A 57,671-nucleotide genomic window follows, 5' to 3' on the forward strand; every position below is an offset into this window, starting at 1 on the left:
CGATGTGAGTGAATGTCCGATGGACGGTACTGTAGAGGCAGTAAGCGTGCCGACATTGGATAAACAAAATAAAAACAGATGGTTGCCATGAATTCGACAATCATACCTAATCAAGATTAGGCAAGATGTTGCCTGAATCGAGCAAGATCTTGCCCAGCGGGCAAGAAGTTGCCTAATTTTTCTTTGCCTTGTGGTAGGCATGCCTAGCAAGGCTAACTCGAAACAGCGGCTACTGGGCATGCTTGCAGGTGAAGCAACGTGCCTCCTGAGGCATGATCCAGCTCTACATGGACGACACCACCTACGAGCGCCACGTCAGCGAGCAGCAGGGCAAGCTGAATGCCTTCTACCCGAGGCTGAGGCGACCATTTAAAGAAAAAAGCCCGGCCGAGAGGCCGGGCATAAAGACAGCAGTTGGCTGCCGAGAGAGCACGGAAAAACAGGATGAATCAGTGGTGGAAGCGCTCGGCGGCTTCGCGGGCCAGAGAACGGATAGCGTCCCAATCCTCGGCTTCGATCAGCGACTTGGGGGTCAGCCAGGAACCGCCTACACACATCACATTCTTCAAGGCCAGGTAATCCTCGGCGTTATTCACGCCGATCCCGCCGGTGGGACAGAAACGCGCTTCGGGAATCGGGCCCGCAAAAGCCTTGAGTGCCTTGACGCCGCCGCTGGCCTCGGCAGGAAAGAACTTGAAGCGCCGGTAGCCGTACTGCCAACCGGTCATCAACTCGGACACGGTGGCAACGCCGGGCAGCATGGGTACCGGGCTGGTCACACCGTAGCGATAGAGCGCCTCGGTGGTCCCCGGAGTCACCACGAAGTCGGCACCGGCCTGCTCGGCCTGTCGGTACTGGGCCGGGGTCAGCACGGTGCCCACCCCGATGCTGGCCTGAGGCAGCGCCTCGCAGAGACGGCGGATCGCCTCCAGGGCACAGTCGGTACGCAGCGTCACTTCCAGCACGGTCAACCCGCCCTCTACCAGGGCACGACCCAGCGGCACGGCATCTTCCAGCCGCTCGATGGCCAGCACCGGGATCACCTCGGCCTTGAGGCAGATGCTGTCGAGCTCGGTGGTCCGGGTGGAGGGAAGCTGTTTATCGATGGTCATGAGCAAGCACTCCAAAAAAGTCGGCCAATAACGATCAGGGTGCCCAGTAGATGGCCAGCGGGCAGGAAAGAAAGGCGCGGATGGGAAGTTCGCGCAAGTCATCACCGTCCAGCGCACGGGCCAGAACGCTGCGCTTGTCGCCACCCGTGATGTGCAATACGTGACGGCGGGCCTGATGAAGCCGGTCTGCGCTGAGGGTAATGCGTGCCTGGGGCTGGCTCGGCGAGCGTACCGCGACGACGGCATCACCGGTGGAGAGCGCCAGCTCCAGCTCCCGGCTGTCGGGAAACAGCGATGCCGTATGGCCGTCGCTGCCCATACCCAGCACCACCAGGCTCGCAGGCCAGCTCAACGCCTCGATGCGTCGGGACACCGCCTCGACGCCCTGCTCGGGCGTCTCGTCGTCGGTGACAAGCGAGATGAAATTGGCCGCCGCTGCAGGCCCCACCAATAGATGCTTCCGGACCAGTCGAGCATTGCTAGCTTCGGCGGATTCGGGAACCCAGCGCTCGTCGGCCAGGGTCACGTCGATCCGCGACCAGGGCAACTGCCGGGAGGCCAGGGCCTGGAAGAAGGGCACTGGTGTCGAGCCACCAGAGAGGATCAGCAGGACACGCTCCTGCCTCGCTAGGTCCTGCTCCAGAGCCTCTGCGACGGCTTCGGCGAGCTGTTCGGCAAGTTGATCCCGGGGCTTGGCATCCAATAGCGACATATCAATAATCCTCGTACCAGCTGCGTCCATCCTGGGTGATCATGGCGATAGAGGCCACAGGCCCCCAGGAACCTGCCGGATAGCGCCGGGGCGGATCGCCCTGGCTCTTCCATGCCGCAATCAGGCTATCGCACCAGTGCCAGGCGTGCTCGACCTCGTCGCGACGCACGAAGAGGTACTGCTGCCCCTTCATCACCTCGAGCAGCAAGCGCTCGTAGGCATCGGGAATTCGAGTCTTGGGGAAGGCGCTGCCGAAGTCCAGGTGCAGTGGCCCCCGACGCAGGCGCATGCCCTTATCCAGGCCGCTGTCCTTGGTCAGCACTTCCAGGGCGATACCCTCGTCGGGTTGCAGACGAATGATCAGCTTGTTGGCGGCCAGGTTGCGCTGGTCGGGGTCGAAGATATAGTGCGGCTGCTGGCGAAAGTGAATGACGATCTGCGACAGCTTCTCGGGCATGCGCTTGCCGGTGCGCAGATAGAAAGGCACCCCGGCCCAGCGCCAATTGGCGACGCCGGTCTTCATTGCCACGAAGGTCTCGGTCTCGCTCTCGCGGTTGGCCCCTTCCTCCTCCAGATAACCGGGTACGCTATGGCCGTCGATGGAGCCCGCGATGTACTGGCCGCGCACCACGTCGCGCCCCAGGGTATTTTCGCTGAAGGGCTCCAGCGCCTTGAGCACCTTGACCTTCTCGTCGCGGATAGCATCGGCGTCCAGATTGGCCGGTGGGTCCATGGCAATCAGACAGACCAGTTGCAGCAGATGGTTCTGGACCATGTCGCGCAGCTGTCCCGCCTTGTCGAAGTAGCCCCAGCGGCCCTCGATACCGACCTGTTCGGCCACGGTGATCTCGACGTGGGAGATATTGTTCTGATTCCACTGGGTGCCGAACAGGGGATTGGCGAAACGCAGGGCGATCAGGTTCTGGACCGTCTCCTTGCCCAGGTAGTGATCGATGCGATAGACGCGGGACTCGGGAAACACCGAGCCGATGGCATCGTTGATTTCGCAGGAGGTCTCGTAGTCGTAGCCAATCGGCTTTTCGACCACGACCCGCGACAGCTCATCCAGGCAGTCACTGCTCTGCAGATGCTGGCAGATTTCGCCATAAAGGCTGGCCGGCACCGCCAGATAGACCACCAAAGGGCAGATCACGGTCTCGTGGCGAACGGCGGAGCGCCATTCGGCGATGGCCTGATAACCTTCGGCGGTACCAAAGTCCAGCTGGAGGTAATCGAGGCGCGCCATGAATCGCTTGAGCACCTCACGATCCAGTTCGCTGCTCTTGACGTAGGTCTGCAGCGCCTCGGTGACACGCTTGCGAAACCCTTCGGCCTTCAGCTCCTGGCGGGCAAGCCCGAGAATACGGGTATCGTCGTGCAGCAGGCCTTCCCGATCCAGATGGTAGAGAGCAGGGTAGAGCTTGCGCAGCGACAGGTCGCCCAAGGCACCGAAGAGTGCCAGGTCGATAACCGCCCGGCTATCGTCTTCCAGCCGCTTGTGTGAATTCATGCACGCCCCCATCTGGTTAACTTACGGAAAAAATACGCCATTGCCACGCCGAACAGCAAGCATATTCTGTAATATTACGGCAAGAAGCCTTTGCCCTCTGCTACCGTTCGCGTCCTAACAAGGGTTCGCGCTAGGATAGTGGTGAAAATGTTGTTAAATCACCACATCACCCAACTGCCGGCGCATCGCGCCAAGCCGTCACGGAGAGCTCGCCCCCCATGGCCAATCACGACCTGCTTCAGCGTATTCGCCAACGCCTCGAAGAGCTGAATCGCTCCGAGCGCAAGGTCGCGGACGTCATCCTCGCCGACCCCTCCCGCGCCACCGGCCTCAGTATCGCCAGCCTTGCCCAGGCGGCCTCCGTCAGCGAACCCACGGTAAACCGTTTCTGCCGCAGCTTCGATGCCAAGGGCTATCCGGACTTCAAGATCAAGCTAGCCCAGAGCCTGGCCGGCGGCACACCCTATGTCAGCCAGGCGGTAGAACCGAGCGACGGCGCCACGGAGTACACACGCAAGATTTTCGGCGCCACCATCGCCGCGCTGGACGAGGCCAGCCGCGAGCTGGATCCGGCACGCATCGAGCGCGTGGTGGACTACCTGATCCAGGCCAAGCAGATTCACTTCTTCGGCCTTGGCGCTTCGGGTGCGGTGGCACAGGATGCCCAGCACAAGTTCTTTCGCTTCAACCTGCCGGTCACGTCCTACGTGGACGTGCTGATGCAGCGGATGGTGGCAGCCGCCTGTCATACCGGTGACGTGGTGGTGGTGATCTCCTGGACCGGCCGTACCCGGGAACTGGTCGACATCGCCCGCCTGGCACGTGAAAGCGGCGCAGTGGTGCTGGGTATCACCGCACCCGCCTCACCGCTGGCCAGGGAGTGCACCGAGACGCTTGAAGTCGCCACTCCTGAGGATACCGACGTCTACATGCCGATGACCTCGCGCATGATCCAGCTCACCCTGATCGACGTGCTGGCCACCGGCGTTACCCTGCGTCGCGGCGAGGACTTCCTGCCGCATCTGAAGAAGATAAAGGACAGCCTGCTGGAGACGCGCTACCCGGTCGGCTAGCCAGGGAAACGTTGCGGTTATCGCCGGGGCGCCTCTCGGCGCCAGTCGCGATGGGAACCAGCGCTCCTACAGCTGTCTTGTCATACCATGGTGGTAACTGCTAGGCGCCTTTCGGCGCGATCGTTCGTCAAGCAGTGCTTCCCAGGACGTTGCTCAAGGACCATCGGTAACGACCAGGGCCGTGACGGCGATCTCCACCTTCAGTTCGTCGGCGGGCATGGGTGCACAGACGCAGGTACGAGCCGGGGCATGGCCGGTGGGCACCCAGGCATCCCACACCGCGTTCATGGCGGCGAAGTCGTGGCCGTCCTTGAGGTAGAGGGTTGCCGTGAGCAGGTTCTCCCGGTCGGAGCCGATCTCGGCGAGCAGCGCATCGACTCGTGCCAGCATGCTCTCGGTCTGCTCGGTGATGCCACCCTGGCGCGCCTCGGGCCCGGCGACCTGGCCGCAGAGATAGGCGATGCCGTTGTGGATCACGGCGCGGCTCATGCGAGCCTTGGTGTCGTGGCGAACGATGGTCATGAGACCTCCAGTGAGCTGAGACAGCGGAAACAACCGCCGTGGAAATGATTGAGCGTAAATCTTACCGCATCACTCGGCACAGTCGATGCATTTCAGAACCAATGGATCCCACTCCAGGCGTTTCTTGCTGATCCATTCCCCACATTCTATGCATTCGCCATACTCACCTTTCTCGATTCGAGCCAATGCCCCGGTTATGCGTCGCAGAGCCAATTGTCGGCGCTCTTCCTCGGCCTTGGCCATGGCCTGGCCTTGCATGGCGTCCATGCGTGACAACCGCCCGACAGCGGTCTGGTCGAGCATTACGGTGTCGCGAGCACCGCTGCTCGACTGGCTCTCCTCGGTCAATTCCACTCGTAATGACTCGAGTCGCTCGACGACAGCCGACATATCGAGTTCAGGATGATTCATGCTTGCCTCCTCCCTGCGCGCCGGACCGCGTTGATAGAAAAAACAGGCCCGGCAAACTGCTATCATACGTCGCCCCGCCAACCACGTGGCAGGCTTGTTCTGCTGACCTCATCATGCCAGCACTAACGGAGAGCGTCATGGGCTACCGGACCCTATTGCGGGATCATCGCGGCCTGCTGGGCATATCGTTCCTGGCGATGTTTACCTCGAGCCTGGGGCAGAGCTTCTTCATCGGCCTGTTCCAGGTACCGATCAGCCAGCAACTGGAGCTTACGGCAGGCCAGTTCGGCACCGCTTATGCCCTGGTGACCCTGGTCGCCGGCTTCGCCATGTTGCGCCTGGGCCCCAGTATCGACTGGGTCTCTCCGCGGCGCTTCGCCGTGATCGTGCTGGCCGCCCTGACAGGCGGCGTATTGCTGCTGACCCTGTCGCCCTGGTGGGTGCTGGGCTTGCTGGGACTCGGCCTGGTCCGCCTGTGCGGCCAGGGTATGATGACGCACCTCGGCAACACCTTGGCCGGGCGAGAGTTCGTGACCATGCGGGGCCGCGCCCTTGGCCTGGCGGGCATGGGAATCATGCTCGGGGAAACCCTGCTGCCCCCGCTGATGGCCGCGCTGCTGGTCTTCCTTGGCTGGCGCGAATTATGGTGGCTCTTCGCGCTGGTGCTGGCCGGGCTCTGGGTACCCCTGCTGCTACGCGCACCCTGGCCAAGGGCACCAGGCCAGCGTCCGGTGGAAGGCCAGCCCCGCCATGGCCCCCGCCCCTTCCGCGACCCTAACTTCTGGAAACTTCTGCCGCTGCTGATGACACTACCGATCACCATGACCGGTCTCTTCATCTATCAGGCGGTCATGACACATGAGCTAGGCAGTAGTCTTGGCGTCTATGCCCTGGCACTTGCAGGCATGGGGCTGGCCAAGCTGCCCGGCGCCCTGCTCGGCGGCCGCTGGGTCGACAGGCTGGGGCCGGTTCGCCTGGCCAGGCTCTACCTGTTGCCCTTCGCCGTGGCGTTGGTCATTGCGATCACATTCGGTGGGCATCTCGGCGTGTGGGCACTGATGGTCGGCGGCGGGCTTGCCATCGGCTCGCAGGAGCCGATCGCCACCAGCCTGCTGGTTCGTATCTGGGGTGCCGAACACCTGGGTACCGTTCGGGCAACCCTGAGTGCCTGTATGGTCTTTGCCACCGGCCTGGCACCCGCAGTACTCGGTTTCGCTCTGGACCTGGGCGCCGGCTTCCCGTCGATACTTGCCGGCATGCTGGCGTTTCTTGTCGGGGGCTGGTGGCTGGCCCAGGGCGTGCTGGCAAGCCAGGCCACACGGGACGCCTGAGTCGGCAACGCCGGCTCGGGGCCGGCGCTGTCGTCAAGATTGCCTGATTGGTTGTCCGTTCAACGTTCAACGTAACAATAGCAGCGGCACGCTGGCCCGCCGCAGCATCGCGGTGGTGGTACTGCCCACCAGCAGATGGCGGATGCGCGAGTGGCCGTAGGCGCCCATCACCAGCAGGTCGATGCCCTTCTCCTCCTTATAGGCCCGCAGGGTCTCCTCCACCTCGCCGGCGCGGATCGCCCCTTCGGCCTCGTGGCCAGCCTCGCGCAGCGCCGTCAGCGCCCATTCGAGCTGCGAGCGGTTGTCGCCGGTCTCGGCGCCGACGATCACCACGTGCACCGGAATGCCGTTGAACAACGGGCTTTTCGCCAGCATCTCGACGCCCTTGCGGGTAGTCTTGCTGCCGTCGAAGGCGAGCATCACCTGCTCGGGGGTCTTGAAGCCGTCCGGTACCATCAGGATGGGGCGATGCAGCGTGCGCACCACCCGCTCCAGATTCGAGCCCAGATGGTCGGCGGCCTGATGTGCGGTTTCGCCGCGCTTGCCGATCACCAACAGGCGGATCTCATCCTGAAGCTCGTCCAGGGTCTCAACCAAGGTGCCGTTACGCTGACGGGTAGCGGGATCACTCACTCCCCCCTCGATGGCCCGCTCCTTGGCCGCCTTGAGCATCAGCCGCCCCTGCTCCTGGGCCACCTTGGCGCGCTGTTCATCGAGTTGGGAGAGCTCCTCGAGCAGATGTTCGCGGGAGCCCAACCCGATGTTGCCCGAAAGGTCCGCCTCGGCAGTCTGTGGGTGGTTGTCCACCACGTGCAGGAAGGTCAGCGGCGCCTCCAGTGCCTGGCTGGCCCAGGCGGCGTAGTCGCACACCCCCTCCGAGAACTGCGAGCCGTCGATGGCGGCCATTACCTGTTCGGTCATCGTGTCGTTTCCTGACTGGCGTATATCGTTATAGGTCCTTCCGTTTCTACCTCATCGGCCAGGGGCTTGACCAGACGCCAGATCAACGCAGGGTGATTTTTCAGGAAGAAACTATTGCAGGAGGGATGAAACTGCTCCCACATGCGTCAACACCAGCCGATGCATGGCCCGCGTGCAGGCTACGTAGAGCAGGTTGCATTCCATGGCGGTGGCATAATTCTGGGGTGTGGGGGTTTTCTTTGGTTCTTCACACTTTGGCGTGAATCTGCTCTGCACAGACTGCATTGTGGAAGGACGCCTTGGTGATAGCGACGCAGGCGCTCCTTGTTGGAGCGCTCGGTTCGGCGCTCCGGCTCCGCATCGCGACTGACGCCGTCAGGCGCCTTGGCGGAGGCCACGGCATTGACGATGGTCGCCGGCACTGGCAACCCCGCCGGGAGGCCTGCGGCCTCCAGTCGTGAGCTGAAGCTACTCCTACAGGGTGGTAGTTATCTGATATGGCAGGAAAAAGTCGCTGTAGCAGCGCTCGGCTCGGCGCCCCGACTCTGCATCGCGACTGACGCCGCCAGGCGCCTTGGCGGAGGCCACAGCGTTGGCGATGGTCGCCGGCACGGGCAACCCCGCCGGGAGGCCTGCGGCCTCTTCACGCCAGTCTGCGTAGTACCTTTTCTTTGACTGCTTTTGGGGCCTTTCCATGCGGCAAAGTCCTGAGGTTCGTCGGTATAGACACAGACGTTGGCATGATGCACGTCACCGTCAGGCGACTCGACATGCGCCGAGAAGAATTCCTTGATCTCGCGACGGCTGCAGTGCGCCTCAAAGGCCTCACGGCAGGTCCATATCTCATGCAAGACGATCGGGTAACTGGCCCCTTTAGCATTCGGGTGGTCGATATGCCGCGTTCGTGAGTATCATGATTTGGCTCCACCAGGCTTCCGTGGGCTTTGCCAGGGAAATAGCCGGCACACGGCGTGCCGACTGGTGTAAAGGCTGCCAAGCATCAATTGCCCTTGATATGTGCAACGAGCGCATCGGCAAAGGTGTCGGTCGTCCCCTTGCCACCGAGGTCCGGGGTCACCTGCTCGGAGCCTGACTCCAGCACACCACGTATGGCGGCGCGCACTCTGCTGGCCTTTTCCTGCATATTCAAGTGATCGAGCATATCGGCGGCAGCCAGCAGCAGCGCACAGGGGTTGGCAACCCCCTGACCGGCAATATCGGGTGCCGAGCCATGCACGGCCTCGAAAATGGCCACGTCCGAACCGATATTGGATCCCGGGGCCAGCCCCAGACCACCGACGAGCCCGGCGCAGAGATCGGACAAGATGTCGCCAAACAGATTGGTCGTCACGATGACGTCGAACCGGTGGGGGTTCATGACCAGCTGCATGCAGGCATTGTCGACGATCATCTCCTCGAATTCGATCGCGGGGTACTCCTTGGCCACTTCACGCGCCACATCGAGGAACAGGCCAGAACTGGTCTTGATGATGTTGGCCTTGTGCACGGCGGTGACCTTCTTGCGACCTCGCTGGCGCGCCAGCTCGAAGGCATAGCGCACGATGCGCTCCGACCCCTGACGCGTCACTCGGATAGAGGACAGCGCCGTCTCGCCATCCTCTGACATGCTCTGCCCGTCGGAGAGATAAGCACCTTCGGTGTTCTCACGTACGGTGATCAGATCGATATCGTTGTAGCGAGAACGGGTACCGGGAAAGCTGATTGCCGGTCTAACATTGGCATAGAGATCAAAGTGGAGACGCAGCTGCACGTTGATCGAGGAGAAACCTTTACCGATGGGTGTCGTGAGCGGTCCTTTCAGGGCGATGCGGTGCTGCTTGATGGCCTCGAGAGTCTCCTTGGGTATCAGCGTGCCATGCTTGTCGAGCGCTTCCAGTCCGGCTTCGAAGAATTCGTAGTGAAAGCCGCAGTCCAGTGCATCCAGAACCCGTAGGGTGGCGTGCATGATTTCGGGGCCGATACCATCCCCTTTCAGGACTGCAATTGTCTGGCTCATCGCGCTCTCCTCCTCGTACATGATGTGGTGGGAACAAGGGAAAATAAAAAAGCCGGCGCACTTCCCGCAGGAAGGGCCGACTGGGGTAAGCGTTACCGCAGCAAAAGAATCGGTATCTGGCTGCCCCGCAGCATGGCGGTGGTGGTACTACCCACCAGCAAGTGACGAATGCGCGAGTGGCCGTAGGCGCCCATCACCAGCAGATCAATGTCACTCTCTTTCTGATAGGCCCGCAGGGTTTCTTCCACTTCGCCGGCGCGAATTGCCCCTTCGGCCTCGTGGCCAGCCTCGCGCAGCGCCGTCAGCGCCCATTCGAGCTGCGAGCGGTTGTCGCCGGTCTCGGCGCCAACGATCACCACGTGCACCGGAATGCCGTTGAACAACGGGCTTTTCGCCAGCATCTCGACGCCCTTGCGGGTAGTCTTGCTGCCGTCGAAGGCGAGCATCACTCGCTGCGGATGCGTAAATGCTTCCGGCACCATCAAGATCGGCCGGTGCAGGGTGCGCACCACCCGCTCCAGATTCGAGCCCAGGTGCTCGCTGGCCTGTTGGTAGGTTTCGCCGCGCTTGCCGATCACCAGCAGGCGGATCTCATCCTGAAGCTCGTCCAGGGTCTCGACCAGGGTGCCATTACGCTGGCGGGTGCCAGGCTCGGCGCCCCCATCCTGGATTGCCCGCTCGCTAGCTGCCTGAAGCATCAGCCGACCCTGTTCCTGGGCAATCTTCGCGCGCTGCTCATCGAGCTGGGAGAGCTCCTCTAGCAGCCGCTCCCGGGAACCCAAACCGATGTTGCCGGAAAGGTCCGCCTCGGCGGTCTGGGGGTGGTTATCTACCACGTGCAGGAAGGTCAACGGCGCCTTCAATGCCTGGCTGGCCCAGGCGGCGGTGTCACACACCCCCGCGGAGAACTGTGAGCCGTCGATGGCGGCCATTACTTGATCTGTCATATCTGTCCTTAAGCGATAGCCTTACCCGCTTGCCTTGACCGCTTGTTTGCCTGTGTCACTGCTTGATCAACGGAAGATGCCGTGACAGGCAGCACGCGCGGTCAGGTCAGCACCAGGCCGCGCCCATGAATATTGGTGCTTACCTGCAAAAGAAGCATCACCGCTGCCTTTGATTGAGCGATTTTCCCAAGGCATGAATGCACGGCAGACATCCTCGAGACGAGAGCTGCGGTAGGTTGGCAGTACAGTAGAAGACATCGGTGAAAAACCCAGAGCCATGAGCTTACGAAAATACATATTCCAATACCTGCTAGTTAGTGAGGAGGAGTGAAGCACGCAACCGTCATTCAAGTCAGGCTGCGTAAACCATGTTGTTCAGTGTCCGCCCATCAGTTTTTCTACGGCGGCAGGGTCGTCATGGACGGCGTAGCGGTCGACGATAGTCGCACTGGCTTCATTCAGGCCAAGCAACTCCACTTCGGTACCTTCACGACGGAACTTGATCACCACACGATCCAACGTCTGCACGGCGGTGATGTCCCAGAAGTGCGCACGTGACAGGTCGATAGTGACCTTCTCCACGGTCTCCTTGAAGTCGAAGGCGTTCCCGAAACGCTCAGAAGAGGCGAAGAAAACCTGGCCCACCACCTTGTAGACCCGGTGGCTACCTTCGTCGGCCTCTTCGGAGCCGATGTAGAGAATGTTGCCGACCTTGTTGGCGAAGTTCATGGCGGCGAGCAGCACACCGACGAAGACGCCAATCGCCAGGTTATGGGTCAGCACCGTGACAACGACGGTGGCCAGCATGACGATGTTGGTGCTCATCGGGTGTTGCTTGAGGTCACGGATCGAGCTCCAGCTGAAGGTACCGATGGAGACCATGATCATTACCGCCACCAGGGCGGCCATGGGAATTTGCGACACCCAGTCGGAGAGGAATACCACCATCATCAGCAGCACCACGCCGGAGATCAGCGAGGAAAGCCGGGTACGGCCGCCGGATTTCACGTTGATCACCGACTGGCCGATCATCGCGCAGCCTGCCATGCCGCCGATCAGGCCGGAGCCGATATTGGCGATGCCCTGGCCCTTGCACTCGCGGTTCTTGTCGCTGGGGGTATCGGTCAGGTCGTCGACGATGGTGGCGGTCATCATCGACTCGAGCAGGCCCACCACGGTCAACATGAGAGCGGTCGGCAGGATGATCATCAGGGTTTCGAAGTTCAGCGGCACGTCGGGCCACAGGAACATCGGCAGGGTATCGGGCAGCTCACCCATGTCGTTCACGCTGCGGATGTCCATGCCGCTGATCATGTAGACAGCGGTGAGTACCACGATGCAGACCAGCGGCGAGGGAATCGACTTGCCGATCTTCGGCACATAGGGAAAGAGATAGATGATGCCGAGCCCGGCCAGGGTCATGACGTAGACGTGCCAGGTGACATTGGTGAGTTCCGGCAGCTGCGCCATGAAGATCAGTATCGCCAGGGCGTTGACGAAGCCCGTGACGACCGAGCGCGACACGAAGCGCATCAGCTCGGCGAGCCTGAGGTAGCCGGCAATGATCTGCAGCACGCCGGTGAGCAGCGTGGCCGCCAGCAGGTATTCGAGGCCGTGCTCGCGCACCAGAAGCACCATCAGCAACGCCATGGCGCCGGTAGCGCCGGATATCATGCCCGGCCGGCCGCCGGTAAAGGCGATGACCACCGCGATACAGAAGGAGGCGTAGAGGCCAACCTTGGGGTCGACACCGGCGATGATCGAGAAGGCGATGGCCTCGGGAATCAACGCCAATGCGACGACGATACCGGCGAGGGTGTCGCCCTTGATATTGGAAAACCAAGTCTGCTTGATGGATTCGAACATGCTATTGCCCAGTCGATGGTTATAGTCGTGCCGTCAGGCGCCAGGGTCTTGTCTCGAACGCCACGCCAAGGCCACACCGGTTCGGTGCAGCTCATCAGGGTCGTCGCGTTTCGGGTCGTGCAGATTGGGCGCGGGGCGCCCACAGCATCGCGTGATGCCAAGCAGTGATGCCAACGAAACGGCCCACCACCGAAAACGGAGGGAAGTGCTTGCGCTAGGGCGGAGTAGCCAGCCCTGTCAGGGGGGTATACACGTTTGGTATCGGTCCTTGCTCTTTTATTGCCGGGCTAAGCATCGACTCTGCCCCTGCTTCGACTTTCGTCTAAGCATTGCCCTGACATGAGCGGCGAAGTCTACCAGAAAAATTGCTGCGCTGCACCCTTGGCACGAAGCCGCCGTTCGAGCTGGCGCTCATACAAGCCTTTGGCCACCAGGGTACCGAGCACCAGGCTCCCGCCGACCAGGGCGACCGGCGCGGGCCGCTCGGCGAGAAGCCACCACACCCACAGCGTACCCACCACCACTTCCAGCAGCATCAGCAGGCCCACTTCGGCGGCAGGCAGGTAGAGCGGCCCGCGCTGGATCAGGGTGAAGCCCAGCGGCAGCAGCACCAGGCAAAGCAGTATCAGCAACAACAGGCTGTCGGCGGGGGGCAACGACAAGCCACCGGTGGCCATGCCGAACAGGCCCGCCACGGCGGCAACGATCAGTCCCGAGAGGGTCAGCATCGGGCTCATGTCGATGCCGGGGCGGGTGCGACACAGGGTAAAGTTGGCTGCCAGTGCCGTAGCGGCCAGTAGCGCGAAACCGTTGCCGATCCACGATCCGGCACCGGCATCGTCGAGCACGATCAGCGAGGTGCCCAGCAGGCAGAGCCAGATCGCCAGCCAGGTCCGCCGTGGGAGATACTCCTTGAGGAAGAGCCGCGACAGCAGCGCCGCGATCAATGGCGCACCGGCCAGGATCATCAATACATTGCCACCCTTGGTGTACTGATTGCCCAGCACGAAGCCGAAGGTGGAGAAGCTGAACAGCACCGCGACGCCGATACCGGTCCAACCGCAGCGCCGATAGGCCTCGACGAAGCCTCGCCCATGGCGAGCGGCGACAATGGCGATGAAGCCCAAGGCAGTCAGCAGGCCGCGCCAGACCAGGATATCGGCGTCCGGCAGGCCAATCAGCTTGAGCAGCAGTGCATCGGGGGAAATGATCAGCGCACCGCCGCCGGTAAGCAACAGCCCCTGCTGGCGGTGCGATAGGGTGTGAATCAAGGCGACCTCGCTGTCGGTGGGTCGCCTAGTATGTTAGGTGTGCCCATGGCAGTGAGGTCAGGTGGCGTCACTGCTGCCCTGCTCGCTGCCGCCCTGGGCGCTCCTATCGGCCCGCGCCTGAGCGGCCGGTGACGCCTTCAGGTGCCGGAACGCCTCCATGATGTCCATCGGCAACGGGAAGAAAATGGTGGAGGCGTTCTTGTTGCTCATGTCACTCATGGTCTGCAGGTAGCGCAGCTGCAGCGCAGCAGAATTCTCGGACATGACATTAGCCGCTTCGACCAGCTTCTGCGAGGCCTGCAGCTCGCCCTCGGCGTGGATAACCTTGGCGCGGCGCTCACGCTCGGCCTCGGCCTGGCGGGCAATGGCGCGAATCATGCTCTCGTCGAGATCGACATGCTTGATCTCGACATTGGCCACCTTGATGCCCCACTCTTCGGTCTGAGTATCAATGATCTCCTGGATATCGTCGTTGAGCTTGTCGCGCTCGGAGAGCATCTCGTCCAGGTCATGCTTGCCCAGCACCGAACGCAGCGTGGTCTGGGCCAACTGGCTGGTGGCGATGGTGTAGTTCTCGACCTGTATGATCGCCTTCTCCGGATCGACCACCCGGAAGTAGAGCACCGCGTTGACCTTGACGGTGACGTTGTCCTGGGAAATGACATCCTGCTCCGGCACATCCATGGTGATCACGCGCAGATCCACCACGGTCATCTGCTGGATGCCGGGAATCACGATGATCAACCCCGGCCCCTTGACGGCCTGAAAGCGACCCAGGAAGAACACGACGCCCCGCTTGTACTCGGGCAGGATGCGGATCGACGCGGCGATCAGCATGAGAACCAGTACCACTGGCACGAGATAGGAAATCAGCATGGTCCGTCTCCTTGGTGTCTCAAAGGCTGCGATGTATCCAATACCTTAAACAACTGGCTCATGTGTCGACAGGCTCGACCAGCAGGGTCAAACCCTCGACCTCGATGACTCTGACGGCCTGGTCCTTCTGCAGTAGGATGGCACTGCGGGCATTCCAGCGTTCACCCATCACACGAACATGGCCGCGGCCCTCGAAGGTTTCGAGCACTCGCCCCTGGCTGCCGACCAGCTGTTCATGACCTGTCCTGACCGGCCGTCGGCGCAGCCCCATGAAGCGTGTCACCGTCCACAGCATGAAGACCGCCGCCACCAGTGCGATGCCGCCTATCAGCGGCAGCGAGATTCTCAGGTTGTCTGCATCCATCAGTATCACCGATCCGATCACGAAGGCGACAATGCCGCCCATTCCCAGGATGCCGAAGCTGGGCATCAAGGCTTCACCCACGATCAGCGCCAGCCCCACCAGTATCAATGCCAGCCCCGCATAGTTGATCGGCAAGAGCTGAAAAGCAAAGAGCGCCAGCAGTAGCGAGATGATGCCGATGGTGCCGGGTATCAGACTGCCGGGATTGGACAGCTCGAAGATCAGCCCGTAGAACCCGATGATCATCAGGAAGTAGGCCACGTTGGGGTTGGTGATCACCTGCAGTAGCTGGGTACGCCAGTCGGGATCGAAGCGCTCGATGGTCAGGTTGGCCGTATCCAGGGTACGCTCGCCGCGCTCCATCACCACCTCACGACCGTCGATCTGCGCCAGCAGATCCTCGATATCTACAGCCACCACATCAATGACATTGTTTTCCAGTGCTTCACGGGATGTGAGGTTGACCGCTTCGCGTACGGCCTCCTCGGCCCAGTCGGCGTTGCGGCCATGACGTTCGGCGAGACCGCGAATGTAGTAGACGGCATCCTCAAGCACCTTGCGCTCCATGGCGGTTTCGCCACGGCGGCGCGTATCGGCGGCCTCCTCCTCCTCGGGCGCGGCCTCGTCTTCATTCGACGCGCCGTTAGTCGCCGCTTCCTCATCGGCGTTGCCGTTGCCATTGGACTCAATGCTGCCGTCGTCATCCTCCGTATTCCCCCGGGCGCCATCATCGTCCGGGTCGTCCATTCCTGGAAAGCCACCACCCATCTGCACCGGCGTGGCCGAACCGAGGTGGGTAGCGGGCGACATGGCGGCAACATGACTGCCGTAGAGCAGATAAGTACCGGCGCTGGCGGCCCGTGAGCCGCTGGGCGAGACATAGATGGCCACCGGCACCGGGGAGGAGAGCATGGCACGGATCATGCTGCGCATGGTGGCGTCGAGCCCACCCGGCGTGTCCATCTGCACGATCACCAGTTCGGCATCACGCTCGGCGGCACGCGAGAGGCCACGCTGGAAATAGTCGCCGGTCGCCGGTCCAATGGCACCGTCGACAGTCATGACCAGGGCAAGACGCTCGCTCTCCTGTGCCTGGGTCTGCCAGGCCAGAAGCGTACCGCCAAGAACCAGACACAGCAGGCTGGCCAGCAGGAGACAATGATGAACGAAGGCAACCCGGCGTATCTGCATGATGACTTTCCTTGCTTGACGTCCCGACGTAGCGAATGCGCCCCCCAGAAGCGCGCATTTTCTACTTCAGGTACTGCTGAATTCAGATTAGCAGTGTGGCGACGTAAACGCAGGGTTGAGCTGGGTCAACGAGCACGATGCGAAGGTTTGAGACTGAGCCGCCCTGGCAGCCTGCGGCGCTTGTGGTCATGCTGTGACAGGCTATCTACCTCTATGATGACACTCCGATCAAGCCGTCGAGGCCAAATGATGTAAGGAATCCAGGCTTCCTTCGACCACCCACTAACCGACCACCGCACCAGGAACCTGCCAATGCTGACCCGTCTGCTTGCTTTCACCGTGCCGCTTGCCCTGCTGCTGACCACTCCGCTGCATGCCGCTCCGGACCCCAGCGACTGGGAGTCCGTACTCGATGAGGCGCATGGGCAAACCGTCTACTGGTACGCCTGGGCCGGCGAGGAGCGCACCAACGACTACATCCAGTGGTCGGCTCGCCAGGTCGCCGAGCGCTATGACATCGAACTGGTGCATGTCAAGATCGGCGATACTGCCGAGGCGGTGTCGCGGGTGCTGGCCGAGAAGCAGGCCGGCAACCACGAGCGCGGCAACGTCGACCTGATCTGGATCAACGGCGAGAACTTCGCCACCATGAAGACCAACGACCTGCTGTTCGGCCCCTGGTCGGAACAGCTACCCCACTATCCGCTGACCGACCCGGAAAACACGCCGGCGGTGCGCTACGACTGGACCATCCCGGTAGACGGCCTGGAATCGCCCTGGAGTAGCTCCCAGGTCGTGTTCTATTACGATACGGCACTGGTCGACGAGCATCCGCACTCCATGCCAGAGCTGCTCGACTGGACCCGGGAGAACCCAGGCGACTTCACCTATGCCCGAGTGCCCAACTTTCTCGGCAATGCCTTCATCACCCAGGCCCTGTTGGAATTGGCCGAGGACACCGACATCCTCTACGAGCCCATGCGGGAAGAAGACTTCGACGAAATTTCGGCACCGCTGTGGGAATTCCTCGACGAGCTTCACCCACACCTGTGGCGCAGCGGTCGCGCCTTCCCGTCCAACAGCTCGGAGCTGCGCCGGTTGATGGGCGACGGCGAGATCAGCATCGCCCTCTCCTTCAGCACCACCGAGGCATCCGGCGCCATTGCCAACTTCGAGCTGCCCGACAGCGTGCGCAGCTATGTCCATGATGACGGCATGATCGGCAACATGAGTTTTCTGGCAATCCCCTATAACGCTCAGCACAAGGCCGGCGCCATGGTGGTCGCCGACTACCTGCTCTCCCCCGAAGCGCAGGCCCACAAGCAAGACCCGGTGGTATGGGGCAGCAATACTGTGCTTTCCCTGGACACCCTTGAGGACGAGGACCGTATCCGTTTCGAAGGCATCGACCTGGGGATCGCCACCCTGTCACCGAGTGAGCTCGGCAAGGTGCGCAGCCAGCCCCATCCGAGCTGGGTCGACGCCCTGGCAGATGCCTGGCAGTTCCGCTACGTCGGTAACTGATGCCGCCTTTCATGTTTGTGATGCGAAGCGAATCGTCCCGGCAATGCCATGAGCGGTGCCAACTGGGGCAATCACCACGATGATGCTGCGACTCGCTCCAGTTCTGATCGTCACACTGCTGGTCGGCCCCATCCTTGCCGGACTGGCCATGGCGGTGCTGCCCGCCTTCGGCTATCTGCCGGCCCTGGGTGGTACCGAGTTCAGCCTCACGCCCTGGCGCGACCTGTTCGCCCAGCCCGGGCTCGCCCGCTCGGTGACGGTCAGTTTCGTCAGCGGCCTGGCTACCACTATGGTATCGCTTTCGGTCGTTTTGCTGTTTCTGGCAAGCGCTTCGGGCAGTCGGCTCGACCGTTGGATTCGGCGCATGGTTTCACCGCTGCTGTCGATTCCCCATGCCGCCGCTGCCTTCGGGCTGGCCTTTCTGATCGCACCATCGGGCCTGATCTCGCGACTGATATCGCCAGGCCTGACCGGCTGGGAGCGGCCACCCGACGCACTGATCGTCCAGGATCCCTGGGGGCTGTCGCTGATGGCCGGGCTTATCATCAAGGAAATTCCCTTCCTGCTATTGATGAGCCTTGCCGCCCTGCCGCAGCTCGATCCCGAACGGCGCGTGGCAATGGCACGCTCACTCGGTTACCGTCCGACTATTGCCTGGCTGAAGGTGATGGCACCGGCCCTCTACCCGCTGATCCGTCTTCCGGTCTACGCGGTGATCGCCTATGCCACCGCGGTAGTCGACGTGGCGCTGATTCTCGGCCCAACCCTGCCGCCGACGCTCTCCGTGTCGATCCTCGCCTGGTTCAACGACCCCGACCTCTCCCGGCGTTTCATGGCCTCGGCCGGTGCCGTGTTGCAGCTGGGCATCACCGCCGCCGCCCTTGTGGTCTGGTGGTGCCTGGAGCGGGGTATCGCCTGCCTGGGGCGTCGCTGGGTAGCCCGGGGCGGGCGGCAACGCGGAGAGCAGCCGCTGCGCCTGGCCGGGAAGGGGTTGATCCTGTTCGCCACCCTCACCGCCTTCGTCGGTATCGGCAGCCTGGCGCTCAACTCCGTGGCCGGCTTCTGGCGCTTTCCCGATGCCCTGCCCCAAGGCTTCACCGCGACACACTGGATTCGCGCCCTGCCCTCGCTGACGGGCCCGGTGGCCTCGACGGTGATCATCGCCGCGGCCTCGACATTGATCGCCTTGGCGCTCACCCTGGCGGCGCTGGAAAACGAACAGCGCACCGGACGCCACCCAGTCCAAGGGCGGCTGCTGTCGGCGCTGGGGCTACTCTATCTGCCGCTGATCGTGCCGCAGATCGCCTTCCTGTTCGGCCTGGTGGTGGTAATGGAATCGCTCGGCAGCCGCCCAACCCATGGCCTGGTCATCTTTGGCCACCTGCTCTTCGTACTGCCCTATGTGTTTCTCTCGCTGTCGGAGTCCTACCGACGCCTGGATCCACGTTGGTCGCAACTTGCACGAACGCTTGGCAGCTCACGTAATGCCGTCTTCTGGCGGGTGCGCCTGCCGCTGTTGCTGGCACCGATCCTCACCGCCTGTGCTGTTGGCCTTGCTGTCAGTATCGGCCAGTATCTACCCACCCAACTGCTGGGTGCCGGCCGCGTGCCCACCGTCACCACCGAGGCGGTGGCCCTCGCGTCGGGAGGCAACCGCCGGGCGATCGGGGTCTGGGCACTGGTCCAGGCCAGCCTGCCGCTGGTGGGCTTCATCATCGCCGTCGGTTTGCCGCGGCTGTTCTGGGCCAAACGCCGTGGAATGCGAGGATCACCATGACGCACCATTATCTCGAGATCGACAGCCTGCGCATCGCCCTGGATGGCACCGTGCTGCTGGAGCTCGATGCCCATATCGGCCCCGGTGAGATTCTCACGGTGACGGGGCCTTCCGGTTCGGGAAAGTCGACTCTGTTGGCCTGGCTCGCCGGTTTCCTGACAGGGGATTTCGAGGCCAGCGGCCACGCACACCTGGACGGTCGCGATATCACCCACCTGCCGGCAGAGCGGCGCGGCATCGGCCTGCTGTTCCAGGATCCGCTGCTGTTTCCCCACCTGTCGGTTGCCGGCAACCTGCGTTTCGGCATGCTACGCGCCACCCACGACAAGGCCCGGCAAGTCGAGGCGGCACTGGAGCAGATCGGCCTGGCCGGTTTCGGCGATCGCGACCCGGCCACCCTCTCCGGCGGCCAGAAGGCCCGGGTGGCCCTGATGCGCCTGCTGCTCTCCCAGCCCTGTGCCGTGCTCCTTGACGAGCCCTTCTCCAAGCTTGATACCCACCTGCGCCAGGAGATGCGTCAACTGGTTTTTACCCAGCTGCGCCAGGCCGGCCTGCCGAGCCTGCTGGTTACCCACGACAGAGACGACGCAGCGGCCGCCGGCGGAAAGGTGATCGAACTCACCCATTGAGCCGCTCGTGGCCGCCATCGTGACGGGGCAATGCGAGACAGTCATTCTGCGTTTGTTCAACGTGGAGGGCTTGCCCTGCCCTCATAGGGCCTGCATGCTGACGACAAAGGAAGTGCCGAATAAATCACCGAGCGAGATGAAGCGCAAGGCGCACGGAGCGCAAGAACCGGAGCATATGGGGTATATGTGAGGATTCTTAGCACCGCGCAACGCCGCGATTCGGTCGCGCAGGCATTTATACAGTGCTTCCCAAACAAGAACCCGGAAGGATCACCCCGTGAGCATCCCGCCGCTAGACGACCGCATGCAGCGCCTGACTGCCGTTCGGCCTCGGCTGCTCTCCTTCGCGCGCCTGCATCTGCGCAATCACGCCCAGGCCGAAGATGCCGTCCAGGATACCCTTGAAGCCGCCATCGAGAAGCAGGCAAGCTTTTCCGGTCTATCCGGCTATGAGACCTGGGTGTTCGGCATCCTCAAGTTCAAGATTCTCGATACCATGCGGGCCCAGAAGCGCCAGGGCACCTGGCAACCGCTGGGAGATGAGGCCGATGACGAGGCCATCGACCGTCAGTTCCGCCGGAATGGTCGTTGGGTCAAGGAGGCGCGCCCGGCCAGCTGGGGGGAGCCGGAAGCAGCCTTCGAGAGCGAGACATTCTGGCAGGTGTTCGATGCCTGCATGATCGCCCTGCCGGACAACGTGGCACGTGTCTTTTCGCTGCGTGAACTGATGGGGCTATCGACCGAGGAGATCTGCCGCGAGCTGGGCATCAAGGAGAACAACTGCTGGGTCATCCTGCACCGGGCCCGTCTGCGGCTGCGGGCCTGCATCGAACAGGGCTGGCTGACGGAGGAAACGCCATGATCATGTGCCGACGCGCCACCGAGCTGATGTCGCAACGCCTGGATCGCCCCCTGATGTGGCAGGAACGGCTCTCGCTGCGCTTTCACCTGGCGATGTGTGGCGCCTGCAGCCAGTGCAACCGGCAGTTCGAGTTGCTGCACGCGGCCGGGAAACGCTTCGAACCTGCTGCGCAGGAAGAGGAGTAATTCCACCCGCAAGTCATTGCCCGCCAGCTGCAAGGTTCTCCCGCCATAACGACAAAGGCATAGCCAACGTCATGGCACTCTTAGAGTGGCTCTCCAGCTGCCCTGTCTGGGTTCGAGACGGCTCTCAGCCCAACCGTTCGGCCAGGGCATCCAGGTCGGGAACGGTCAGGTCAGGCTCGATGGCCCAGGGGTCGAAGGGAGCATCGAGGCTGCGGCGCACCCAGGCGGCATGCAGCCCGGCGTGGCGCGCACCGATGACATCGAAGGGATTACTGGAGACCAGCCAGGTATCGCCGGGTGCGACATCGAGGCGATTGCGCAGGTGAGCGTAGACCGCCGGGTCAGGCTTGAAGCGCTTGACCTCATCGACGCTGATCACGACCTCGAAACAACTCAGTATATCGGCCTTGTCGAGCAGGCTGGAGACAGCCGCCCCCGTGCCATTGGAAAAAGCCACGCAGCGCACACCGCTCTCCGCCAGCCGCGTCAACGCCTCGGGCACTTCGGGAAAAGCGGGGAGCTCACCGTAGACCGCCATCAGGTGGTCCTTGTCGACCTCGGAAAGGCGTGTCTGCAGTGCACGGTCGGTAAACTCGAGCGCCTCGAGAGTGCACTGTGAAAAAGGGACGTAGGCCCCCATCAGGCCGCGGCGAAAACTGTACTCCAGCTGTTTGTCACGCCAGCGGCGAGAGAATTCCGCGGCCTGCTCTGTCTTGTCCGAAGCGCCTAGTCTCGCTTCCAGTTCAGTGATCACACCATGGGTGTCGATCAAGGTGCCATAGACGTCGAACGCCAATACCTGTGTCATCTGCTGTGCCCTTTGGTTGCCATGATCCCTGCCGCGGAGGCCCGCGGCAGGTGCCGGCTTCAGCCTACCGACATTGCAGCCTTGACCACACCCTCGCGGACCAATTGATCAGCGACCTTGTCCACGGCACGCCGGGCGCGGGCGACAATCTCGTCGACTTCGGCACGGGTGGTGGTCAGCGGCGGCGCGAAGCCTAGGATATCGCCCTGGGGCATGGCGCGGGCGATCAGGTTCTCGTCCAGCGCGGCGGCGGCGATACGCGGACCGACCTTGTGCGCGGCATCGAAGTGCTGACGCCGGGCCGGGTCGACGGAGAACTCCAGTGCGGCCAGCATGCCCACGCCACGCACGTTGCCCACCACCGGATGGTCACCGAAGGCGGCCTGCATCTGCTGCTGCAGGTAGGCGCCGGTCTCGGCGGCATTGGCAGTGAGTCCTTCGCGTTCGATGATCGCCAGGTTGGCCAGGCCCGCGGCACAGCCCAGGGCGTGGCCGGAGTAGGTCCAGCCGTGGCCGATGGGGCCATACTCGCCGGTGCCCTGCTCGAGTACGCTCCACACGCGGTCGCCGACGATCACGCCGGAGAGCGGCTGGTAGGCGCTGGTCAGGCCCTTGGCCACGGTGATGAGGTCGGGCTTGATGCCGTAGTAGTGGCTGCCGAAGTCGGCGCCGATCCGCCCGAAACCGCAGACCACCTCATCGGCGATCAGCAGTATGTCGTACTTGGCCAGCACTGCCTGGATCTCCGTCCAGTAACCTTCCGGCGGCGGCACGATACCGCCGGTTCCCAGCACCGGCTCGCCGATGAAGGCGGCCACGGTGTCGGGCCCTTCGGCCAGGATCATCTCCTCGAGCTTGCGCGCGCAGTGCTTCGAGAATTCGTGCTCGGACATCCCTTCCAGCTCCGCTGCGCGCTGGTAGTAGAACGGCGCCTCGGTATGACGAATGGTGTCGATGGGCAAGTCGAAGTGGTCGTGGAACGCCTTGAGCCCGGTCAGCGAGCCTGAAGCGATGCCGGAGCCGTGGTAGCCGCGCATGCGCGAGATGACCTTCTTCTTCTGCGGCAAGCCACGCACGTTGTTGTAGTAACGCACGATCTTCAGCTGGGTCTCGTTGGCATCGCTGCCCGACATGCCGTAGTAGACTTTTGACATACCGGGGCCGGCCAGCGCGAGGATCTTCTCGGAGAGCGCGATTTGCGGCTCGTTGGAGTGGCCCACGTAAGTGTGATAGTAGGAGAGCTCCAACGCCTGCTGGTAGATCGCCTCGGCCACCTCGGTGCGCCCGTAGCCGATGTTGACACAGTAGAGCCCGGCGAAACCGTCGATGAACTCGCGGCCGTCCTTGTCGACGATGTGAATGCCCTTGCCGCCGGTGATCACCCGGCCCGGGGCGTCGCCGTGGGCGAAGTCGCGCAGGTGGGTGGAGGCGTGGAAGGTCACCTTGCGGTCACGATCGATCAGATCCTTGTGCTGCTGGCTCATGCGGTTCTCTCTTCTAAGTTCTAGGCCCCGCCGCGGCGGGGGTTGTTCAAATTCGTTGATGACGCCCGTGGTCAGATGCCAGGGCGGGCCATCGAGCGATATCTACCCAAGGGCGCTGGTGCAAGCGAAGCGGCGCGCGGCGATCGACAGGGATGTCGATCGAGGGCTGGCAAGAGGGACCTTGTTCCAGCCCGACGCGCTGGCCGCAAGTGCTGCGCCAGGGTTTCGCCCTTGGGCATCGCGAGATGGGATGCGCTGGCAGCCCCTCTGCCCTAACTCCCGGAGACCGACCCCAGGCCGCCGAGGCAGTAATACTTGGTCTCCAGGTACTCGTCGATACCGGTAATGCCGCCCTCGCGGCCGAGGCCGGACTGCTTGACGCCGCCGAAGGGTACGGGCGGGCCGGTCATCTTCACCGAGTTGACGCTGACCATGCCGAACTCCAGCGCCCGCAGCATCTTCCAGATGCGGCGAATGTCATGGGTGTAGACGTAGGCCGCCAGACCGTATTCGGTGTCGTTGGCCATTTCGATCACCTGATCATCGTCACTGTACGCGGTTACGCCGGCCACCGGTGCGAAGTTTTCCTCTCGCCATACCTGCATATCCCGAGTCACCCCGGTGAGCAGCACCGGCATGAAGAAGTTGGGCCCCGGCGCCTGGTTCTGGTCGCCGGCCACCAGCCTGGCGCCCCGGGAGATGGCATCGTCGACGATGGCGGCGGCCTTGTCCACCGCCTGGCGATGGATCAGCGGCCCCAGGTCGATCTCGCTCTCCAGGCCGTTGCCCACGGTCAACGCCGCCATGCGCTCGGCGAAGTGCTCGACGAATTCGTCATGGATCGATTCGTGCACCAGGATACGGTTGGCCGCCAGGCAGTCCTGGCCGGCGGTTTGAAACTTGGCCGCCACGGCGGCAAAGGCCGCCTCCTTGGGATCCATGTCCGGCGCGACGATAAAGGGCGCGTTGCCGCCGAGTTCCATGGAGAGCCGCTTGACGGTGCCAGCGCTCTGCTCGATCAGCAGCCGCCCCACCCGGGTGGAGCCGGTGAAGGAGAGCGCCTTGATGCGCTCCTCGGCACAGAGGATCTTCGACACCTCGGGGGCATCGCCGAGCACGACGTTGAAGATGCCCGCCGGTATCCCGGCGCGCTCGGCCAGTTCGGCCAGCGCCAGCGCCGAGAAGGGGGTCTCGCCGGCCGGCTTGACGATCACCGGGCAGCCCGCCGCCATGGCGGCGGCGGCCTTGCGGGTGATCATCGCCAGCGGGAAGTTCCAGGGCGTGATCAGCGCCGCGATGCCAACGGGTTCCTTCAGGGTTCCCAGCGCCGCGTTGGGGATGTGGCTGGGAATGGTCTCACCGAAGATACGCTTGCCCTCCTCGGCGAACCAGCGCACGAAGCTGGCACCGTACTCGACTTCGCCGCGGGCGTCGGGCAGCGGCTTGCCCTGCTCCAGGGTCATGATGGTGGCCAGGTCTTCGCGGTTGGTCTGAATCAGGTCGTACCAGGCCAGGAGACGCTCGCAGCGCTCGTCGGCACGCAGCGCCCGCCAGTGAACGAAGGCAGCCTCGGCGGCGTCCACGGCTTCACGAATCTGATGGGCTTCCAGCCAGGGAATATGGCCGATCGCCTCGCCCGTGGCCGGGTCGAACACGGCCTCCTCGCGGCCCCCCTCGCCGTGGGTCCATTTACCGTTCACGTAGGCGTACTGGCGGAACAACCGCGGATCATCGAGCTGAGCGGACAGCGTCTTGGACAGTTTCATGGGCACCTCCCCTGACGCCGGCACGCAATACCTGGGGGCTGGCCGGCGTTAAAAATGGCGGGCAGCCAGTGGCTGCCCGATGTCTACAGGGTAAGGGTTTAGTGGAATCAGGACTTTTTGATCATCGACACTCTCGATATGGTTTTTTTTGTCGTGACGGGCATAAATGGCGTTTTTTCTGCACCCCGCCCAAGAGCCTCAGCCTTCGGGTGGTTCATTCAGCGCCTCCTCGGTAAAGACCAGCAGGCCCAGCTCCGGCCGGTAGCCGTGAATCTCGGTGACATCCAGCGCCTGCAGGAAGTAAAGAATCCCCTCGCTGACCACCTGCCCCGGCACCAGCACGGGAAAGCCTGGCGGATAGGGAATCACGAAGCTCGCCGACACCACGTCGCGCCCTTCCCGCATCTGACCCTGCAACTCGCCGTTGTCGAAGCGCAGGTACTCGGTGTTCTCCTCGTCGTAGCTGAGGAAATAGGCCCGACGGATGTCTCCTTCCGGCGTGGCGCTCGCGGCGTCGGGACGAAAGGCATCGTGAAAGCGGCTGAAATCGGGCAGCGGCGGTAACTCCTGGGTCAGGGAATGGACGCGGTTCTCGATGATCTTGCGCTCCGGCCGGCTGCTGTCCTCCCAGAGATTGTCGAACTCCTTGGCCAGCTTGATCAGCACATCCAGCAGATAGGCGATGGACCCCCGGGTGGTGCCGATGTTGGTCATGAACAGCACGGTGTTGCGAGAAGTCTTGTTGATCTGGATGCCGTACTTGTTCATCAGAAATTCATTCTTGAAGGTGTCGCCATCGATCCCCGTGGCGCCGATGGCAATGGTGATACGGCTGGGGTCGACCACGAACTCGTCCCGGGCCCAGGCTTCCTCCATCTTGTCCCAGCCGGTCACCGGGTCGTAGTAGGACTCGACGCCGGACTCACGGTACTCCGCCGGCACCATGTCGCGATTCTTCAGCACCCGGAAGTATTTCTGCAACAGCGGATGGCTGTAAAGTTGTTCGCGCAGCGACAGCGCCGCCTCGACCTGGGCGTGGACCAGCTCGAAGCCCTCCATTTCCGCCTGCATGCGCCCCACGTCCAGCGACGCCACGATCTGGTAGTTCGGCGATGTGGAAGTATGGGTCATGTAGGCTTCGTGGAACGGGGCCTCGACCTTCTGGCGATAGTCCTGGTCCCAGACGTGGATCATCGATCCCTGGCGCAGCGAGGTCAGGGTCTTGTGGGTGGAGTGGGTGGCATAGGTGCGAATACGCACCTGATCCGGGTCGGGCATCAGCCGTCGGTCCAGCCAGGTGGCATCGTCGTCCGGATCGAGTTCGTCGAACTCGGCCTTCCAGACCGCGTACTCCTCCCGATACTTGTCGCTTCGGTAGCGCTCTCGCAAGCTGCGTGCCGCATGCATGGCGGTGCGCGGCCGATAGGTGGGGTTGAAGGAGGCAAAGGCGAACCACGCCTCATCCCACAGGAACACCAGGTCGGGCTTGATCGCCAGGCACTCTTCCATCACCCGGCGCACGTTGTAGACCACACCGTCGAAGGTACAGTTGGTCAACAGAAGCATCTTGACCTTGTGCAACTGGCCCGAACGCTTGTAGCCCAGCAGGGTCTTCTTGATGTCGTGCAACGGGACCGCGCCGTACATCGAGTAGTCGTGCAGCGGATAGGAGTCGAGATAGCTGACGTGGGCACCGGCCAGCACCATGCCGTAGTGGTGGGACTTGTGGCAGTCCCGGTCGACCAGCACGATATCCCGTGGCTTGACCAGTGCCTGGACCACGATCTTGTTCGCAGTAGAGGTACCGTTTGTGACGAAAAAGCTCTGCCGCGCACCGAAGGCCCGGGCGGCATACTCCTGGGCCTTCTTGATCGGCCCGTAGGGCTGCAGCAGCGAATCCAGGCCACCCGAGGTGGCCGAGGTCTCGGCGAGAAAGATATTGATACCATAGAAGTCGATCATCTGACCGGCCCAGTGAGAGCGGGTCACCGACTTCCCTCGAGAGATGGGCATGGCGTGGAACACCCCAGTGGGCTTCCTGCTGTACTCGCGCAGGGCGTCGAAGAACGGCGTCCGGTAACGGTTGTCGATGGCCCGAAGGATGGTGTGGTGCTGCTCGATGTAGTCCGTCTCGCGATAGAAGATTCGGTTGAAGTAGCGAATGTCGCGGCTGGCTGTGGCCTCGACGTCACCGCTGGTGACCAGGAACTGGTCTATCTCCGGGCGCAGCTCATGAATCATCGAGCTCAGCAGAATACTGCGCTCGGCCTCGGTCTGGTTCTCGAGCTCTTTCTCCGACAGCCCCTCAAGGTAGTTACGCAGGGCGCTCAGGTTGTACTTTGACTTGTAGGGGAACTCATAGCGGATCAGGCAGGCCTGGATATTGGGATTGACCAGCACCGCGATCAGCGCATCTTCGAAGCTGCGCACGATGACGACATCATAGACGAACTTGTCTTCGGGACGCCGCATGTTACGGAAGGCTTCGCGCACCACTTCCTCTTCCTGGAGGGAGAGGTTATCGACAATCAGCAACTCGAAGTACGGCTGTGCGGCACTGTTGGAGGCTGGATGGCCACGCCGCAACTGGGCAAGGGCATCCAGGGTTTCCAGATCTTCAGAATTTGCATCGCTGTCGCTGAGATCGACGTGGCGACGACGGTAGGATTCGCTGATCAGCGCTCGAACCAGACGCCTGACCACCTTCTCCAGCAGAATGTATTCGTCGCGGTCGAAGAGCGACCAGAGGTGACGAAAATCTTCCTTCGAGGGGAAGGCATGGTAGTCCTCGATGATCTCCAGTCGAGTGAGCTTGACGTCGATGGCCTTTATCAGATTCTTCGACCGGCTCTCGTCGTTGAGCCTAACCAGGATGCCCAGGTCCCGCTTGAGGGCGTTCCAGGTATCGGCTCGCAGCTGTGAAATCTTGTGATAGAAACCCAGCGCCGTATAGGCCGTTTCGGACACCGTATAGGACGATTCGGATTGACTGGTCTCTTGCATGACGACACCCCATCCCGTTCGTTATTGATTGTTGTCGGCCGCGCAGGCAGGTACCCGGCGAGACTCAGCCGGCATTGAGGCCACGCGCGCCGTAGCGCACGGTCAGCTGCTGCTCCAGAAAGTGATCGAAGGAGAGCTTCAGCCACATTCCCGGCCAGTGGTACTGGGCGTGCCCGTCCCGGGGCCGGTACACCGCGGTATAGACCGTACCCAGGCCGCGCCGATAGTCGTGTCGAAACAGCGGCGGCGAGAAGAAGGCCGAGACCAGGCGCTCCTCTGTAGTGCTCTCGTCGTCCACCAGGATCGACAACTGCCGCTCGCGGATCAGGGTCTCGGAGGCCAGGGCATGGGCATACCACTCGATCTTCTTCTGGTGGTTGGTGGCCACCGGTATGCGACGAATGCTGGCACGCTGGTCCGGGGCAATCATCGCCGTGACATAGCGACCGGCGGCATCGGCCACCGTGATGTTGTAGGCCATATGCGTCGGCACCCTGGCCAGCACGGCCGCAGCCTCGGGCACCGTATCGCAGAACTCCAGGATATAGCGCAAGATGATCGGCGCACCGAAGCCCTCCCCCACCGTCCTGCGACCGCCGAAGGCAAGCGATACCGCCAGGCCCCTGTCGTTGATGCCATCGAGCACTCCCCAGAGGCAGTCGGACATGGCGATCACGCCGCGGCCGTTCCAGTTGGTGTAGAGAACAGTCCCTTCGCACAGCTCTGGCGGGTAGTCGTAGTTGCGCGCCAGCACGGTAACGTCGCTTCGTGCCAGCACCGCCTGGGAGCAGCCGGTAATATAGGGCGGCGGCCGATAGAGGCTCAGCAGTCGCGCAGCCAGGTCCCCGCCGCCGGCCAGAGCGCAGAGGGTCCGGTAGGTACCCAGCAGTTCCGGCATGTGCTGGCGCAAAGCGTTATAGCAGGCCAGATAGGCCGGACGCTCTCGCTCGCCCTCGGCCAGGTACCACTGCTCATAGGCCGGCCAGTGGTAGTCGAACAGCGACTGCCACTTGGCGCCCGGGCTCTCCTCGCGGACGGTGCGGAAAATCAGCGTCTTCTCCATATCAGGCATCCGCGCCACCGCAGGGTGGCGCCGCTTCACTCCGCTCAGAGAATCTTGAAGTTGCCGCCACCGACGGCATGGCTGACGGCCACCTCCTCCACCACCGGGTCCTGCAACGACTGGCCGGCATATTGACCGCGGATGCCCGCGATCCAGGCGTGGGCGCGTTCGGTGAGCTGGAAATCGTCATCCATCAGGCGGCCCCGGGTGATCAGAATGCCGAGATCGGCCCCCTCATAGCGGAAGTCGCCGGCACCGCTGATGCGTAGGAAGAAGGCCTCCCTGTCATTCTCGGCGGCATGGGGATGATAGCTGTAGTGATCGTAGGCAATGCTGTTGTCGTCATGCATTCGCCATACGCCGGTGTGCGGAGCCTGGGTGAGCAGGTCGACGCTCTCGTCGGTGTGCTTGATCACCAGTTGGCTCCAGCTGTCCACGCTGTCGGGGTGAGACCAGCGCTCGTTGATCTCTTCGATGTCGAGATCGAAGTCGAGATCCGAGAACTCCAGCAGGTGGAAGAGGAACAGCGGGATATCGGAGTGGGCGAAGGCGGCCACGTTGGTCAGGGAGCTGGCCCCGGTCACTCGTGGGTTGAGTTCGCCGAGATAGACCTCGCCATTGTCCATGTCGATCAGGAAATCGAGTTCAAAATAGCCGCGATAGCCCTCTTCGCGCAGCGCCTCGCCAAACTTGAACGTGTACTCACGAGCCTTGTCACGCACTTCCTGACTGAAGGCTCCGGCAAACATCTCGTTACCGCACCAGCCGCCCTTGTAGGGGGTCAACGTCTTGAAGCCCACCAGCTCGGTCATCAGCGGCCCCACCACAGTGCCACAGCGGGTGGCACAGGCCTCGATGGCCGAGCCACGGCAGTTGATGCGCTTCATGATCTTGACCTCGGGCTCGGCCTCGATCTCCTCGGCATGCTTGTAGTAATCGTCCTCGCTGGCAATGAAGAAGGTGGTGTGGCCCGAATCACCGAAGGCGGTTTGCACCACCAGATCATTGCCCAGCTCCTGGCTTACCTCGCATAACTCCTGGTAGCTGCCGACCTTGGCCAGCACATTGGGCACACTTGGCACCCCGGCCTTGTTGCCGATCCGCACCGTCTCGATCTTGTTGTCCATGCGCTGCCGAAGCGCCGCGGGAGGAAAGGCGACTCTCAGCCCCAGCTGATTGCAGACTTCCTCGGTATGTTCGTCGAACATCAGGAAAGCGGCCACACCGGCACGCTCTCCATCAGCGCGCGAACCGATGAAGTCGATCACCTCCTTGTGTTCGAGCAGGTAGTTATTGATGTCCTCGATGCTCTCGAAGTCCCGGGGGAACTTCTCCTTGGGCACAAAGACATTGCGCTGCTGGCCGTCGAAGCAGTTGATGTAATTGATATGGCGGAAGCTTCCTACCCAGTCGCCGATCCCAAGTAGATTGAAGTTGGTGGCGGAGATAAAGTAGATCGGCTCCTTGTTGCTGAGAAAATGGCGGCGAACGTCGGCAATTGTTGTTATCTTGCGCATATTTGTCGCTCCATCAGTAGGGGAACCCGCCTCCTGGGTGGGTCCGGTAGACAGCGGCGGTGTGAGGCCCTCCGCCGGAGACTGGCCGAACAAACGGCGCAGCCCACGAATCAGACGCTCCAGCATGGCACTCTCCAGTCGTACTTGATGCCATTGTAGGCGGCTCAGTACTCCTCGATGTCGGCTCGCAGAGGCTTGGCCAACGGGCCCAGGGTATCCAGAAACGCCGCGGAGCCGTTCTCGCTGCGGTACACCGAGAAGTCGACGCGACGGTCGCGGAAGCTTTTCAACGGCTGGCCAAGGCCGCGCAGGCCGGTTTCGCGCTCGCGGCGCACCCGGTTCATATCCACTTCGATGGGCATGACCTCCTCGCCGGTGCCGGCCTGGTGAATGACGTCACCGGAGGGGCCCACCACGATGGAACGACCGTTACCGAGGGCGCCGGCGCCGTTGATATCGAAGAAGTAACACTGGTTGACCGCTGCATTGGTCCGCGCAATGGACAGCTCGATATCGCGGTCGATGGTATCGGTCATGGTGGGATGAAGGATCACCTCCGCCCCCATGGCCGCGAGGGTGCGGGTGGTCTCGGGGAACCACATGTCGTAACAGATCGACACCCCGAAGCGACCCACGTTGGGCACATCGAAGGTCACGAACTCGCTGCCGCTCTCCACGCCCGCCTCGTAGGGGAGGAAGGGGAACTGCTTGCGATAGCGGGCCACGACATGGCCATGTGGATCGATCACCGACAGGGTGTTGTAGACGCTCTCGCCGACCCGTTCGAACATGGAGCCGGGAATCAACCAGATGCGGTGCTGCTCGGCTAGCTGGCAGAACATCGCCTCGGCGGCGCTGGGCATCGGCTGGGCATGGTGCGGTGACGCCCCCAGGGGCATCAGCTCACTGAACAGCACCATCTGGACCTGGGGGAAGCGGCTCATCAACACGTCGACACGGTGTCGCATCGCTTCGGTATTGTCGCCGTGGTGCAGCGCATGCATCTGCACGCCGGCAATGGTGAAATAGGACATCGTCGCTCGTCTCCGTAGGCGATCTCGGTACATCCGGGGCGCTGTCTTGTGCGGTCAACGTCATCAAGGAAGCGTCAGCGGGATCGCCCGGCACAGGTGAGCAAAGGCTCGCCTCAAGCTTAAGCCAAATCCATCAACATGTAATCAACGATGCTTTCTCATGTGTCGCCGTAGCCCTGCTCATGATTCAAGCCAGGCCGTCGGGAAGCGCGTGGGCGCTCTTCTGCTTGACGCTCTTGGTGACGATATAGGTGAAGTAGCGCTCGATGCCGGTCTCGGAGGTCAGCCAGGCATCGATCAAACGCTGATAGGCATCGACGGACTCGGCTTCCACCTTCATCAGGTAGTCCACCCCGCCTCCCACCGCCACGCATTCGGTCACCTCCGGTGTGGCGTGGACCAGTGCCTCGAAGCGGGCGAAGCTGGCCGCGTTGTGCTGCTTCAGCTCGATCTGAACCCAGACCGGCGTGCGGCGCACCAGAGCCTCGGGATTGATGCGCGCACTGTAGCCTTCGATGATGCCGGCCTTCTCCAGGCGACGAACGCGCTCCCAGCAGGGGCTGACCGAGAGGTTGATCGCCTCGGCCAGCTTCGACTTGGTGATGCGCCCATCCCGGGAGAGTATCTCGAGGATCTTCAGATCGTAGCGATCGAGCTTCATCACCCCAGCGACTCCACGACTTCGGCAATCACGGCAATGGTATCGCCCATGTTGACCTGGGCAGGAAAGCGTCGGGCCGCGAGCACGCCGCTGCGGCCGGCGCGATACTCTACCGGTGGCGTGCCGCTGCGGGTCAGGTCGTAGACCCGAGCGATCACATCTCCCTTCCGGACCACGTCGCCCAGCATCAGGGTCAGCTCGAGCAGCCCCGAGTGCTCGCTCTGCACATAGCAGCTGGCATCCGGCATATCGAGATAGATCTGCGGCTCGGCAGGCAGTTCCACCTCGCCCCGCATGAGACCGAAGTGGATCAGGAAGTTGCGAATTCCGCGCTCGGTGATGGCCAGGCTTTGCGGCGTCGAGGTACCGCCGCCGCCCAGCTCGGTGGCCACGAATATCTTGCCCTGCTCCTCTACCACGGTGTCGAACAGCGAGGCGGCATCGAGCTCGAACATCATCATGGCGTAGGGTGCGCCCAGGGCCTTGGCTCCCTCGAGGGCCTGGCGCTGCTGCTCGGGATTCTCCAGCACATGGGAAGCGCCGAAGGGAATGATGTCCAAGGTGCGCCCGCCGGAGTGGAGATCGAGCACCACGTCGCACATCGGCACCATCACTCGGGTGAAGTAGTCGGCGATCTTCTCGGTCACGCTGCCGTTGGGGTCGCCGGGAAAGCTGCGATTGAGGTTGCCGCCGTCCAGCCCCGAGGTGCGCTTGCCGGCCATCACCGCCGGGGTGTTCATGCAGGGCACGATGATGACCCGGCCGCTGACGTCCTCGGCGCGCAGGGTGCTCGACAGCTTGAGCAGCGAGGTAATGCCCTCGTACTCATCGCCGTGGTTGCCGCCTGTCAGCAGGGCCGTGGGACCCTCACCGTTCCTGACCACGGTCACCGGGATCATCACCGCACCCCAGGCGGACTCGTCCACGGAGATAGGCAGCTTGAGGAAGCCGTGCTGGACGCCGTCGGCATCGAAGTCGACGGTGGCACTGATCGGGCTAGGGCGCTTGGTCATTGTCTGAAACTCCTTGTTCTATCATAGCGGGCAGCCGCTTGGGGCTATCCCGGCGATAGGCCTTCAGGGAGGCGCTGTGAACCCATCCATGGGCGCTACCTCGGCCATCCCTGGCCTCGGACCTCCCTTCCGGCCCACCCCCGGCGCCCCTCGCTGTGGCCGGTTGTCGCTGGCACTCAGCGCACAAACAGCTGGCGGGGGAAGTTCGCCAACGCTTCGCAGCCTGTCTCGGTGATCAGAATGCTCTCGGTGATCTCCAGGCCCCACTCGTCCTGCCACAGGCCAGGCATGAAGTGGAAGGTCATGCCCGGCTGCAAGATGGTCTCGTCGGAGGGGCGCAGGCTCATGGTGCGCTCACCCCAGTCGGGTGGATAGGAGATACCGATAGGATAGCCGCAGCGCGCGCCACCCCGGTCAAAGCCGTACTTGTCCATTGCCGCCCCCAGCGCCATGGCGATATCGGCGGTACGATTGCCGGGCTTTGCCACGGCCAGGCCGCGCTCGATGCCCTCCAGCAGCGCCGATTCGGCACGGATGAAATCCTGGGGCGGCCGCCCCAGGAACACGGTGCGCGACAGCGGCGCATGGTAACGCTTGAACACACCGGCAATCTCGAAGAACGTGCCTTCGCCTTCGCGAAATGGCGTGTCGTCCCAGGTCAGGTGAGGCGCTGCCGCATCCTTGCCGGTGGGCAGCATGGGCACGATGGCGGGATAGTCGCCACCAAAGACCTTACCGTTATCATCCACCCAACCCTCGATACCGACCCGGTAGATCTCGGAAACCAATTTGCTTTTGGGCAGGCCGGGCTCGATCACTTCGAGGATACGCGTATGCATGCCCTCGACGATCTTGCCGGCGATGCGCATGTAGGCGATTTCCTGGGGCGACTTGATCGCCCGGCACCAGTTGACCAGCGCATTGGCATCCAGGAAGCGGGCATGGGGCAGTTCGCGCAGCAGGGACTGGTAGGCCTTGGCGGAGAAGTAGTAGTTGTCCATTTCCATGCCCACCACCCCCTGGTGCCAGCCGCGATCGGGCATGATCGACTGGGCCAGGTAGTCCATGGGGTGCATGTCCGGGTTCTGCACGTAGTAATCGGGATAGTAGGTGATATTGTCCGGGTCGATCCAGCAGGTCCGCAACGCGCCATTGGCGTCCATGCGACGGCCATACCAGACCGGCTCGCCTTCCAGCCCCACCAGCACGCACTGATGCACATAGAAGGACCAGCCATCATAGCCAGTCAACCAGGCCATGTTGGAGGGGTCGCTGATGATGAGCACGTCGATGCCTCGGCTCGCCATCTCGGCACGCACCTTCCACAGTCGGCTGGCATATTCCTGACGAGTGAAGGGCAGGGAGACCTCATTCATGAAGCGTTCGCCATAGCATCACCAATAACCGGCCGTCTCCATGCAGAGAGGGCCGGACCAGGGGTTATCGGACACCGCTCGGGGAATATTATTGTCATGATTTTTCACCGGGAAAATCATGACAATATCCCGTCAATGTCGCTAAGCTGATACTAGCACCACACCTCTGCTGGCGGTCAAAGGCTTTATTGCATCATGACAATTGATCTGACTCCTTACTTGACCGACTCCGGCCCCAAGTATCTAGCCATTGCGCGCGCCCTGTCGGAGGCGATTCGTCAAGGGGAGCTCACCCCGGGTACCCGTCTGCCGCCCCATCGTCAGCTGGCCGAACATCTCGCCGTCAGCGTTCAGACCGTTTCGCGCGCCTACGCCCAAGCCGAGAAGATGGGCCTGGTACAGGCTCGGGTCGGCAGCGGCACCTGGGTCAACGCCTTGGATGATGCCCGTGAATCGGCCTATTTGCGAGGCCATGAGTCGCGCAATGAAAGCCCTCTCATTGATCTATCTATCGCTCACCCAGTCTGTCCACCCAGGCACCACCTGCGTTTTCGCCAGGCGCTGACTGAACTGGCGGAACACGCCAACCCCGATGTGATTACCGCGTGCCGGCCGATCGCCGGACTGCCCCATCAGCGCGAGAGGGCCAGCGCCTGGCTGCAGACCCGTCTCGGTGTACCCGGCGAGGTGGATGACAGGATTCTCTGCAACGGCGCGGCCCATGGCCTGATGCTGGCCATCGCAAGCGTGGTGCAGCACGGCGACCTGGTACTGACCGAAGCCCTCACCGACCACGGCCTGATCGCCCTGTCACGCACCCTGGGCTTTCAGCTTCGCGGCGTGGCCATCGACAGTGAAGGCATTATTCCAGAAGCGCTGGAATCGGCCTGTCATCGTTTCAGACCGAGGGCCGTTTACCTGACCCCCACCCAGCTGAACCCGACTGGCGCAACCATGAGCGAGGCCCGCCGTGACGCCGTGGCAGAGGTATTGGCGCGCCATCGAATATGGCTGATCGAAGACGATGTGCATGCCCTGCTCGAGGCCCCTGGCCTGGCCACGCTCACCGCCCGGATTCCTCATCTCGGCTTTCATGTCACCAGCATGACCAAGATCACCGTACCGGGGTTGCGTGCAGGCTACTTGACCGTGCCCCGCGGTCAACTGCACCACGTTCTGCCGCGGATGCGGGCCACCACCTGGATGGCTACCCCCCTGATCTTCGAGCTCGCCGACCGGTGGATTGCTAATGGCAGCATCGAGGCCATGGCCGCCGAGCAGCGCGAGCTACTGGGTGAGCGCCAGAAGCTCGCCGCACGCCTGCTCGGCCATCACTCCCTCACCTCCCGCCCCACCAGCCTGCATGTCTGGTTGACACTGCCCGCTGCCTGGCGGGCCGAGGAGTTGCAGCAACAGGCCGAACAGGAGGGCCTGGCCATTACCACCGCGGTACCGTTCATGGTGGAGCAGACGCCGCCTCCGCGCCGCATTCGCGTAAGCCTAGGGGCCGAGCAGGATCTAAAGCGACTGGAGGAGGGACTGGAACGCTTGGTGATCTTGCTCGACGAGTCGCCCCCGCCCATGATGCAGGTCATCTACTGAATTTCATGACGTCGGAGGGAGACCCCATGCGTGTATTGATCCATATCGACGAGGCCGACACCTGGCGCGATGCCCTGGCCGAGCGCCTGCCTGCCGCCGAGATCGTCACCAGCGAAGCACTCGCCCACCAACGCCGGGATATCGACTACCTGGCCGCCTGGAAGCCACCCGAGGCGCTGCTGCGGGAGCTGCCCGACCTGAAGGGGATCATCAACCTGGGAGCCGGCGTCGACGCCCTGCTCAATAATCCGGGCCTACCCAAGGACGTGCCGATCGTCAAGCTGCGCGATGCCGGCATGGCCGAGCTGATCGGCGACTACGTACGTTACGGCGTGTTGCATTTCCAGCGCGATTTCGACCGCTACCGGCGCCAACAGAGCAGCAAAGAGTGGCGAGAGCACGCCGTGGACGACAAGGCCGATTGGCCGGTGGGCGTGCTGGGCCTGGGAGCCATCGGCGCCAAGGTGGCCGGCATGCTCGTCGCCGACGGCTTTCCGGTGCATGGCTGGAGTCGCTCTCCCAAGCAGTTCGACGGCATTACCTGCCACCATGGCGACAACGGCCTGTCCGAACTGCTCGACCAAGTACGCACCCTGGTGCTGCTGCTACCCGGCACGCCGGAAACCCGGCACATCATCGATAGCGAGACATTGGCTGCGCTGCCGGAAGGAGCCAGCCTGATCAACCCTGGCCGCGGCACCCTGATCGATGAAGCAGCACTGCTCGAGGCGCTGGGAAAAGGAGAGACGGAAGGCCGGCTTCGCGGCGCCCTGCTGGATGCCTTTGCCGAAGAACCGCTGCCTCGAGATAACCCGCTCTGGGCACATCCGCGGGTGTGGGTGACGCCGCACATGGCCGGCCCCACCCCGCTCAAGGAGGCCGTCGGCCAAGTCGCCGAGCTGATCGAAGCCTTCGAAGCCGGTGAAACGCTTGAGACCGTCGACCCCAGCGCCGGCTATTGAAGCGTCGCGATCTTGTCCTGATCACTATTCGAAAGGTGACGGTGACATAGGAGACAGGCTGAAAGACATCCCCACCGCCCTCCCTGGAGGTGCAGATGACGTGTCTCGAGGAGATGCCCAAGACGCTGATCCGGCTAGCTCCGGGCGAGATCGACTACCCGGCGAACGTGCAACAAACATGCATGGGGGAACTCGGGGCATCTTCCCGTGCTCAGACTCCTTGCCACTTCGCCATTCCTTTCCTCACTACCCCATGTTGAGTCCCATGCGCCGACTGTCGCCTCCTCGCACTTTCCTGGCCTTGCCGCTGCTACTGCTGTTCCTGGCCTTCGCCCAGGCCGTGGCCGCCCCGACGGTTGCCGCGCCGGCAGCGTTCAGCGTTCACAGGCAGGTCGCTCCCCAGCCCTTCGATGCTCGGTACCGGCTGGAAGTGAGTGGCTGGCCCAACGCCTCCATCGAGCACCGCCTGAACCGGGAAAACAATCATTGGCAGAGCCTGATGAAAGCTTCCATCACCATGGCTCGGGGCAATGAACGCAGCCGCTTCTTCCTGACCCCGGAAGGGGTTCGCTCGGTGAACTACACCAGCGGCTATTCGTTACTTGGCATTGGCGGCAATTACCGGCTTGGCAGCGATGAACTGCGCGAACTCCCCGATCGCCAGGCCGCATTGTTCGACCTCTCAAGGCGAGTCCTGAATAGCAGTTGCCAGTCGCAGGAGGGCTGTCGCCTGGTCTACCAGGATCATCGTGGACGCGAGGAAACCCTCGACTATCGGATACTCGACCGTGAGACGCTGCATCTTCCGGCGGGCGAGTTCGAGGCGATCAAGGTCAAGGTCACTGACCCGGAAACCCCCGACCGGCAGATGACATTTCACTTCCACCCTGAACTTCCTGGTCTGTTGCTAGCCGTAGACTATCGCCGCAACGGCAAGCGCAAGAGCCGGCTGACACTCACCTCCCTGGAAATCCAGGTGCCCTGAGACACCGCGCCCCCCGCTAGGGCTCCGGCCGGCAATCGACCTGGCCCGACCAAATCCGGCCGGCCGGACCGTGGACGAACGCAGCGCTGGCGGGGAAAGGCTGCTAGAGTGTGGCGCTTTGCGCCGCCCGGCGGCGGCGAACAGGGGAACAGGTTTCGATGTTGAGCGGGCTTTTGATCGTCCTTTTGCCGCTAGTGCTAGGCTACCTGGTGCCGGTTCGCCACACCGGTCTGATGAACCTGATCAACCGTGGTGTCAACGCCTCGGTCTACGTCATTCTGCTGCTGATGGGGGTCAGCCTGGCCGGCCTCGACGACCTGGCGCGCGAATTGTCGCGCATGGGTGGCCAGGCTCTTCTGCTGTTCAGCGTCATCACTGTCATCAACCTGGCAGCCCTCTGGTGGCTGTCTCGCCGGCTTGGGTTGCGTTTCGGCCAATCACCGGTCGTGGCGAATGCACCGACAACCAAGCTTGCCGCCCTGATTGGCTCCCTGGCGCTGGTCACGGTGGTGGCCTTCGGCGTGCTGATCGGGCTCGCTCTCAGCTGGCTTGGTGGCCAGGCTATCTTTTCCACCGCTGAAAGGCTGGCCGAGTGGGCACTCTATTGCCTGTTGGCACTGATCGGCTGTCAGCTGCGCAACTCGGGCATGCCACTTCGCCAGATATTCCTCAACCGACACGGATTGGCCATCGCTACGACCCTGGCCTTCAGCTCCCTGGTCGGCGGCCTGATCGCCGCTCCACTCCTTGATCTGCGCTGGAACGAAGGGCTGGCACTGGCTGCGGGCTTCGGCTGGTATTCGCTCTCCGCCATCCTGATCGGTGATCAACTGGGGCCCTTGCTCGGTGGCGTGGCCTTTTTCAACGACTTGGCCCGCGAACTGCTGGCCTTCATCCTGATTCCCCTGCTGATCCACCGCCACGCCCCATTGGCCATCGGCTATGCAGGCGCGACATCCATGGACTTCACCCTGCCGGTTATCCAGCAGCATGGCGGTGTAGCCTGTGTACCCATTGCCGTGGTCAGCGGTTTTGTCCTCTCGCTGCTATCGCCCCCCTTGATTCTCTTATTCCTGTCACTCTGAACCGCGCCTACCTATGCTTGCATATTGCTTGCACGATTCATGACCATTGGCTGCATGGCACAGGTGGATGATGGCGGGGCCGTCACCCCATCGGTACTGGTACCCTGCCTCTACCTCATGGTGGAACGCTTGCGTGACCGTATCCATGGCCACACCTCGCCACCGAGTCGCGGGAGCCCGCCCGATGAACCTTCGTTTCCCCCGCCCCGCCCTTTCACGCTTGGGAATCAAGCTGTTCGTGATTATCCTGATGGTCAACGTGGGCATTGCAGGGCTGGTTTTCCTGGCCGTATCGCGCAGCCTGGACCGCGGCTTCATCGAGTACCTGGAAACCACCCAGGCCAGCCGTGCCGAGACCCTGGCGGAGGGGCTCGGCCAGGAGTGGGCGCGGCGGGGAGGCTGGCAGTGGCTGCGCGACTCACCACCGGCCTGGCAGAACCTGGTACGCCAGCAGCTGTGGCCCGGCGAAGGGCCGCCCGCCCACGGCATCGAGCGTCGCCTGGGCGATGCCCGGGATTTCGTACTCCACGATGCCAATGGACTACCGGTGATCGGCCTTGCCCCGGACGACAGCGAAACGACCTCAGAGCTGCACTGGCTACCCATCGAGCATGAGGGTGAGCAGGTCGGCACCCTGGGCTACCGCCCGCCCCAGCAACTGATGGCCCGCATGGATCGCATCTTCCTCTCTCGCCAACAGCGCAACCTGGGCATCATCATTGCCGCGCTGGGCGTGGCCTCGCTGCTTCTGGCCGGCGGGCTCGCCTGGTGGCTGGGTCGCCGCACTCACAGCATGGCCCTGGCCACTCGACGTCTCACCGAAGGTGACTACAGCACCCGCCTACCAGAGCAGGGTCGTGACGAACTCTCGCGCCTGGCCCACGATTTCAATGTCCTGGCGGCTACGCTCGAGGCTAGCCGTGAAGCCCGAGCTCGCTGGGTATCTGACATCGCTCACGAGCTGCGCACACCTCTGGCGATACTGCACGGTGAGATCGAGGCAATGCAGGATGGCATTCGGCCTTTCAATCAGGACAATCTCTACTCGCTGTCCCAGGAAGTCGGCCAGTTGGGGCGCCTGGTCGCCGACCTTCGGCTGCTGTCACAGAGCGATGCCGGCGCCCTGGAAGTGCAGCTCGCCCCTCTAGACCTGGCAGAAAGTCTCTCCGCATGGCTCGACGAGGCCAATGGCTGGCTCGATGACAGCGGCCTGGTACTGACCACCTTGATCCACAAGCCAGCCTGGATTCGTGGCGACGCCCACCGACTGCGCCAGCTGTGGAGCAACCTGCTCGACAACAGCCGGGCCTATACGGCATCGCCCGGCCGGCTGGAAGTGAGTCTCAACCACACGAACGATCGGGTCCGGATCATCTGGCAGGACAGCATGCCAGGGGTGCCGAACGAGGCACTGGGCCGTCTCACCGAGCGGCTCTACCGAGTCGAGGGGTCACGCAACCGGGCAAGCGGCGGCAGCGGACTGGGGCTTTCCATTGCCAGCGCGTTGGTCAAGAGTCATGGCGGAACCATGCATGCCTCTGACACCTCGCTGGGTGGGTTATGCTGGACCATCGAGTTTCCCGCTCTAGAAAACGACAGACCCAGCCAATAAGGAAAGGAGCCCATGCAAGACGCCGATGTGCCAAAAGACACCCTGCTGATCGTCGAAGACGAGCCTAAGATTGCCCGCCTGGTGGCCGACTACCTCGAAGGTAGCGGCTTTGCCACGCACCCTATCGACCATGGCGACGATGTGCTGCCCTGGCTACAGGAGAACATGTCCGGCGAGCTTGCCCCGCCGCTGGTGCTGCTCGACCTGATGCTACCGGGCACCGACGGCCTGACCCTTTGCCGGGAGATTCGCCAGCGCTGGCCGAAACTCGCCATCATCATGCTCACGGCCAGGGTCGAGGAGGTAGACCGTCTGCTGGGACTGGAACTGGGTGCCGACGACTACATCTGCAAACCATTCAGCCCACGGGAAGTGGTCGCCCGGGTCAAGGCCGTGCTGCGCCGCAGCCGAGCCGCCAAAGATCCAACTTCCGGTGGCGGCAGCAACCTGGTTCTGGACGACGACGGGTGGCGCGCCCTGGCCGATGGCCAGGACCTGGGATTGACCGCCGTCGAGTACCAATTGCTGAAGGTGATGATGCAGTCGCCAGGGCGGATCTTCTCGCGCGACCAGTTGATGGACCGCATGTACCGCGACCACCGCATCGTCTCTGAGCGTACCGTAGACAGCCACGTCAAGAAGCTGCGCAAGAAAATTTCCGACACCTGGCCCGAACGCGAGATCATTCGCTCGGTCTACGGGGTAGGCTACAAGTATCAACCCGAGGAGTAGGCTCCACAGGGTTTGCACACTCCGTGCACGCCTGTTGCACGCCGCTTCGCGATACTCTCACCATCACCCCAGCACCCAGGAGTCACTTAACATGAAATGTTCAATGTCCCGCACGCTGTTGATGCCCGCCCTGCTCGCCATTGCTATCGCCCCGCTGTCGCTGGCGGCGACAGCCGGCCAGAACGAGAAGGACTGGAGCGAGCAGCGTCAGGAGCGCTTCGAAGAACGACGTCAGGCACTGTTCGAGCGCGCCGGACTCGACGAGGAGACCCGCGCTGCCCTTGAAGAGGCACATGACGAGCATCATCAAGCTCTACGTGAACTGCACCAGCAGCATCGCGAACGCATGGATCAGATTCTCGGCGAGGAGGAGCGTGAGCAGCTACGCGAGGCCAAGCGCGAGATGCGCCAGGAGCAGCGTAGTGAACGCCATGGATATGGTCACCATGATATGCCGCAACGCCTGAGCTCCCTGGTCGACAGCTGGGACCTCTCCGATGAAGAGCGCGAGGAACTCACCGAGCTTCGCCAATCCCTCTATGCCGACATGCAGGAATTGCGCGGCCAGACGTTCGAATCCCGCGAGGAGCGTCGCGAAGCCTGGCAAGCCCTGCGCGACGAGCATCAGGAGGCCCTCGGTAAGGTACTGAGTGAAGAGCAGATCGAAGCGATGAGGGCCGCAATGCAGCCGGGTGACCGCAAGAGCCGTGGCAAGTCGCGTGGCGAGAAGAGCGCCGACTGATTTCTGTCGTTACACCTTGCTCCCCTGGCCCGACCTCCGTGTCGGGCCTTTTTATGGGCACTCGTCCGCTAGTTGTAGAGCACGCCCGGCAGCCACATGGCGATGCCCGGGAAGTTGTAGAGAATCACCATCGCCACTATCACCAGCAGCAGGAAGGGAGCGATGCCCAGGAAGATATCGTTCAGCTGAACGCTCTTGGGTGCAATCCCCTTTAGATAGAAAGCCGACATGGCCATCGGTGGCGTGAGGAAGGAGGTCTGGATATTGAGAGCCACCAGCACGCCGAAGAACAGCGGATCAATACCGAACATGGCCAATAGGGGCAGGAATATCGGCACGAAGATGATGATAATCTCGGTCCACTCCAGGGGCCAGCCGAGAATGAAGATCATCACCTGGGCCAGGATCAGGAACTGCAACGGGGTCAACGACATGCCGCTGATCCAGTGCTCGATCAGCGAGTGGCCGTCGAGCAGCGAGAACACTGACGAGAATATCCATGAGCCGACGAACAGCCAACAAACCATGGCGCTGGTTCGCGCAGTGAGAAATACCGCCTCCCTGAGCCGTGCAAAGGTCAGTTGGCGATAGGCCGCCGCCAGCAGGATGGCACCCAGTGCCCCGATCCCCGCTGCCTCGTGGGGCGTGGCGAGACCGAACAGGATCGCCCCCAGCACCGACATGATCAGCACGAACAGTGGTACGAACGAGGTCAACAGGCCCCAGTAGACCTGGCCCAGCGGCACATCGAGTTCCTTCTGGGACAGCTTCGGCGCCACCTTGGGGTTGATCAACGCCCGCCCCATCACATAGGCGATGTAGAGCCCCGCCAGCAGCAGACCCGGCAGCAAGGCGGCCGCATAGAGGCGGACCACCGACACCCCCGCCATGGCACCATAGAGGATCAGCATGATACTCGGTGGTATCAGGATGCCGAGGCAGCCCCCGGCGCAGATCACACCGCTGGACATGCGCTTGTCGTAGCCGGCATTGAGCATTGCTGGTAGTGCCAGTAGTCCCATCAGGGTGACCACCGCTCCAACGATGCCGGTGGCGGTAGCGAACAGGGCACAGGTTATCAGGCTCGCTACCGCCAGCGAGGCCGGCATGCCACGGGCAGCCAGCTGCAGGCTGGAGAACAGCCGGTCGAGTATGTTCGCTCGTTCCACCAGGTAGCCCATGAACAGGAAGAGTGGCACGGCAATCAATACATCGTTGGCCATCACCCCATAGGCACGCTGGACCAGCAGCGAGAAGATGATGTCGCCGATGGCGAAATAGCCGAAGGCCACACCCATGGCGATCAGCGTGAAAGCGATTGGAAAACCGAGCATGATCAGTGCAACCAGCATGCCCAGCATCATGATACCTACCTGCGGCTCGGTCATTGACGCGTCTCCCCGGAATCGGACTGGGCGGCCTTGATCTCTTCCTGCTTGTTGACGGGGATCGCGATCTCCTCCACGTCACCGAGCCGCTTCGGCCATTGGCCATGCTTAAGGCACAGTACGCATCGGCTGACCTCGGCGACGCCCTGCACCATCAGCAGGAATGCCGCTGCGGGAATGACGAACTTGAAGGGATAGATGGGCGGCCCGCCGGGGGTATACGAGCTGTGCTCGTTCTGGCGATAAGAGAGCGCGAAATAGTCCCAGCCATACCACACCAGCGCCAGAATGCCCGGATAGAAGAAGATCACATACAGACCAAGATCCAGGCCCGCCTGCACCCGTGGCGGAAAGTAGCGTGACACGACGTCAGCGCGCACGTGGGCACTATGTGCCAGCGCATAGGCCCCGCTCATCATGAACAGCGTGCCATAGAGCATGTAGCTGGTGTCGTACGCCCAGGCCGTGGGCGCCCCCAGGACATAGCGCATGAAGACTTCGTAGCTCACCACGAAGGTGAGTATCAGGATCGCCCAGGCGAAGATTTTCCCTGCCCAGGTGCTGAGGTGATCGATGAAGAAGATAAAGCGCATGGAGACCTCTCACCGCGGGAGTCACCGCGCACCCGACGGCTCCCCGCAGCATGACTACCGACGCCATCCTGGCTCCGGCAAGCTGACAGGCATCGGCCCCGACCCGCCGGAACGGGCCGAGGACCGAAATACGTTTAAAGGATGGTGGAAGTGTCAGTAGGCTCCTTGCCGTAGAAATGGCGATAGGCCGGTTCCTTGGGGGTATTGCCCTCAAGGTGCCAGCCGACGACCCGCTCACAGTACTCCCGCTGACTGTCGACCACCCGCTTGAAGAACTCGCTGTTGTTCGACTCATTCTCGATGACGGTATCCCAGGCCGTAAGCTGGGCCTCGAGAATCGAGTCGGGGGTGATATAGGTCTGTACTCCCTGCTCCTCGCGCATCCCCTGCAGGTCCTTGGGGTAGCGATCCATGGCCTTCCAGTACATTTCCGACGAGGCAGCCTTGGCGGCGTATTGTAAAATCGCCTGGAACTCCTCGGGCAGGCTATCGTGCTTCTGCTTGTTGAGAATGATTTCGAAGGACTCGCAGTCCTGATGGTAGCTGCGCAGCATCCAGGTCTTGCTGACATCGGGGAAGCCCAGCAGGCGGTCGGATGAGGGGTTGTTGAACTCGGCTCCGTCGAGCAGGCCTCGGTCCATGGCCGGGACGATATCCCCGCCGCCCATGATGGTGACGGCGGCACCGAATTCGCGCATCAGGTCGGCCGCCAGCCCCACGGTACGGTACTTGAGCCCTTGAAGGTCCTCTACGCTACGAATCGGCTCCTTGAACCAGCCCAGGGCCTGGGTCGGCATGGGTCCCGTGAGATAACCGACCAGCGGCAGCTCCATGTCTTCGAGCAGCTCGTTGTAGAGTGCCAAGCCATCGCCATTCCAGAACCAGGCCAGGAACTGGTGGGCATCCCAGCCGAACGGCGGCGGGGTTCCGAACAGCGAGAAGGCCTTGTGCTTGCCGTACCAGTAGGCAGCGACCCCATGGCCGCCGTCAAGGGCGCCGGAGATCACTGCATCCTGCATCTGCAGTGCGCCCACCACGGCACCGGCAGGCAGCAAGTTCAACCGCAGACGACCACCGGACATCTCATTGACGATGCGCACATAATCGGCGGCAAACTCGTGGAAGATATCCTGGTTGGGCCAGGTACTCTGGAAACGCAGGGTCGTGGTCTGGGCCACGGCGATACTGGGAAAGCCTACCGCGGCAACGGCACCGGCACCCACGGCGGCGGCCGAGCCGGTAAGAAAGCGACGGCGGGATTGTCGGTCGGTGCTGGCGGCAGCTGATGTGGCGGAATCTGTTGCAGTAGAGGCCGTAGCGGCGCGGTCAACGATCGGCTGGTCAGCCGGTTGCTTGTTGTAAGCCATTGCATACTCCCGTAATTATCATTGTTCTAATGCCTACTTTCCCCGCCGGCCATCCGGGGGGCAGTGGTCCCGAGGCATCCTGCCTTTGCTGGCGTAGCCTGCAGTGCTCCCTGCTGGCAGTCGGTTATAACAGGTATAGCTGACATAACGCGTTCTGCAAGCAGAACCGAGTGCTTTCGTGACGTTTACCGGCTAACAGTGAACGCAGGGTTGAAGCTTTGACAGGATGTGCGTATTTTATTTGAACGTTCATTTAATAAAAACGCTTCCCGTCATCCAGCCGTCGAACCAGGCAGCTGACAGTGAGCCGAAAGGAGTGGCGTCTCCTGCGGCTGATTCGACTGGCCTTGCCCGAATACCAGGCAGGCGTGCTTTCGATTGTGGAGAACAATCCACAGCGCGTCTTGGTGTCGGAAACCGGCGGGGGTCCATCCAACCGAAAGGAGTAGGCTCTGCATGGCGCATAGCAATTTGCTTCCCGACCGACGCGATCGACTGAATCCCGTGGTGTTCCATGGCTCCGTCGCCGGTATATTGGTCTTTCTGGTCTTGACCATGACCTTCACTGAACAGGCCGGCGCCTTCTTCGATGCCGGCCTGGCCTGGGTCAGCCAGACTTTCGGCTGGTACTACATGCTGGCGGTGCTCGCCTACCTGATCTTCGTGATTGCCATCGGCCTATCACGCTTCGGTAGCATTCGCCTCGGTCCCGATCATTCGCGGCCTGAGTTCTCGCTGCTCTCCTGGTCAGCGATGCTGTTTGCCGCCGGCATCGGTATCGACCTGCTGTTCTTCAGCGTTGCCGAGCCGGTCGCCCACTACCTGGCACCGCCGGACATGACCCCGGAAAGCCAGGAGGCGATGCGTGCCGCCGTGGTCCAGACCTTCATGCATTGGGGGCTCTCCGGCTGGGGGCTTTATGTGCTGATGGGTATGGCACTGGCCTATTTCAGCTATCGTCACCGCCTGCCGCTGGCCATTCGCAGCGCGCTCTACCCACTGCTCGGCAAGCGCATCCATGGCCCCATCGGTAACGCCGTGGATATCACCGCGGTCATCTCCACCGTATTCGGCATCGCCACCAGCCTGGGCATCGGCGTGATGCAGCTCAACTACGGGCTGGCCTACATGTTCGACGTGCCCGAGAGCCTCTCGGTGCAAATCATCCTGATCGCCCTGGTGGTGATCCTCGCCACCATTTCGGTGGTCAGCGGCGTGGAGAAGGGCATCCGGCGCCTGTCGGAGTTCAACATGCTGCTGGCACTGGCACTCCTGCTGTTCGTGCTGTTCCAGGGCCACACCCTGCAACTGCTCGACATGGCGGTGAACAACGCCGGCGACTATTTCTCCACCTTCATTGCCAAGAGCTTCGATACCTACGCCTTTGCCGGCGACGCCGCCAACGAATGGAAAATGTGGTGGACGATCTTCTTCTGGGGCTGGTGGATCGCCTGGACGCCCTTCGTCGGCCTGTTCCTGGCGCGCATTTCCCGTGGCCGCACCATTCGCCAATTCGTCGCCGGCGCCCTCGGCATCCCGCTGGCCTTCATGATGGTGTGGATGTCGGTATTCGGTAACAGCGGGATCGAACTGGTGGCCAATCAGGGAATTGTCGAACTTGGCGAGCAGGCCCTGAACACCCCGCAGACCACGATGTATACCCTGCTTGAGTACTACCCCTATATCGGCCTGACCGCCGCCGTGGTCACCGTGCTCGGCATCGTCTTCTTCATCACCTCGGCAGACTCCGGCGCCCTGGTGCTCGCCAACTTCACCTCGATCCTGTCCGACGTGAACCACGACGCGCCGATCAAGCTACGCATCTTCTGGTCGATGATGATCGGCCTGGTAACGGTGGCGCTGCTGATGGCGGGAGGCCTGGCGGCGCTACAGAGCGCGGTGGTGATCACCGCCCTGCCGTTCTCGGTGGTGATCTTCGCGATCATGGTGGGGATGTACAAGGCACTCAAGATCGAGGGCAGCAAGGCCGACGCGCGACGCTTGGTGACCGGGACCGCACCTGGCGGCGACTGGCGCGAGCGCCTGGATAGGGCTCTCGATACGTCCAACCGTGCCGGTGCCGCCGCCACCATCGAGCATGCGATTCGTCCGGCACTGACCCAGTTCGCCCAGGAACTGGAGAGCCGCGGCCAGACCGCCAACGTAACCGAAGAACATCTCGAGGGCGAAGCCCTGCCGAGCCTGACGCTGCAAGTGGACCTGAGCGAGGCTGCCAGCTTCGTCTATCAAGTGTGTCCGCACCGCATGCGCACGCCGAGCTTCCTGCCGGCGGACGACGACTACTACGTACGCCTCGACGTCTACCTGGCAGAAGGCGGTCTGGAGAAGGACCTCAACGGCTTCACCCGTGGCCAGACCATCGCCGATGTGCTCTCGGAATACGAGCGCCACCTGCACTTTCTGGCACTCGCCGGCCAAGGCGGTAATGTACAGGCCATGCCCGGCGCGGTAGGGGAACCACCCGCAGCGGCCAGCCAGGCCTAGAAACCCGGTGGCTTGAACCGACTGGTTTGAACCGCTGGCGGCGCCCCAGGGCGCCGCCGTTTTGCGTCAGTCCTCTCCTACCTTGGCCGTCTTGCGCCGGTTCCTCGCCACGACGTAGCGTATTACAAGCCTTTTCCCACCCAGGAATCGCCATGTCCCGTCACTCGCTCAAGCCTCGCTACCGACTGCCCATGCCCGGCAGCGCACTGCTTGCCGCCTGGCGCGAGGGCTATGGACTCGCCGAACTGCGTCGCGACCTGATGGCCGGTCTAACGATCGGCATCGTTGCCGTGCCACTCTCCATGGCACTAGCCATCGCCACCGGCGTGCCGCCCCAGCACGGACTCTATACCGCCATTGTTGCCGGTGCCATCATCGCGCTGACCGGCGGCTCACGCTTCAATATTTCCGGCCCCACAGCGGCCTTCGTGGTGATCCTGTTCCCCATCGTCGCCAGTCATGGCGTCGGGGGCCTACTTATCGCCACCCTGATGGCAGGGCTGATCCTGGTGGCACTGGGGCTGGCGCGGTTGGGTAGCCTGATCCAGTTCGTGCCCTATCCAGTGGTACTGGGCTTTACCGCCGGCATCGCCGTGGTGATCGCCTTGCTGCAGCTTCCCGACTTCCTGGGACTCAACGAAGTCCCGCTGGGTGACAGTACGCTGCACAACCTGGCGCTCGTTCTGCGCGCATTGCCGACCCTGGCCCCAGCGGAAGTCGGCGTGGGGCTGCTCACCCTGGCGACCCTGATCCTCTGGCCACGGCTCAAGGTGCCGGTGCCGGTGCCGGCCCCCCTGGTCGGCCTGGTCGTGGGCACCCTGGCCGCCCAGGCGGTGATACCGCTGGGTATCGAAATCGATACCATTGCCTCGCGCTTCAGCTGGGAATTCCAGGGTCAGACCGGCAGCGGCATTCCGCCTTTTGCGCCGGACCTGGTACTCCCCTGGCGCCTTCCGGGCCCGGACGGGACACCACTCGTGGTGAACTTCACCCTGATCCGGGAGCTGCTAGGCCCGGCACTGGCCATCGCCATGCTGGCCGCCATCGAGTCACTGCTCTGTGCCGTGGTGGCCGACGGCCTAACTCGCACCCGGCATGAGCCCAATGCCGAGCTGGTGGGCCAGGGGCTCGGTAATATCGTGGTGCCCTTTTTCGGTGGCATTACCGCCACAGCGGCCCTGGCACGAACCGCCACCAACATTCGCAGCGGGGCCTTCTCTCCGGTGGCAGCCGTGGTGCATTCCGTGGTGGTGCTGCTGGCGGTGGTGGCGCTCGCCGGGGTGCTGGGGCTCGTTCCCATGGCGGCACTCGCCGCCCTGCTGTTCATCATCGCCTGGAACATGAGCGAGGCACGCCATTTCGTTCACACCCTGAAGAGCGCCCCGGGCAGCGATGTGGCGATACTGGTGATCTGCTTCGGCCTGACGGTGATCTTCGACATGGTGCTCGCCGTCGCCGTGGGAATTGGCCTTGCCGCCGCACTTTTCATTCGCCGTATGGCGGAGATTACCCATGCCCGCCGACTCGACCCGGGCGACAGCGAACTGGCTCGCAGCCTGCCACGCCAAGTGGCACTCTATGATGTCAACGGACCGCTGTTCTTCGGCGCCGCCGAGAAGGCCATCTCGTCACTGCGTATCGTCGACCCGGAGGTAAAAGTGGTGATGCTCGACATGCGCGACGTCCCCAGCCTCGACACCACCGCCATCGTCGCTCTGCAGTCGCTGATCGAGGAGCTACGCAGCCGCAACGTGGGCCTGATCTTCATCGGCATGCCCGCGCGCATGGTCATGAAGTTGCGTCGTGCCGGCCTCTATCGCGAGGCCGGTCAACTCTCAGCCGTGAACCACCTGGACCACGCCCAGCGACTAGCGCGGCACTGGTTGGCGAAGCGAGAGCGATGACCGGGCGCGAGACCATCTTCCACCGGCGCTGAGTTCAAGCCTCAGCGACATTGATAATCATCATGGGGATCGAAAGGTGGCGCAGGACATCCTCGGTCACGCTGCCTTGAAGCAACCGCTTCACGCCGGCACGTCCGTGGCTGGCCATGGCCACCAGCGACACGCGCTGCAGTTTAGCGACTTCGACGATTTCCTCGGCCGGCTTGCCAAAGTGGATGGCGACCGAGACGTCGTAGCCCTTCGATCGCAGGTCAGCGATGTCATTGTCCAGCTCACGACGAAGCTGCTCTTCGAAGGGACTCCAGCCCGTGTCTCGAAAGAGGGCATGAGGATCCACCTCTTCGGCCCGTGCCGTCACGGCACCGTAGGGCCCCAAGTCACCACTCATGATCATCGGCCGAGTGATGATGTTGCTCGAGTCGAACTGGCTGGCGGGCACCCGGTCGGCCCGCAGCAGGAGAATCTCATAGCGATCGGGACCGAAGAACTCACACACCGCCGGGAGAATCTTGCGGCTGACGTCCGAATCGTCTAATGGAATGAGAATCTTTTGCTTGTCCATGGCGCCTGTCCTGTACCTGAAAGGTTGAGGGCGATAACCGTTTGATGATTTTCTCTATTAGCTTAGTCGACGCCCCAGGTACGTACACTCCCGGTAGTGGACCCAGCACAAGCCGCCCCTTGTCTTTCAGGCCTCGTCGATTACGTCTCTCCCTGCAGGGTGGCGACGAGCCCCCGTACACCGCCATGCTGTGGGTCTGCAGCACCACGGCAAGCGTACCGCCTGCCCGTGCAGACGGTACGCGCTTGCTCTCGTCAGTTGCGAGGTTCAGTTGCGAGGGTTCAGTTGCGAGGGTCATCCGCCGGATCGACGTACTCGATGCCCCAGGGGCCTTCGCCATGCAGTTGGATGATCGTCTCGCCCTGGGCGTAGCCGAACATGGCATCGCCCGGCGACATGATGGCGTAGCCACCGACGGGCAAGGACTGGGTGGCCTCGCGATCAAAGCTCTCTCCATGAGCGAAGTGCAGGGTGCCTTCTAGCACCGTGACCCGCTCGTAGGCCGGGTGCACGTGAGGCTTGATCTCGTAACCATCTGCCAGCCGAAGCCGGAACGTGAAGGGCGCCTCCTCCCCGAGATCGCCCTCGATGATGGCGATCTCGGCCCCCTTGCCCATGGAGCCCACCGGCCCCCAGGTCAGGTCGTCGGGCGTGCCCAGCACGTGGCCCTCGCCATGGTAGGTTTCCGCCTGCAGCGCACCGGCTGCCAGGCCCAGGGAAAGGATCGCGGCGGTCAGGATACCGGCCTTGGTGGTGATAAGGTTGTACTTGTTCATGTCTCTTCTCCTCAGGGTGAATCCTTTATTGTCGAAAATTACTGCTATTTTCGGTAAGTCACTGTCGCCGAGCTTCAGCGCTTGATCGCCAGCAGCGAGAGGCTCTTGACGCCATAGGACTCGCTGGCGCCACGTGCCGAATCGGTCAGAAAGCGATACTCCGGATGCTCGCGAAGGGTCTGGATCACGAAGCCCGCCGACTCGGTGACGGCCACATAGTCATCCTGCTGCATCGCCCCGCCGATGCAGGCGGCCCACAAGGTGGCGTTGCAGGAGACGCTCTCGGGCAGGGCCTTTTCAGTGACGATATCGGCAAGTGCCAGGCGTCCGCCGGGCTTCAACACCCGCGCCGCCTCGGCGAAGACCCTTGGCTTGTCCGCCGACAGGTTGATTACGCCATTGCTGATGACGGCATCGATACTGCCATCGGCGAAGGGTGGCGATTCGATATAGCCGGCATGGAATTCGACATTGGCAAACCCCGCTTGCCGGGCCAGACGGGCGGCCTTCTCACGCTGGGCCGCGGTCATGTCGAGCCCCTGAACACGGCCCTCGGCGCCTACCGCCAGGGCAGCGATCAGGCTGTCCATGCCGGAGCCGCTGCCGAGGTCAAGCACCGACTCGCCGGGAAGCAGCGCCAGCATATCGAAGAAGTGGCCAACACCAGCGAAGGAGTCGATGGCCGCGGCCGGAATCCGGTCGAGTGCATTCGGGTCATAGCCCAGCCGCTCGGCCAGTTCACGACCCATCTCGAAATGGAAGTCATGCTCCGGCGTCTCTGCCACCTCGTGGTACATCGCCTTGACCCGCTCTTCCAGTTCTATTCGATCCACCGTGGCGGGTGTTGTCGCTTGAGCACTCATAGCCATGGTCGCTCTCCTCTGTGGCTGAATTTCACGACATCGAATTGCCGTGTGCCCCAAGGACGCATCGACACCCGTGATTGTTCCAAGGAATGACAGCCACTGTGACGACAGTCGGGCGGGAACCATTGCGACCCGTGCCGCGTCCCTGTCACAAACGCGATTTGCCCGCTGCCCGGGGACGTTCCATGCTCAAGAGGTGACCCATGACCCGCACCAGCCAGCTCACCCTCACCTCGACGGTATGGCTTGTTGCCCTTCGGCGGGTCGAACCGGGGGATGTCATGACATTCCGCGACGCCACCCACCGGCGGCAGTGGTTCGAACAGCGCCTGGAGCCTTTGATGGATCGGCTCTTCGGTACGGCGCTGCGCCTCACCCGCAACCCCGACGATGCCGAGGATATCGTCGCCGAAGCGGTGGTCAGGGCCTGGGCACGACTCGATAAGCTACGCGACCCCGAGCGCTTCGACGCCTGGCTGTTCCATATCCTCACCAACACCTTCATCAGCGAGTGGCGCCGACAGCAGAGTCGCCCCCGGGCCGCAGCCGATAGTGACACCGCATCGCCGGATGCTATCGATGCCGACGGCTTCACCCTGTTCCAGCAGCTGCACCAGCCCTTTCTGCTCTGGTGGGGCAGCCTGGAGGACCAGTTCTTCAACAGCCTGCTGCAGGAGGAACTGCAAGAGGCACTGGATACGCTTCCCGACCCATACCGGGTAGCAATTGTGCTGGTCGAAGTACAGGGTTATACGTATGAAGAAGTGTCCGGTCTGCTCGGTATCCCGCTGGGTACCGTCCGCTCACGGCTGAACCGGGCGCGCTCGCTGCTGCAGAAGCGGCTCTGGCAACAGGCCAGGGATGCCGGCATGGCAGCCGGCCATGCCGACAAGGGAGGGCAGAAGCCATGAGCCCAAGAGACTTGAACTGCGAGGAAGTCATCGAGCGGCTCTTCGACTATCTCGACCGGGAGCTGGACCACCAGCAGACGGCCGATATCGAGTGGCACCTATCCCGCTGTCGCGACTGCTTCACGCGGGCCGAATTCGAAAAACGACTACGGGCCAGGGTGGCTGCATCCGGTACGGTCAAGGCACCGCCTCGGCTATATCGCCGCATCGTCAGCCTGCTGGATAGATTCGACGATGACGAACCGGGCATGTCTCGCTGAGCCAGGAAGGAGGTCCCTCATGGTGGCCCTACTTGGTTATTCACGGCAACAGATCGTCTCGGCCGTCCAGGACATGTACACGGCCGTGGCCGAGGCACCCACCTCTCCCTTTCACTTCCCTGTCGGCGGCAGAGCCTGCGAACGACTCGGCTATCCTGCGGAGTACACGGCCGGCCTGCCGCCAGCGTTGCTGGACTCCTTCGCCGGGGTCGGCTACCCCTTTCGAGCCGACGCCATTCGCCCCGGCGACACAGTGCTCGATATCGGCGCGGGAGCCGGCAACGATTCGCTGATTGCCAGTCATATCGTCGGTCCCTTTGGTCGGGTGATCGCTATTGACCTCACCGCCGCCATGACCCGCAAGCTAAAGCAGTCCGTCGAGGGCAGCGACGCAGGCAATCTCGACGTAGTTCAGGCCTCGGCGGAACAGTTGCCGCTGCCCGATGCCAGCATCGATGCCATCACCAGCAACGGTGCCCTCAACCTGGTGCCGGACAAGCGGCGTGCCGTCACCGAGATGTTTCGCGTGCTGCGTTCAAATGGCCGCCTGCAGCTTGCCGACGTGGTCATTCATCGTCCGGTTTCGGTGGATTGCCATGACGACCCGCGGCTATGGGTCGAGTGCGTGGTGGGTGCCACGGTCAAGGAGGAACTGCTGGCGCTGTTCGCGGAAACCGGCTTCGAGGACGTCGAAGTGATGGGCAGCCACGACTATTTCGCGTTGAGCCCCAGCCAACAAACCCGCGAGGTGGCAGAAAGCTTCGGGGCCCACTCCATCGAAATCGGTATGCGCCGCAGTGAGCAGGCGCCCTCCCTGCCCCGCCAATGGGCAAAACGACTCGATCCGCGGCGCTGGCTGCTGCGTCTGCGCCGTCGCGGGCTGCTAGGCCTGTCGGCACTGGGACTCGCCCTGCTGAGTTGCTATGGCACCTTGGCGCTGGCCGGGTTGCTGCCGCTGCTGGGCATCGGCCTGGCACTACACGAAGGCGCCTGGGCCGGCACCATCGCCGGCTTAGTGCTGTTCACCCTGATGGCGATTGCTGGTGGCTACCGACACCATCGCGCCGGCGGCCCGATACTGCTGGCGGCAGCGGGCAGTGCAGCCATTCTCTACGCGTTGTTCATCGAATATCTGGCGTTGGTGGAACTGTTTGGCTTCGTGGTGCTGGGCGGCGCGGCGCTGTGGGATCTGCACAGGCGACGGCGACAGGAAGTCAAGGTGCTGGGTCTCGATCGGTCGTCCTCTGCCGGGTGAACTGAGCCAGCTGGGTAGGTTGGCCCAGGGCTGGATGCCACTCACCGATCCCGGAAAGCCGGACCCGGTAGCCATTGCGACGCGCGACGCCCGATGCCCAGGCGGCAAAGCGTGCCCGGTCCCATTCGAATTTGTGGTCGGGCTCGCGAAACTCCCCCGGCGCCAGCCCATAGAGCGAATTGAACTCACGGTTGGGAGTCGTCAATACCAGCAACCCTGGGCGCAATCCAGCGAAGATCGCATGCTCCACCCGGGAGAGGGAGGTCGGCTGTACATGCTCGATAGTCTCGACCATGGCACCAGCATCAAAGCCGACAAGGTGGTCCGGCGGATCGGTATAGGAGCCGCATATCAGCTCGAGGCGTGACCGCAAGTCGGCTGGAAGGGTCTCGAAGCGCATCTTTGCCTGAGCCAGCAGCTCACCGGAAAGCTCCAGTCCCGCCACCTTTTCGAACTGAGGGTCCCTCAGCAAGTACTGCAGCAGCCCACCGGAACCACAGCCAAGATCGAGCACACGCCGCGCCCCGCTGCCGCGCAGCAGGCCGGCCACGCAACGCAGGCGCTCCTGGTGCAGATCGTGGGATTCGATGTCCATCATTGTGCCTCTCCTTATCAGACCTTGATGATGAACGAATGCATGGCCGTAGAGTAGGCCCGGGCGCCGAAGGGGGGGGCTTAGCAGGCCCATGGTAACCTCGGCAGGTATTTCCCGCATTTAGGCTGCCGTGGGGTCATGCAACAACGCGGGTCCTGGCTCGGAACCGACTACTTGGCCATATCGCTCTGTGACGTCCGATCCGCCAGCCACCGCTCCAGCTCATCGAGAGTCACCGGAATCAGCGCGTGGAGGAGCTGAAACTGTGCCGTGACTTCCTCCTTGCACTCATGGTGGGCCAGCATTTCCAAACGTTGGGCGACGGCCGCGAGCTTGCGCGCACCAAGGCTGGCCGACTCACCCTTGACACTGTGGGCAGTGGCTTCCAACATCGTCATGTCGCCCTGGTCGATGGCGTCCTGCATAGTGCATCTGTGCGACTGCAGTTGGTCGCGATGCACCGTGATCAAGGTCGCCACCATCGTCTCGCCAAGCGATTCCAGCAGCTCCGACAAGGCCTGCTCGTCTAGCTCGGCGTCGGCTGTAACAGCGGCCTCGTCCTCCGGCGTCACCGGCGTCAGCACTCGGCGTAGACAGGCCGTCAGCTCCGAGCTAAGCAGCGGCTTGGTCAGATAGTCGTTCATGCCGGCATCCAGGCAGCGCACCCGCTCCGCCCCGGGGCCACCAGCGGTCATCGCCACAATGGGTACCCGGCGGCACCATCCCCCTTTCGCCCGCACTCTGCTCACAGTTTCTAGACCATCCATATCGGGCATCTGCACGTCCATGAAGATGATATCGAACGTCTGCGATGCCACAGCCGCCAGTGCTTCCTGGCCACTGGCTACCACCTGCACGCGGCAGTCGAAGCGTTCGAGCATCGCCACCCCCACCTGCTGATTGACAGGATTGTCCTCCACCAGCAGTACATTGCCATCGAAGCTAGGCCGCATGAGCGCAGATGACTCGTCACGTTGCGCTTCAGGTTCGGCTTTGGCTGGCTCGAGCGGCAGCTCGATCCAGAACCGACTGCCTTTGCCGGGCTGGCTGTCCATGCCGATTTCACCCCCCATGGCATCGGTCAAGCGCCGACAGATGGCCAGGCCAAGGCCGGTTCCCCCATAGCGTCGCGCTGTGGAAGCATCCCCCTGACGAAACGGTTCGAAAAGCCGCTGCTGCTGCTCTTCGGCGATGCCTGGCCCGGTATCGCATACTGCGAGACTGAGCCGACCGCTATCCGTCTCCTCCGCCTCGATCACTACCTCGCCGCGCTCGGTAAACTTGATGGCATTGGCCAGCAGGTTCAACAGTACCTGTCTCAGCCGGACGGGATCCCCCATGAGCAGCGCCGGCAGCGTCGGTGAGAGCCGGCTTTCCAGCTTGAGGCCCTTGGCCTCGGCGCGTGGCGCAAAGAGCCGGCAAGCATCGTCGACCAGCTTGGCCAGCGGTATCGGCCGGTGCTCCAGCTCCAGCTTGCCGGATTCGATCTTGGAAAAGTCGAGGATATCGTTGATCAAACCCAACAGGCGGCCAGCGCTCGCGTGAAGCGTGCCGACATACTCCCGGGAACGGATGTCCAGGGGCTGGTCCATGAGCAAGTCGCTCATGCCGATCACGCCGTTGAGAGGCGTGCGTATTTCATGGCTTACCGTAGCGAGAAATTCAGACTTGGCCCGGCTAGCCGATTCGGCCTGCCGGGCCGATGCCTGTAGCTCGCGGCTCAGTGTCTCAAGAGAGCGCCGTGCCGCCGCATTGTCGCGAGCCTCCCGCACCAGGAAAACGGCCACCAGTAGACCAGCCAGACTCATGGCCAGGATCAATGCCAGCAACAACACATAAAGCGTCTGCAGGACTTCACGATCGCGGGTCGCTGCTTCAGCAAGATATCCATTGATAGCGATGACAAGTTGTTCAGCATTGGCGCTAAGGTATTCCAGCCTGGCGTCCAGCGCATGGCGCGCAGGCTCGTCGAGTCGATCGAACTGATGCAGCATGGCATCGAAGCCATCCATCATGTCGACCACCTCGGGAATCAGGCGATGTGCGGCAGGACTGTAGTCGAACAACTCGCCGAGATCGGCCCGGCGTAGCTGGTTCAAACGACTATAGAGGAGTTCGAAGCGCAGCCTCAGGGTGTCCAGGC

Annotated in this window: 50 protein-coding genes (1 of these 50 running past the window's edge); 19 read left to right on the forward strand and 31 right to left on the reverse strand. The window is 62.6% G+C overall.

Annotated features, from left to right (window positions below; genetic code table 11):
* Positions 1–449: 449 nt before the first annotated feature.
* From DU490_RS11020 to zwf, 3 genes are read right to left on the reverse strand one after another with little or no spacing between them, the layout of a single operon-like run.
* The gene (locus DU490_RS11020; protein ID WP_114574341.1) at positions 450–1,112 is read right to left on the reverse strand and encodes a bifunctional 4-hydroxy-2-oxoglutarate aldolase/2-dehydro-3-deoxy-phosphogluconate aldolase; all 663 of its coding nucleotides are present in this window, start codon (positions 1,110–1,112) and stop codon (positions 450–452) included.
* A 34-nt stretch (positions 1,113–1,146) separates the two neighbouring features.
* Positions 1,147–1,824 carry a 6-phosphogluconolactonase gene (gene pgl / locus DU490_RS11025; RefSeq protein ID WP_114574342.1) on the reverse strand — a complete coding sequence of 226 codons (678 nt, stop codon included), beginning with the start codon at positions 1,822–1,824 and terminating at the stop codon, positions 1,147–1,149.
* Between the two features lies 1 nt (position 1,825).
* The gene (gene zwf / locus DU490_RS11030) at positions 1,826–3,334 is read right to left on the reverse strand and encodes a glucose-6-phosphate dehydrogenase (RefSeq protein WP_114574343.1); all 1,509 of its coding nucleotides are present in this window, start codon (positions 3,332–3,334) and stop codon (positions 1,826–1,828) included.
* A 218-nt stretch (positions 3,335–3,552) separates the two neighbouring features.
* Here zwf and DU490_RS11035 point away from each other — a divergent pair, with 218 nt between their 5' ends.
* Positions 3,553–4,407: a MurR/RpiR family transcriptional regulator gene (locus DU490_RS11035; RefSeq protein ID WP_114574344.1), complete on the forward strand. Its 855-nt coding sequence runs from the start codon at positions 3,553–3,555 to the stop codon at positions 4,405–4,407.
* 153 nt (positions 4,408–4,560) lie between these two features.
* Here the strand turns inward: DU490_RS11035 and DU490_RS11040 are convergent, their stop codons facing one another.
* Both DU490_RS11040 and DU490_RS11045 read right to left on the reverse strand, forming a co-directional pair.
* Complete coding sequence (locus DU490_RS11040) at positions 4,561–4,929, reverse strand: RidA family protein (RefSeq protein WP_114574345.1); 369 nt, start codon at positions 4,927–4,929, stop codon at positions 4,561–4,563.
* A gap of 69 nt (positions 4,930–4,998) precedes the next feature.
* Positions 4,999–5,340, reverse strand: coding sequence for a TraR/DksA C4-type zinc finger protein (locus tag DU490_RS11045; RefSeq protein WP_114574346.1), 342 nt, complete (start codon positions 5,338–5,340; stop codon positions 4,999–5,001).
* Positions 5,341–5,453: 113 nt separating this feature from the next.
* On the opposite strand from DU490_RS11045, the gene DU490_RS11050 reads away from it, so the two are divergent.
* Entirely contained in the window at positions 5,454–6,671 is a 1,218-nt protein-coding gene (locus tag DU490_RS11050) for an MFS transporter (RefSeq protein ID WP_258801631.1), read from the forward strand.
* A gap of 66 nt (positions 6,672–6,737) precedes the next feature.
* On the opposite strand, the gene DU490_RS11055 is transcribed toward DU490_RS11050, so the two are convergent.
* The 8 genes from DU490_RS11055 to DU490_RS11095 form a co-directional block, all read right to left on the reverse strand.
* Entirely contained in the window at positions 6,738–7,592 is an 855-nt protein-coding gene (locus DU490_RS11055; RefSeq protein ID WP_114574348.1) for a universal stress protein, read from the reverse strand.
* 1,000 nt (positions 7,593–8,592) lie between these two features.
* Positions 8,593–9,609 carry an isocitrate dehydrogenase gene (locus DU490_RS11070; RefSeq protein ID WP_114574350.1) on the reverse strand — a complete coding sequence of 339 codons (1,017 nt, stop codon included), beginning with the start codon at positions 9,607–9,609 and terminating at the stop codon, positions 8,593–8,595.
* A gap of 92 nt (positions 9,610–9,701) precedes the next feature.
* Positions 9,702–10,556 carry a universal stress protein gene (locus DU490_RS11075; protein WP_114574351.1) on the reverse strand — a complete coding sequence of 285 codons (855 nt, stop codon included), beginning with the start codon at positions 10,554–10,556 and terminating at the stop codon, positions 9,702–9,704.
* Positions 10,557–10,622: 66 nt separating this feature from the next.
* A complete protein-coding gene (locus DU490_RS17005; protein ID WP_147270458.1) occupies positions 10,623–10,853 on the reverse strand; it encodes a hypothetical protein in 231 nt (76 codons plus the stop codon).
* A 78-nt stretch (positions 10,854–10,931) separates the two neighbouring features.
* Entirely contained in the window at positions 10,932–12,422 is a 1,491-nt protein-coding gene (locus tag DU490_RS11080; protein WP_114574352.1) for a SulP family inorganic anion transporter, read from the reverse strand.
* A 353-nt stretch (positions 12,423–12,775) separates the two neighbouring features.
* Positions 12,776–13,693 carry a DMT family transporter gene (locus DU490_RS11085; RefSeq protein WP_114574353.1) on the reverse strand — a complete coding sequence of 306 codons (918 nt, stop codon included), beginning with the start codon at positions 13,691–13,693 and terminating at the stop codon, positions 12,776–12,778.
* Between the two features lie 57 nt (positions 13,694–13,750).
* Positions 13,751–14,569 (reverse strand): slipin family protein, encoded by an 819-nt coding sequence (locus DU490_RS11090; RefSeq protein WP_114574354.1) that lies wholly within the window; start codon positions 14,567–14,569, stop codon positions 13,751–13,753.
* A gap of 58 nt (positions 14,570–14,627) precedes the next feature.
* Complete coding sequence (locus DU490_RS11095; protein WP_114574355.1) at positions 14,628–16,124, reverse strand: nodulation protein NfeD; 1,497 nt, start codon at positions 16,122–16,124, stop codon at positions 14,628–14,630.
* A gap of 312 nt (positions 16,125–16,436) precedes the next feature.
* Between DU490_RS11095 and DU490_RS11100 the strand changes: the two genes are divergently transcribed.
* From DU490_RS11100 to DU490_RS11125, 5 genes are all read left to right on the forward strand, one after another.
* Positions 16,437–17,648, forward strand: coding sequence for an ABC transporter substrate-binding protein (locus tag DU490_RS11100; RefSeq protein WP_114574356.1), 1,212 nt, complete (start codon positions 16,437–16,439; stop codon positions 17,646–17,648).
* Positions 17,649–17,727: 79 nt separating this feature from the next.
* Positions 17,728–19,425, forward strand: coding sequence for an ABC transporter permease (locus tag DU490_RS11105; protein ID WP_258801632.1), 1,698 nt, complete (start codon positions 17,728–17,730; stop codon positions 19,423–19,425).
* Positions 19,422–20,054 carry an ATP-binding cassette domain-containing protein gene (locus DU490_RS11110; protein WP_114574357.1) on the forward strand — a complete coding sequence of 211 codons (633 nt, stop codon included), beginning with the start codon at positions 19,422–19,424 and terminating at the stop codon, positions 20,052–20,054. Before DU490_RS11105 ends, DU490_RS11110 begins: the two co-directional genes overlap by 4 nt.
* 277 nt (positions 20,055–20,331) lie before the next feature.
* Positions 20,332–20,916, forward strand: coding sequence for a sigma-70 family RNA polymerase sigma factor (locus DU490_RS11120; RefSeq protein WP_258801633.1), 585 nt, complete (start codon positions 20,332–20,334; stop codon positions 20,914–20,916).
* Positions 20,913–21,101: a zf-HC2 domain-containing protein gene (locus tag DU490_RS11125; protein ID WP_114574359.1), complete on the forward strand. Its 189-nt coding sequence runs from the start codon at positions 20,913–20,915 to the stop codon at positions 21,099–21,101. Before DU490_RS11120 ends, DU490_RS11125 begins: the two co-directional genes overlap by 4 nt.
* A 124-nt stretch (positions 21,102–21,225) precedes the next feature.
* Here the strand turns inward: DU490_RS11125 and DU490_RS11130 are convergent, their stop codons facing one another.
* From DU490_RS11130 to doeA, 10 genes are all read right to left on the reverse strand, one after another.
* Positions 21,226–21,909, reverse strand: a complete 684-nt coding sequence (locus tag DU490_RS11130; RefSeq protein WP_114574360.1) for a haloacid dehalogenase type II — start codon at positions 21,907–21,909, stop codon at positions 21,226–21,228.
* 59 nt (positions 21,910–21,968) lie between these two features.
* A complete protein-coding gene (locus tag DU490_RS11135; RefSeq protein ID WP_114574361.1) occupies positions 21,969–23,393 on the reverse strand; it encodes an aminotransferase in 1,425 nt (474 codons plus the stop codon).
* 272 nt (positions 23,394–23,665) lie between these two features.
* Positions 23,666–25,159 carry an NAD-dependent succinate-semialdehyde dehydrogenase gene (locus tag DU490_RS11140; protein ID WP_114574362.1) on the reverse strand — a complete coding sequence of 498 codons (1,494 nt, stop codon included), beginning with the start codon at positions 25,157–25,159 and terminating at the stop codon, positions 23,666–23,668.
* 198 nt (positions 25,160–25,357) lie between these two features.
* A complete protein-coding gene (locus DU490_RS11145) occupies positions 25,358–28,162 on the reverse strand; it encodes an aminotransferase class I/II-fold pyridoxal phosphate-dependent enzyme (protein WP_114574363.1) in 2,805 nt (934 codons plus the stop codon).
* A gap of 64 nt (positions 28,163–28,226) precedes the next feature.
* Positions 28,227–29,225, reverse strand: a complete 999-nt coding sequence (locus tag DU490_RS11150; protein ID WP_258801634.1) for a C45 family autoproteolytic acyltransferase/hydolase — start codon at positions 29,223–29,225, stop codon at positions 28,227–28,229.
* 44 nt (positions 29,226–29,269) lie between these two features.
* Complete coding sequence (locus tag DU490_RS11155; RefSeq protein WP_258801635.1) at positions 29,270–30,868, reverse strand: biotin carboxylase; 1,599 nt, start codon at positions 30,866–30,868, stop codon at positions 29,270–29,272.
* Between the two features lie 38 nt (positions 30,869–30,906).
* Positions 30,907–31,776 (reverse strand): carbon-nitrogen hydrolase family protein, encoded by an 870-nt coding sequence (locus tag DU490_RS11160; protein ID WP_114574365.1) that lies wholly within the window; start codon positions 31,774–31,776, stop codon positions 30,907–30,909.
* A 187-nt stretch (positions 31,777–31,963) separates the two neighbouring features.
* Positions 31,964–32,437 (reverse strand): Lrp/AsnC family transcriptional regulator, encoded by a 474-nt coding sequence (locus DU490_RS11165; protein WP_114574366.1) that lies wholly within the window; start codon positions 32,435–32,437, stop codon positions 31,964–31,966.
* The gene (gene doeB, locus DU490_RS11170; RefSeq protein WP_114574367.1) at positions 32,437–33,450 is read right to left on the reverse strand and encodes a N(2)-acetyl-L-2,4-diaminobutanoate deacetylase DoeB; all 1,014 of its coding nucleotides are present in this window, start codon (positions 33,448–33,450) and stop codon (positions 32,437–32,439) included. The genes DU490_RS11165 and doeB overlap by 1 nt, the downstream gene beginning before the upstream one ends.
* A gap of 176 nt (positions 33,451–33,626) precedes the next feature.
* Positions 33,627–34,826 (reverse strand): ectoine hydrolase DoeA, encoded by a 1,200-nt coding sequence (gene doeA, locus DU490_RS11175; RefSeq protein WP_114574368.1) that lies wholly within the window; start codon positions 34,824–34,826, stop codon positions 33,627–33,629.
* Positions 34,827–35,021: 195 nt separating this feature from the next.
* Between doeA and DU490_RS11180 the strand changes: the two genes are divergently transcribed.
* The 7 genes from DU490_RS11180 (at position 35,022) to DU490_RS17205 (ending at position 42,546) form a co-directional block, all read left to right on the forward strand.
* Complete coding sequence (locus DU490_RS11180) at positions 35,022–36,428, forward strand: PLP-dependent aminotransferase family protein (RefSeq protein ID WP_114574369.1); 1,407 nt, start codon at positions 35,022–35,024, stop codon at positions 36,426–36,428.
* Positions 36,429–36,454: 26 nt separating this feature from the next.
* Entirely contained in the window at positions 36,455–37,390 is a 936-nt protein-coding gene (locus DU490_RS11185) for a glyoxylate/hydroxypyruvate reductase A (protein ID WP_114574370.1), read from the forward strand.
* Between the two features lie 265 nt (positions 37,391–37,655).
* On the forward strand, positions 37,656–38,375 hold the full coding sequence (locus DU490_RS11190; protein ID WP_114574371.1) for a hypothetical protein: 720 nt from the start codon (positions 37,656–37,658) through the stop codon (positions 38,373–38,375).
* 158 nt (positions 38,376–38,533) lie between these two features.
* Positions 38,534–39,460, forward strand: a complete 927-nt coding sequence (locus DU490_RS11195; RefSeq protein ID WP_114574372.1) for a lysine exporter LysO family protein — start codon at positions 38,534–38,536, stop codon at positions 39,458–39,460.
* A 184-nt stretch (positions 39,461–39,644) separates the two neighbouring features.
* Positions 39,645–41,072, forward strand: coding sequence for an ATP-binding protein (locus DU490_RS11200; RefSeq protein WP_114574373.1), 1,428 nt, complete (start codon positions 39,645–39,647; stop codon positions 41,070–41,072).
* 12 nt (positions 41,073–41,084) lie between these two features.
* Positions 41,085–41,804: a response regulator gene (locus DU490_RS11205; RefSeq protein ID WP_114574374.1), complete on the forward strand. Its 720-nt coding sequence runs from the start codon at positions 41,085–41,087 to the stop codon at positions 41,802–41,804.
* Positions 41,805–41,895: 91 nt separating this feature from the next.
* Positions 41,896–42,546 (forward strand): hypothetical protein, encoded by a 651-nt coding sequence (locus tag DU490_RS17205; protein ID WP_181870023.1) that lies wholly within the window; start codon positions 41,896–41,898, stop codon positions 42,544–42,546.
* A 68-nt stretch (positions 42,547–42,614) separates the two neighbouring features.
* On the opposite strand, the gene DU490_RS11215 is transcribed toward DU490_RS17205, so the two are convergent.
* The 3 genes from DU490_RS11215 to DU490_RS11225 all read right to left on the reverse strand — a co-directional run bounded on the left by DU490_RS11215 (position 42,615) and on the right by DU490_RS11225 (position 45,894).
* Positions 42,615–43,934 (reverse strand): TRAP transporter large permease subunit, encoded by a 1,320-nt coding sequence (locus DU490_RS11215; RefSeq protein ID WP_114574375.1) that lies wholly within the window; start codon positions 43,932–43,934, stop codon positions 42,615–42,617.
* A complete protein-coding gene (locus tag DU490_RS11220) occupies positions 43,931–44,527 on the reverse strand; it encodes a TRAP transporter small permease subunit (protein ID WP_114574376.1) in 597 nt (198 codons plus the stop codon). Before DU490_RS11220 ends, DU490_RS11215 begins: the two co-directional genes overlap by 4 nt.
* Positions 44,528–44,661: 134 nt before the next feature.
* On the reverse strand, positions 44,662–45,894 hold the full coding sequence (locus DU490_RS11225; RefSeq protein ID WP_114574377.1) for a TRAP transporter substrate-binding protein: 1,233 nt from the start codon (positions 45,892–45,894) through the stop codon (positions 44,662–44,664).
* A 456-nt stretch (positions 45,895–46,350) separates the two neighbouring features.
* Between DU490_RS11225 and betT the strand changes: the two genes are divergently transcribed.
* On the forward strand, positions 46,351–48,399 hold the full coding sequence (gene betT / locus DU490_RS11230; protein ID WP_114574378.1) for a choline BCCT transporter BetT: 2,049 nt from the start codon (positions 46,351–46,353) through the stop codon (positions 48,397–48,399).
* Positions 48,400–48,551: 152 nt separating this feature from the next.
* Entirely contained in the window at positions 48,552–50,303 is a 1,752-nt protein-coding gene (gene dauA, locus DU490_RS11235) for a C4-dicarboxylic acid transporter DauA (protein WP_258801636.1), read from the forward strand.
* Positions 50,304–50,337: 34 nt separating this feature from the next.
* Here dauA and DU490_RS11240 read toward each other — a convergent pair whose 3' ends face one another.
* The 3 genes from DU490_RS11240 to DU490_RS11250 all read right to left on the reverse strand — a co-directional run bounded on the left by DU490_RS11240 (position 50,338) and on the right by DU490_RS11250 (position 52,510).
* Entirely contained in the window at positions 50,338–50,865 is a 528-nt protein-coding gene (locus DU490_RS11240) for a universal stress protein (protein ID WP_114574379.1), read from the reverse strand.
* A gap of 281 nt (positions 50,866–51,146) precedes the next feature.
* The gene (locus tag DU490_RS11245; protein WP_114574380.1) at positions 51,147–51,641 is read right to left on the reverse strand and encodes a cupin domain-containing protein; all 495 of its coding nucleotides are present in this window, start codon (positions 51,639–51,641) and stop codon (positions 51,147–51,149) included.
* A gap of 74 nt (positions 51,642–51,715) precedes the next feature.
* Positions 51,716–52,510, reverse strand: coding sequence for a methyltransferase domain-containing protein (locus DU490_RS11250; protein ID WP_114574381.1), 795 nt, complete (start codon positions 52,508–52,510; stop codon positions 51,716–51,718).
* Positions 52,511–52,710: 200 nt separating this feature from the next.
* Between DU490_RS11250 and DU490_RS11255 the strand changes: the two genes are divergently transcribed.
* From DU490_RS11255 to DU490_RS11265, 3 genes are read left to right on the forward strand one after another with little or no spacing between them, the layout of a single operon-like run.
* Positions 52,711–53,418 carry a sigma-70 family RNA polymerase sigma factor gene (locus DU490_RS11255; protein WP_220270489.1) on the forward strand — a complete coding sequence of 236 codons (708 nt, stop codon included), beginning with the start codon at positions 52,711–52,713 and terminating at the stop codon, positions 53,416–53,418.
* Complete coding sequence (locus tag DU490_RS11260) at positions 53,415–53,678, forward strand: anti-sigma factor (RefSeq protein WP_114574382.1); 264 nt, start codon at positions 53,415–53,417, stop codon at positions 53,676–53,678. The genes DU490_RS11255 and DU490_RS11260 overlap by 4 nt, the downstream gene beginning before the upstream one ends.
* A 19-nt stretch (positions 53,679–53,697) precedes the next feature.
* Entirely contained in the window at positions 53,698–54,933 is a 1,236-nt protein-coding gene (locus DU490_RS11265; protein ID WP_114574383.1) for a MerC family mercury resistance protein, read from the forward strand.
* Here the strand turns inward: DU490_RS11265 and DU490_RS11270 are convergent.
* Both DU490_RS11270 and DU490_RS11275 read right to left on the reverse strand, forming a co-directional pair.
* Positions 54,893–55,531: a methyltransferase domain-containing protein gene (locus DU490_RS11270; protein ID WP_114574384.1), complete on the reverse strand. Its 639-nt coding sequence runs from the start codon at positions 55,529–55,531 to the stop codon at positions 54,893–54,895. The two genes, DU490_RS11265 and DU490_RS11270, sit on opposite strands and share 41 nt — an antisense overlap.
* A gap of 167 nt (positions 55,532–55,698) precedes the next feature.
* On the reverse strand, positions 55,699–57,671 hold the 3' portion of the coding sequence (locus DU490_RS11275) for an ATP-binding protein (RefSeq protein ID WP_258801637.1). Its footprint extends 214 nt past the window's final position; 1,973 of the gene's 2,187 nt are visible here — the last part of the coding sequence; its start codon lies off the right edge, out of view; its stop codon occupies positions 55,699–55,701.

The organism is Halomonas sp. DQ26W (genome assembly GCF_003339685.1).
GTDB lineage: Bacteria > Pseudomonadota > Gammaproteobacteria > Pseudomonadales > Halomonadaceae > Halomonas.

Coding starts and splice junctions, on each gene's coding strand:
- DU490_RS11020 (WP_114574341.1), bottom strand. CDS start 1,112: ATGACCATCGATAAACAGCTTCCCTCCACCCGGACCACCGAGCTCGAC.
- pgl (WP_114574342.1), bottom strand. CDS start 1,824: ATGTCGCTATTGGATGCCAAGCCCCGGGATCAACTTGCCGAACAGCTC.
- zwf (WP_114574343.1), bottom strand. CDS start 3,334: ATGAATTCACACAAGCGGCTGGAAGACGATAGCCGGGCGGTTATCGAC.
- DU490_RS11035 (WP_114574344.1), top strand. CDS start 3,553: ATGGCCAATCACGACCTGCTTCAGCGTATTCGCCAACGCCTCGAAGAG.
- DU490_RS11040 (WP_114574345.1), bottom strand. CDS start 4,929: ATGACCATCGTTCGCCACGACACCAAGGCTCGCATGAGCCGCGCCGTG.
- DU490_RS11045 (WP_114574346.1), bottom strand. CDS start 5,340: ATGAATCATCCTGAACTCGATATGTCGGCTGTCGTCGAGCGACTCGAG.
- DU490_RS11050 (WP_258801631.1), top strand. CDS start 5,454: ATGCCAGCACTAACGGAGAGCGTCATGGGCTACCGGACCCTATTGCGG.
- DU490_RS11055 (WP_114574348.1), bottom strand. CDS start 7,592: ATGACCGAACAGGTAATGGCCGCCATCGACGGCTCGCAGTTCTCGGAG.
- DU490_RS11070 (WP_114574350.1), bottom strand. CDS start 9,609: ATGAGCCAGACAATTGCAGTCCTGAAAGGGGATGGTATCGGCCCCGAA.
- DU490_RS11075 (WP_114574351.1), bottom strand. CDS start 10,556: ATGACAGATCAAGTAATGGCCGCCATCGACGGCTCACAGTTCTCCGCG.
- DU490_RS17005 (WP_147270458.1), bottom strand. CDS start 10,853: ATGTATTTTCGTAAGCTCATGGCTCTGGGTTTTTCACCGATGTCTTCT.
- DU490_RS11080 (WP_114574352.1), bottom strand. CDS start 12,422: ATGTTCGAATCCATCAAGCAGACTTGGTTTTCCAATATCAAGGGCGAC.
- DU490_RS11090 (WP_114574354.1), bottom strand. CDS start 14,569: ATGCTGATTTCCTATCTCGTGCCAGTGGTACTGGTTCTCATGCTGATC.
- DU490_RS11095 (WP_114574355.1), bottom strand. CDS start 16,124: ATGCAGATACGCCGGGTTGCCTTCGTTCATCATTGTCTCCTGCTGGCC.
- DU490_RS11100 (WP_114574356.1), top strand. CDS start 16,437: ATGCTGACCCGTCTGCTTGCTTTCACCGTGCCGCTTGCCCTGCTGCTG.
- DU490_RS11105 (WP_258801632.1), top strand. CDS start 17,728: ATGATGCTGCGACTCGCTCCAGTTCTGATCGTCACACTGCTGGTCGGC.
- DU490_RS11110 (WP_114574357.1), top strand. CDS start 19,422: ATGACGCACCATTATCTCGAGATCGACAGCCTGCGCATCGCCCTGGAT.
- DU490_RS11125 (WP_114574359.1), top strand. CDS start 20,913: ATGATCATGTGCCGACGCGCCACCGAGCTGATGTCGCAACGCCTGGAT.
- DU490_RS11130 (WP_114574360.1), bottom strand. CDS start 21,909: ATGACACAGGTATTGGCGTTCGACGTCTATGGCACCTTGATCGACACC.
- DU490_RS11135 (WP_114574361.1), bottom strand. CDS start 23,393: ATGAGCCAGCAGCACAAGGATCTGATCGATCGTGACCGCAAGGTGACC.
- DU490_RS11140 (WP_114574362.1), bottom strand. CDS start 25,159: ATGAAACTGTCCAAGACGCTGTCCGCTCAGCTCGATGATCCGCGGTTG.
- DU490_RS11145 (WP_114574363.1), bottom strand. CDS start 28,162: ATGCAAGAGACCAGTCAATCCGAATCGTCCTATACGGTGTCCGAAACG.
- DU490_RS11150 (WP_258801634.1), bottom strand. CDS start 29,225: ATGGAGAAGACGCTGATTTTCCGCACCGTCCGCGAGGAGAGCCCGGGC.
- DU490_RS11155 (WP_258801635.1), bottom strand. CDS start 30,868: ATGCTGGAGCGTCTGATTCGTGGGCTGCGCCGTTTGTTCGGCCAGTCT.
- DU490_RS11160 (WP_114574365.1), bottom strand. CDS start 31,776: ATGTCCTATTTCACCATTGCCGGCGTGCAGATGCATGCGCTGCACCAC.
- DU490_RS11165 (WP_114574366.1), bottom strand. CDS start 32,437: ATGAAGCTCGATCGCTACGATCTGAAGATCCTCGAGATACTCTCCCGG.
- doeB (WP_114574367.1), bottom strand. CDS start 33,450: ATGACCAAGCGCCCTAGCCCGATCAGTGCCACCGTCGACTTCGATGCC.
- doeA (WP_114574368.1), bottom strand. CDS start 34,826: ATGAATGAGGTCTCCCTGCCCTTCACTCGTCAGGAATATGCCAGCCGA.
- DU490_RS11180 (WP_114574369.1), top strand. CDS start 35,022: ATGACAATTGATCTGACTCCTTACTTGACCGACTCCGGCCCCAAGTAT.
- DU490_RS11185 (WP_114574370.1), top strand. CDS start 36,455: ATGCGTGTATTGATCCATATCGACGAGGCCGACACCTGGCGCGATGCC.
- DU490_RS11190 (WP_114574371.1), top strand. CDS start 37,656: ATGCGCCGACTGTCGCCTCCTCGCACTTTCCTGGCCTTGCCGCTGCTA.
- DU490_RS11195 (WP_114574372.1), top strand. CDS start 38,534: ATGTTGAGCGGGCTTTTGATCGTCCTTTTGCCGCTAGTGCTAGGCTAC.
- DU490_RS11200 (WP_114574373.1), top strand. CDS start 39,645: ATGAACCTTCGTTTCCCCCGCCCCGCCCTTTCACGCTTGGGAATCAAG.
- DU490_RS11205 (WP_114574374.1), top strand. CDS start 41,085: ATGCAAGACGCCGATGTGCCAAAAGACACCCTGCTGATCGTCGAAGAC.
- DU490_RS17205 (WP_181870023.1), top strand. CDS start 41,896: ATGAAATGTTCAATGTCCCGCACGCTGTTGATGCCCGCCCTGCTCGCC.
- DU490_RS11215 (WP_114574375.1), bottom strand. CDS start 43,934: ATGACCGAGCCGCAGGTAGGTATCATGATGCTGGGCATGCTGGTTGCA.
- DU490_RS11220 (WP_114574376.1), bottom strand. CDS start 44,527: ATGCGCTTTATCTTCTTCATCGATCACCTCAGCACCTGGGCAGGGAAA.
- DU490_RS11225 (WP_114574377.1), bottom strand. CDS start 45,894: ATGGCTTACAACAAGCAACCGGCTGACCAGCCGATCGTTGACCGCGCC.
- betT (WP_114574378.1), top strand. CDS start 46,351: ATGGCGCATAGCAATTTGCTTCCCGACCGACGCGATCGACTGAATCCC.
- dauA (WP_258801636.1), top strand. CDS start 48,552: ATGTCCCGTCACTCGCTCAAGCCTCGCTACCGACTGCCCATGCCCGGC.
- DU490_RS11240 (WP_114574379.1), bottom strand. CDS start 50,865: ATGGACAAGCAAAAGATTCTCATTCCATTAGACGATTCGGACGTCAGC.
- DU490_RS11245 (WP_114574380.1), bottom strand. CDS start 51,641: ATGAACAAGTACAACCTTATCACCACCAAGGCCGGTATCCTGACCGCC.
- DU490_RS11250 (WP_114574381.1), bottom strand. CDS start 52,510: ATGGCTATGAGTGCTCAAGCGACAACACCCGCCACGGTGGATCGAATA.
- DU490_RS11255 (WP_220270489.1), top strand. CDS start 52,711: ATGACCCGCACCAGCCAGCTCACCCTCACCTCGACGGTATGGCTTGTT.
- DU490_RS11260 (WP_114574382.1), top strand. CDS start 53,415: ATGAGCCCAAGAGACTTGAACTGCGAGGAAGTCATCGAGCGGCTCTTC.
- DU490_RS11265 (WP_114574383.1), top strand. CDS start 53,698: ATGGTGGCCCTACTTGGTTATTCACGGCAACAGATCGTCTCGGCCGTC.
- DU490_RS11270 (WP_114574384.1), bottom strand. CDS start 55,531: ATGATGGACATCGAATCCCACGATCTGCACCAGGAGCGCCTGCGTTGC.